Source organism: Photobacterium swingsii, from assembly GCF_024346715.1.
GTDB classification, from domain to species: Bacteria; Pseudomonadota; Gammaproteobacteria; order Enterobacterales; family Vibrionaceae; genus Photobacterium; species Photobacterium swingsii.
Genome location: NZ_AP024852.1, coordinates 518,926 through 576,596, shown reverse-complemented (window position 1 = coordinate 576,596; position 57,671 = coordinate 518,926). Strand labels below are relative to the sequence as shown.

55 protein-coding genes, 14 tRNA genes and 1 other RNA gene (2 of these 70 only partly in view) are annotated in these 57,671 nt (G+C 46.6%); 12 read left to right on the top strand and 58 right to left on the bottom strand.

Translation table 11 applies throughout. The features are described from left to right. From OCU77_RS02890 to OCU77_RS02780, 23 genes are all read right to left on the bottom strand, one after another. Positions 1-83, bottom strand: partial view of a sodium ion-translocating decarboxylase subunit beta gene (locus tag OCU77_RS02890; protein ID WP_048900836.1) — the 5' end (the start) only. The gene continues 1,051 nt to the left of window position 1, outside the view; the window shows 83 of its 1,134 coding nt (coding positions 1-83); it begins with the start codon at positions 81-83; its stop codon lies off the left edge, out of view. A gap of 10 nt (positions 84-93) precedes the next feature. Then, the gene (gene oadA / locus OCU77_RS02885; protein ID WP_048900837.1) at positions 94-1,878 is read right to left on the bottom strand and encodes a sodium-extruding oxaloacetate decarboxylase subunit alpha; all 1,785 of its coding nucleotides are present in this window, start codon (positions 1,876-1,878) and stop codon (positions 94-96) included. A gap of 39 nt (positions 1,879-1,917) precedes the next feature. Beyond that, positions 1,918-2,169 carry an oxaloacetate decarboxylase subunit gamma gene (locus OCU77_RS02880; RefSeq protein WP_048900838.1) on the bottom strand — a complete coding sequence of 84 codons (252 nt, stop codon included), beginning with the start codon at positions 2,167-2,169 and terminating at the stop codon, positions 1,918-1,920. 645 nt (positions 2,170-2,814) lie between these two features. Then, positions 2,815-2,891: transfer RNA gene (locus OCU77_RS02875), tRNA-Arg, on the bottom strand. A gap of 86 nt (positions 2,892-2,977) precedes the next feature. Continuing rightward, positions 2,978-3,069, bottom strand: a tRNA-Ser gene (locus OCU77_RS02870). Positions 3,070-3,081: 12 nt separating this feature from the next. Continuing rightward, positions 3,082-3,158, bottom strand: a tRNA-Arg gene (locus OCU77_RS02865). Between the two features lie 56 nt (positions 3,159-3,214). Further along, positions 3,215-3,291, bottom strand: a tRNA-Arg gene (locus OCU77_RS02860). Between the two features lie 51 nt (positions 3,292-3,342). Next, positions 3,343-3,419, bottom strand: a tRNA-Arg gene (locus OCU77_RS02855). Positions 3,420-3,470: 51 nt separating this feature from the next. Further along, positions 3,471-3,547: transfer RNA gene (locus OCU77_RS02850), tRNA-Arg, on the bottom strand. A 51-nt stretch (positions 3,548-3,598) separates the two neighbouring features. After that, positions 3,599-3,675, bottom strand: a tRNA-Arg gene (locus tag OCU77_RS02845). Positions 3,676-3,726: 51 nt separating this feature from the next. After that, positions 3,727-3,803 (bottom strand) — tRNA-Arg (locus OCU77_RS02840). 51 nt (positions 3,804-3,854) lie between these two features. Beyond that, positions 3,855-3,931: transfer RNA gene (locus tag OCU77_RS02835), tRNA-Arg, on the bottom strand. Positions 3,932-3,982: 51 nt separating this feature from the next. Further along, a tRNA-Arg gene (locus tag OCU77_RS02830) sits at positions 3,983-4,059 on the bottom strand. 93 nt (positions 4,060-4,152) lie between these two features. Then, positions 4,153-4,244, bottom strand: a tRNA-Ser gene (locus OCU77_RS02825). A 12-nt stretch (positions 4,245-4,256) separates the two neighbouring features. Beyond that, positions 4,257-4,333, bottom strand: a tRNA-Arg gene (locus tag OCU77_RS02820). A gap of 70 nt (positions 4,334-4,403) precedes the next feature. After that, positions 4,404-4,480: transfer RNA gene (locus OCU77_RS02815), tRNA-Arg, on the bottom strand. A 38-nt stretch (positions 4,481-4,518) separates the two neighbouring features. Continuing rightward, a tRNA-Ser gene (locus tag OCU77_RS02810) sits at positions 4,519-4,610 on the bottom strand. 231 nt (positions 4,611-4,841) lie between these two features. Then, a complete protein-coding gene (gene csrA, locus OCU77_RS02805; RefSeq protein ID WP_048900608.1) occupies positions 4,842-5,039 on the bottom strand; it encodes a carbon storage regulator CsrA in 198 nt (65 codons plus the stop codon). Positions 5,040-5,122: 83 nt separating this feature from the next. Beyond that, positions 5,123-6,301, bottom strand: coding sequence for an aspartate kinase (locus OCU77_RS02800; RefSeq protein WP_048900607.1), 1,179 nt, complete (start codon positions 6,299-6,301; stop codon positions 5,123-5,125). Between the two features lie 15 nt (positions 6,302-6,316). Beyond that, positions 6,317-8,938, bottom strand: coding sequence for an alanine--tRNA ligase (alaS, locus tag OCU77_RS02795; protein WP_048900606.1), 2,622 nt, complete (start codon positions 8,936-8,938; stop codon positions 6,317-6,319). Between the two features lie 214 nt (positions 8,939-9,152). Beyond that, positions 9,153-9,641 carry a recombination regulator RecX gene (gene recX, locus OCU77_RS02790; protein WP_048900605.1) on the bottom strand — a complete coding sequence of 163 codons (489 nt, stop codon included), beginning with the start codon at positions 9,639-9,641 and terminating at the stop codon, positions 9,153-9,155. A gap of 90 nt (positions 9,642-9,731) precedes the next feature. Continuing rightward, entirely contained in the window at positions 9,732-10,781 is a 1,050-nt protein-coding gene (gene recA / locus OCU77_RS02785) for a recombinase RecA (protein ID WP_107303059.1), read from the bottom strand. Between the two features lie 101 nt (positions 10,782-10,882). Continuing rightward, positions 10,883-11,386, bottom strand: a complete 504-nt coding sequence (locus tag OCU77_RS02780; RefSeq protein WP_048900604.1) for a CinA family protein — start codon at positions 11,384-11,386, stop codon at positions 10,883-10,885. Positions 11,387-11,576: 190 nt separating this feature from the next. On the opposite strand from OCU77_RS02780, the gene mutS reads away from it, so the two are divergent. After that, positions 11,577-14,141 (top strand): DNA mismatch repair protein MutS, encoded by a 2,565-nt coding sequence (gene mutS, locus OCU77_RS02775; RefSeq protein WP_449301156.1) that lies wholly within the window; start codon positions 11,577-11,579, stop codon positions 14,139-14,141. 95 nt (positions 14,142-14,236) lie between these two features. On the opposite strand, the gene rpoS is transcribed toward mutS, so the two are convergent. The 13 genes from rpoS to rlmD form a co-directional block, all read right to left on the bottom strand. Continuing rightward, on the bottom strand, positions 14,237-15,229 hold the full coding sequence (gene rpoS, locus OCU77_RS02770) for an RNA polymerase sigma factor RpoS (RefSeq protein ID WP_048900602.1): 993 nt from the start codon (positions 15,227-15,229) through the stop codon (positions 14,237-14,239). A 48-nt stretch (positions 15,230-15,277) separates the two neighbouring features. Beyond that, a complete protein-coding gene (locus tag OCU77_RS02765; protein ID WP_048900601.1) occupies positions 15,278-16,204 on the bottom strand; it encodes a peptidoglycan DD-metalloendopeptidase family protein in 927 nt (308 codons plus the stop codon). A gap of 3 nt (positions 16,205-16,207) precedes the next feature. Continuing rightward, positions 16,208-16,837 carry a protein-L-isoaspartate(D-aspartate) O-methyltransferase gene (locus OCU77_RS02760; protein ID WP_048900600.1) on the bottom strand — a complete coding sequence of 210 codons (630 nt, stop codon included), beginning with the start codon at positions 16,835-16,837 and terminating at the stop codon, positions 16,208-16,210. Positions 16,838-16,839: 2 nt separating this feature from the next. Then, positions 16,840-17,589 carry a 5'/3'-nucleotidase SurE gene (gene surE / locus OCU77_RS02755; RefSeq protein WP_048900599.1) on the bottom strand — a complete coding sequence of 250 codons (750 nt, stop codon included), beginning with the start codon at positions 17,587-17,589 and terminating at the stop codon, positions 16,840-16,842. Further along, complete coding sequence (gene truD / locus OCU77_RS02750; protein ID WP_048900598.1) at positions 17,570-18,634, bottom strand: tRNA pseudouridine(13) synthase TruD; 1,065 nt, start codon at positions 18,632-18,634, stop codon at positions 17,570-17,572. Before truD ends, surE begins: the two co-directional genes overlap by 20 nt. Before the next feature lie 27 nt (positions 18,635-18,661). After that, positions 18,662-19,138 carry a 2-C-methyl-D-erythritol 2,4-cyclodiphosphate synthase gene (gene ispF, locus OCU77_RS02745; RefSeq protein ID WP_193391679.1) on the bottom strand — a complete coding sequence of 159 codons (477 nt, stop codon included), beginning with the start codon at positions 19,136-19,138 and terminating at the stop codon, positions 18,662-18,664. Continuing rightward, positions 19,138-19,833, bottom strand: a complete 696-nt coding sequence (gene ispD, locus OCU77_RS02740; protein ID WP_048900596.1) for a 2-C-methyl-D-erythritol 4-phosphate cytidylyltransferase — start codon at positions 19,831-19,833, stop codon at positions 19,138-19,140. The genes ispF and ispD overlap by 1 nt, the downstream gene beginning before the upstream one ends. Before the next feature lie 43 nt (positions 19,834-19,876). Beyond that, positions 19,877-20,152 carry a cell division protein FtsB gene (gene ftsB, locus OCU77_RS02735; protein WP_048900595.1) on the bottom strand — a complete coding sequence of 92 codons (276 nt, stop codon included), beginning with the start codon at positions 20,150-20,152 and terminating at the stop codon, positions 19,877-19,879. Between the two features lie 237 nt (positions 20,153-20,389). Next, complete coding sequence (eno, locus tag OCU77_RS02730) at positions 20,390-21,691, bottom strand: phosphopyruvate hydratase (protein WP_048900594.1); 1,302 nt, start codon at positions 21,689-21,691, stop codon at positions 20,390-20,392. An 80-nt stretch (positions 21,692-21,771) separates the two neighbouring features. Then, positions 21,772-23,412 carry a glutamine hydrolyzing CTP synthase gene (gene pyrG, locus OCU77_RS02725; RefSeq protein WP_048900593.1) on the bottom strand — a complete coding sequence of 547 codons (1,641 nt, stop codon included), beginning with the start codon at positions 23,410-23,412 and terminating at the stop codon, positions 21,772-21,774. 223 nt (positions 23,413-23,635) lie between these two features. Continuing rightward, positions 23,636-24,448, bottom strand: a complete 813-nt coding sequence (gene mazG, locus OCU77_RS02720; RefSeq protein WP_048900592.1) for a nucleoside triphosphate pyrophosphohydrolase — start codon at positions 24,446-24,448, stop codon at positions 23,636-23,638. An 89-nt stretch (positions 24,449-24,537) separates the two neighbouring features. Continuing rightward, positions 24,538-26,772, bottom strand: coding sequence for a GTP diphosphokinase (gene relA / locus OCU77_RS02715; RefSeq protein ID WP_048900591.1), 2,235 nt, complete (start codon positions 26,770-26,772; stop codon positions 24,538-24,540). A gap of 52 nt (positions 26,773-26,824) precedes the next feature. After that, complete coding sequence (rlmD, locus tag OCU77_RS02710; protein ID WP_048900590.1) at positions 26,825-28,153, bottom strand: 23S rRNA (uracil(1939)-C(5))-methyltransferase RlmD; 1,329 nt, start codon at positions 28,151-28,153, stop codon at positions 26,825-26,827. Positions 28,154-28,274: 121 nt separating this feature from the next. Here rlmD and barA point away from each other — a divergent pair, with 121 nt between their 5' ends. Continuing rightward, positions 28,275-31,058 carry a two-component sensor histidine kinase BarA gene (gene barA, locus OCU77_RS02705; protein ID WP_048900589.1) on the top strand — a complete coding sequence of 928 codons (2,784 nt, stop codon included), beginning with the start codon at positions 28,275-28,277 and terminating at the stop codon, positions 31,056-31,058. Positions 31,059-31,174: 116 nt separating this feature from the next. On the opposite strand, the gene acpS is transcribed toward barA, so the two are convergent. The 11 genes from acpS to rpoE form a co-directional block, all read right to left on the bottom strand. After that, positions 31,175-31,558, bottom strand: coding sequence for a holo-ACP synthase (gene acpS, locus OCU77_RS02700; protein ID WP_048900588.1), 384 nt, complete (start codon positions 31,556-31,558; stop codon positions 31,175-31,177). After that, complete coding sequence (pdxJ, locus tag OCU77_RS02695) at positions 31,558-32,289, bottom strand: pyridoxine 5'-phosphate synthase (RefSeq protein WP_048900587.1); 732 nt, start codon at positions 32,287-32,289, stop codon at positions 31,558-31,560. The genes acpS and pdxJ overlap by 1 nt, the downstream gene beginning before the upstream one ends. After that, entirely contained in the window at positions 32,286-32,996 is a 711-nt protein-coding gene (gene recO, locus OCU77_RS02690; protein WP_048900586.1) for a DNA repair protein RecO, read from the bottom strand. The genes pdxJ and recO overlap by 4 nt, the downstream gene beginning before the upstream one ends. An 8-nt stretch (positions 32,997-33,004) precedes the next feature. Then, the gene (era, locus tag OCU77_RS02685; protein WP_048900585.1) at positions 33,005-33,910 is read right to left on the bottom strand and encodes a GTPase Era; all 906 of its coding nucleotides are present in this window, start codon (positions 33,908-33,910) and stop codon (positions 33,005-33,007) included. Next, entirely contained in the window at positions 33,907-34,581 is a 675-nt protein-coding gene (gene rnc / locus OCU77_RS02680; RefSeq protein ID WP_048900584.1) for a ribonuclease III, read from the bottom strand. The genes era and rnc overlap by 4 nt, the downstream gene beginning before the upstream one ends. Before the next feature lie 10 nt (positions 34,582-34,591). Further along, the gene (gene lepB / locus OCU77_RS02675; protein WP_048900583.1) at positions 34,592-35,491 is read right to left on the bottom strand and encodes a signal peptidase I; all 900 of its coding nucleotides are present in this window, start codon (positions 35,489-35,491) and stop codon (positions 34,592-34,594) included. A 191-nt stretch (positions 35,492-35,682) separates the two neighbouring features. Beyond that, complete coding sequence (gene lepA / locus OCU77_RS02670; RefSeq protein WP_107303060.1) at positions 35,683-37,479, bottom strand: translation elongation factor 4; 1,797 nt, start codon at positions 37,477-37,479, stop codon at positions 35,683-35,685. Positions 37,480-37,555: 76 nt separating this feature from the next. Next, the gene (locus OCU77_RS02665) at positions 37,556-38,053 is read right to left on the bottom strand and encodes a SoxR reducing system RseC family protein (protein ID WP_048900581.1); all 498 of its coding nucleotides are present in this window, start codon (positions 38,051-38,053) and stop codon (positions 37,556-37,558) included. After that, positions 38,050-39,039 (bottom strand): sigma-E factor regulatory protein RseB, encoded by a 990-nt coding sequence (rseB, locus tag OCU77_RS02660; RefSeq protein WP_048900580.1) that lies wholly within the window; start codon positions 39,037-39,039, stop codon positions 38,050-38,052. Before rseB ends, OCU77_RS02665 begins: the two co-directional genes overlap by 4 nt. Before the next feature lie 58 nt (positions 39,040-39,097). Continuing rightward, a complete protein-coding gene (locus tag OCU77_RS02655) occupies positions 39,098-39,769 on the bottom strand; it encodes an RseA family anti-sigma factor (RefSeq protein WP_048900579.1) in 672 nt (223 codons plus the stop codon). 24 nt (positions 39,770-39,793) lie between these two features. Beyond that, the gene (rpoE, locus tag OCU77_RS02650) at positions 39,794-40,372 is read right to left on the bottom strand and encodes an RNA polymerase sigma factor RpoE (protein WP_048900578.1); all 579 of its coding nucleotides are present in this window, start codon (positions 40,370-40,372) and stop codon (positions 39,794-39,796) included. Between the two features lie 541 nt (positions 40,373-40,913). On the opposite strand from rpoE, the gene nadB reads away from it, so the two are divergent. Next, complete coding sequence (gene nadB / locus OCU77_RS02645; protein WP_048900577.1) at positions 40,914-42,533, top strand: L-aspartate oxidase; 1,620 nt, start codon at positions 40,914-40,916, stop codon at positions 42,531-42,533. Between the two features lie 123 nt (positions 42,534-42,656). Here nadB and OCU77_RS02640 read toward each other — a convergent pair whose 3' ends face one another. The 3 genes from OCU77_RS02640 to OCU77_RS02635 all read right to left on the bottom strand — a co-directional run bounded on the left by OCU77_RS02640 (position 42,657) and on the right by OCU77_RS02635 (position 45,333). Further along, positions 42,657-44,483 (bottom strand): methyl-accepting chemotaxis protein, encoded by a 1,827-nt coding sequence (locus tag OCU77_RS02640; RefSeq protein ID WP_048900576.1) that lies wholly within the window; start codon positions 44,481-44,483, stop codon positions 42,657-42,659. 162 nt (positions 44,484-44,645) lie between these two features. Further along, a complete protein-coding gene (locus tag OCU77_RS25235) occupies positions 44,646-45,125 on the bottom strand; it encodes a protein YgfX (RefSeq protein WP_390624759.1) in 480 nt (159 codons plus the stop codon). Beyond that, the gene (locus OCU77_RS02635; RefSeq protein ID WP_048900575.1) at positions 45,073-45,333 is read right to left on the bottom strand and encodes an FAD assembly factor SdhE; all 261 of its coding nucleotides are present in this window, start codon (positions 45,331-45,333) and stop codon (positions 45,073-45,075) included. The genes OCU77_RS25235 and OCU77_RS02635 overlap by 53 nt, the downstream gene beginning before the upstream one ends. Positions 45,334-45,568: 235 nt before the next feature. Between OCU77_RS02635 and ygfZ the strand changes: the two genes are divergently transcribed. Genes ygfZ through OCU77_RS02620 form a run of 3 tightly spaced genes read left to right on the top strand, consistent with a single transcriptional unit; the run spans position 45,569 to position 48,003 of the window. Then, positions 45,569-46,549 (top strand): tRNA-modifying protein YgfZ, encoded by a 981-nt coding sequence (gene ygfZ, locus OCU77_RS02630; protein WP_048900574.1) that lies wholly within the window; start codon positions 45,569-45,571, stop codon positions 46,547-46,549. After that, the gene (locus tag OCU77_RS02625) at positions 46,542-47,024 is read left to right on the top strand and encodes an aminoacyl-tRNA deacylase (RefSeq protein ID WP_048900573.1); all 483 of its coding nucleotides are present in this window, start codon (positions 46,542-46,544) and stop codon (positions 47,022-47,024) included. The genes ygfZ and OCU77_RS02625 overlap by 8 nt, the downstream gene beginning before the upstream one ends. A gap of 43 nt (positions 47,025-47,067) precedes the next feature. Then, positions 47,068-48,003, top strand: a complete 936-nt coding sequence (locus OCU77_RS02620; protein WP_107303061.1) for a LysR family transcriptional regulator — start codon at positions 47,068-47,070, stop codon at positions 48,001-48,003. A gap of 44 nt (positions 48,004-48,047) precedes the next feature. On the opposite strand, the gene nqrM is transcribed toward OCU77_RS02620, so the two are convergent. Genes nqrM through OCU77_RS02605 form a run of 3 tightly spaced genes read right to left on the bottom strand, consistent with a single transcriptional unit; the run spans position 48,048 to position 49,099 of the window. Continuing rightward, positions 48,048-48,254, bottom strand: a complete 207-nt coding sequence (gene nqrM, locus OCU77_RS02615) for a (Na+)-NQR maturation NqrM (RefSeq protein ID WP_048900572.1) — start codon at positions 48,252-48,254, stop codon at positions 48,048-48,050. An 11-nt stretch (positions 48,255-48,265) separates the two neighbouring features. Further along, positions 48,266-48,733, bottom strand: coding sequence for a NifB/NifX family molybdenum-iron cluster-binding protein (locus OCU77_RS02610; RefSeq protein ID WP_048900571.1), 468 nt, complete (start codon positions 48,731-48,733; stop codon positions 48,266-48,268). Between the two features lie 51 nt (positions 48,734-48,784). Beyond that, complete coding sequence (locus tag OCU77_RS02605) at positions 48,785-49,099, bottom strand: DUF134 domain-containing protein (RefSeq protein ID WP_107303075.1); 315 nt, start codon at positions 49,097-49,099, stop codon at positions 48,785-48,787. 464 nt (positions 49,100-49,563) lie between these two features. Here OCU77_RS02605 and OCU77_RS02600 point away from each other — a divergent pair, with 464 nt between their 5' ends. Beyond that, positions 49,564-49,764: a DUF1107 domain-containing protein gene (locus OCU77_RS02600; protein ID WP_048900570.1), complete on the top strand. Its 201-nt coding sequence runs from the start codon at positions 49,564-49,566 to the stop codon at positions 49,762-49,764. 59 nt (positions 49,765-49,823) lie between these two features. Here the strand turns inward: OCU77_RS02600 and gcvH are convergent, their stop codons facing one another. The 4 genes from gcvH to OCU77_RS02580 all read right to left on the bottom strand — a co-directional run bounded on the left by gcvH (position 49,824) and on the right by OCU77_RS02580 (position 53,530). Beyond that, positions 49,824-50,207 (bottom strand): glycine cleavage system protein GcvH, encoded by a 384-nt coding sequence (gene gcvH / locus OCU77_RS02595; RefSeq protein ID WP_315972518.1) that lies wholly within the window; start codon positions 50,205-50,207, stop codon positions 49,824-49,826. A 249-nt stretch (positions 50,208-50,456) separates the two neighbouring features. Then, entirely contained in the window at positions 50,457-51,668 is a 1,212-nt protein-coding gene (locus OCU77_RS02590; protein WP_048900567.1) for an FAD-dependent 2-octaprenylphenol hydroxylase, read from the bottom strand. A gap of 2 nt (positions 51,669-51,670) precedes the next feature. Further along, positions 51,671-52,864: a 2-octaprenyl-6-methoxyphenyl hydroxylase gene (gene ubiH, locus OCU77_RS02585; protein ID WP_048900566.1), complete on the bottom strand. Its 1,194-nt coding sequence runs from the start codon at positions 52,862-52,864 to the stop codon at positions 51,671-51,673. 18 nt (positions 52,865-52,882) lie between these two features. After that, positions 52,883-53,530, bottom strand: coding sequence for a UPF0149 family protein (locus OCU77_RS02580; protein ID WP_048900565.1), 648 nt, complete (start codon positions 53,528-53,530; stop codon positions 52,883-52,885). Between the two features lie 292 nt (positions 53,531-53,822). Between OCU77_RS02580 and zapA the strand changes: the two genes are divergently transcribed. The 5 genes from zapA (at position 53,823) to serA (ending at position 57,379) form a co-directional block, all read left to right on the top strand. Continuing rightward, a complete protein-coding gene (zapA, locus tag OCU77_RS02575) occupies positions 53,823-54,125 on the top strand; it encodes a cell division protein ZapA (protein WP_048900564.1) in 303 nt (100 codons plus the stop codon). Between the two features lie 7 nt (positions 54,126-54,132). Beyond that, positions 54,133-54,316, top strand: a non-coding RNA gene (ssrS, locus tag OCU77_RS02570) — 6S RNA. A gap of 52 nt (positions 54,317-54,368) precedes the next feature. Next, the gene (locus OCU77_RS02565) at positions 54,369-54,977 is read left to right on the top strand and encodes a 5-formyltetrahydrofolate cyclo-ligase (RefSeq protein WP_107303062.1); all 609 of its coding nucleotides are present in this window, start codon (positions 54,369-54,371) and stop codon (positions 54,975-54,977) included. A gap of 215 nt (positions 54,978-55,192) precedes the next feature. Continuing rightward, a complete protein-coding gene (rpiA, locus tag OCU77_RS02560; RefSeq protein ID WP_048900563.1) occupies positions 55,193-55,852 on the top strand; it encodes a ribose-5-phosphate isomerase RpiA in 660 nt (219 codons plus the stop codon). A gap of 297 nt (positions 55,853-56,149) precedes the next feature. Beyond that, positions 56,150-57,379, top strand: a complete 1,230-nt coding sequence (serA, locus tag OCU77_RS02555; RefSeq protein WP_048900562.1) for a phosphoglycerate dehydrogenase — start codon at positions 56,150-56,152, stop codon at positions 57,377-57,379. An 86-nt stretch (positions 57,380-57,465) separates the two neighbouring features. Here serA and OCU77_RS02550 read toward each other — a convergent pair whose 3' ends face one another. Further along, positions 57,466-57,671 carry the end of an oxidative stress defense protein gene (locus OCU77_RS02550; protein ID WP_107303063.1) on the bottom strand. It continues 499 nt past the right edge of the window, so only the last 206 of its 705 coding nucleotides appear in the window; the start codon falls outside the window, past its right edge — the gene reads right to left on this strand; it ends in the stop codon at positions 57,466-57,468.

Below are 57,671 nucleotides of genomic sequence, written 5' to 3'. Positions count from 1 at the left end.
AAGCCCACGATCATCATGACGATCTGGCCAAACTCAAAGTTTGCGATTCCAGTCTCCGACCAGAGTTTCAATAAACCATCCATGGTATGCCTCTTACACTAAGCTCAAAATCGGTGAGCCTACCGATACCGAGTCACCCTCTTTGACATGCAACGCTTGGATCACCCCACTACGTGCAGCGCGCACTTCGGTTTCCATTTTCATTGCTTCCAATATCACCAAGACATCACCTTCCGATACTTGGTGACCCGGCTGTACGTTGATTTTAAAAATATTACCCGCCAATGGCGCGGCAATCGATTCAGCCTCACTCGCCGCTGGCGCTGCGGGTGCACTGCTAGCAGTAGGGGCTGATACAACAGAGGTCAATTCACCACTTGGGCCAACTTCCACATCATAAACCTGGCCGTTCACTTTCACGCTATATGCTTCAATCCCCCCCGTTGCGACAACAGGTGTCGAGTCGTGTTCACCAGAAGCGACAGGCTCAAGCTGTGGCGCAGGTTCAAACGCAGCTGGGTTATTACGATTCTTAAGGAAATTCAGGCCGACTTGTGGGAACAAAGCATAAGTCAGTACATCATCCACTTGCTGTTCAGCCAGCGAGATCTGTTCTTCTTTTGCTTTCGTCGTCAATTCTGCGGTTAGCACCGCGAGTTCATCATCAATCAGATCAGCAGGGCGGCATGTAATCGGCTCTGCACCGGCTAAGACTTTGGCTTGCAGCTCTGCATTTACAGCCGCAGGCGCTTTACCGTATTCACCTTTTAATACACCCGCAGTTTCTTTGGTAATACTCTTATAGCGCTCACCTGTTAATACATTTAAGACCGCCTGAGTACCTACAATTTGCGAGGTTGGCGTCACCAGAGGAATAAAGCCCAAATCTTCACGCACCCTTGGGATCTCTGCCAATACCTCATCAAAACGATCGGCTGCACCTTGCTCTTTCAACTGGCTTTCCATATTGGTTAACATGCCACCGGGCACTTGCGCCAATAAAATACGCGCATCAATCCCTTTCAAACTGCCTTCAAACTTGGCGTACTTTTTACGTACCTCACGGAAATATGCCGAAATAGGCTCTAACTGCTCAAGGTCTAAATCGGTATCACGCTCAGTGCCTTCTAGCATCGCAATAACGGTTTCAGTTGGGGTATGACCATAGGTTTGGCTCATTGACGATACCGAAGTATCGAGAATATCTAAGCCTGCTTCTGCGGCTTTGACAGCCGTTGCCGTAGAGAGCCCAGTTGTTGCATGGCAATGCAGTGCTAAAGGCACATCACATGAGGCTTTAATACGCGAAATCAGCTCAAATGCTTCATAAGGCTTTAAAAGCCCTGACATGTCTTTAATACATAGTGAGTGGCAACCCAAATCTTCAAGGCGTTTAGCAAGGTCTAACCAAGTATCTATCGTATGAACTGGGCTCGTAGTGTAAGAAATGGTGCCTTGGGCATGTGCACCGACATCAACCGTGGCCTTTATCGCCTTTTCAAAATTACGGACGTCATTCATCGCATCGAAAATACGAAACACATCCATCCCATTATGGTGAGCACGTTCAACAAACTTCTCAACCACATCATCGCCGTAATGGCGATACCCCAGTAAGTTTTGACCACGCAGTAGCATCTGCATCGGGGTTTTGGGCATCGCCTGCTTTAAGGCTCGTAAGCGCTCCCAAGGATCTTCACCAAGGTAACGAATGCAGGCGTCGAAGGTTGCCCCTCCCCATGTTTCTAACGACCAATAACCAACATTATCAAGCTGTTCGGCAATCGGTAACATATCTTCAAGACGAAGACGGGTGGCAAATAATGATTGATGAGCGTCGCGTAATACGACGTCTGTTATCGCTAAAGGTTTAGACATGCTCGCAAACTCCTTGTAATAAACCGTGTCCTAAAACATTCAAGCTCGACGTTGACGATACTGGTTAACCGCTGCAGAAATCGCAGCAATGATCTCGGGTTGTACCGTATCTGTACTTTTTGCCGTAGGCTGAGACGATGTCGTTTTATCCGCGACCTCGGGATCGGCAGGGGCAAATTTCGCCATAAGCTGAACTAAAAAAATCAGGATGCTTAAAAACACAAACACCACGACCATTCCTGTGATCATGATGGTTGCCGCTTCTACTAGCACACTCGCTAAATCAGTCATTATTGCTTCCTTTCATTATTGTGACTGGCGGTTAAGCATTATCACGACAAACAAAAACAAGTCAAACCGATTAACAAACCAGCAATAAAAACACCGCAATTACTCTGATTTTTCCATAATTGCCACTAAGTCGTAAAAACAATGACATTTCTGCCAGATAAATCACTAGTCACTCAAAAAGCAAAAACGAAGTAATAATTTAAAGCCATATAGAACAGTGAGATATATAAACAGCAGAAGATAAATTGACGTTGACGTAATCGTAACTCTAGAAAAGAAATAATCAGCAGTTGCGATCCTAAATCAATGCTTTACCCACAAGACTGACAGCTAACATTTTCAATGAATATGGCTAAAAACAGCTCAAGACACCAAGCTTCACCACCAAAAATAGTAGCATTTACGGCTTTGGTACATTTTTCCGCTAAGGATCAAAGGGGACGCAACACCTTGATACTAATATCATCACTAGATAGCAAATTAACGGATTCAGCCTATTGCCAAGCAAAATAGAAAAAGAGCGAAGGAAAATAGAAAAATGCGAGATGGCACGCAATTTAGTGCTCGTGGCATGAAGAAATAGAAGCGTGTAGTGCCGCAGAATAGATATAAAAAAAGCCCAGCCTAAGCTGAGCTTTTAAATGATGGTGCGCGCGGGAGGATTCGAACCTCCGACCGCCTGGTTCGTAGCCAGGTACTCTATCCAGCTGAGCTACGCGCGCACGGTTTGTTACTCTGTTATCTTCTCGCTATAAGAGATAACAAGCTAAACTCTAAATACTGAGGTATTTGTCGAATAGCGAAAGAATGGCGGTGAAGGAGGGATTCGAACCCTCGATACGGGATAAACCGTATACTCCCTTAGCAGGGGAGCGCCTTCAGCCTCTCGGCCACCTCACCACACAAATTCGATGGTGCGCGCGGGAGGATTCGAACCTCCGACCGCCTGGTTCGTAGCCAGGTACTCTATCCAGCTGAGCTACGCGCGCACTAAATTCTGTGTTACAACAAAGATAACATTGAAGTTATCACTGCTTATCAATAATGGTGCGCGCGGGAGGATTCGAACCTCCGACCGCCTGGTTCGTAGCCAGGTACTCTATCCAGCTGAGCTACGCGCGCTCCGGGTGTTGCTACAACGATAACATTGAGGCTATCACTGCTTATAAATAATGGTGCGCGCGGGAGGATTCGAACCTCCGACCGCCTGGTTCGTAGCCAGGTACTCTATCCAGCTGAGCTACGCGCGCTCCGGGTGTTGCTACAACGATAACATTGAAGCTATCACTGCTTATAAATAATGGTGCGCGCGGGAGGATTCGAACCTCCGACCGCCTGGTTCGTAGCCAGGTACTCTATCCAGCTGAGCTACGCGCGCTCCGGGTGTTGCTACAACGATAACATTGAAGCTATCACTGCTTATAAATAATGGTGCGCGCGGGAGGATTCGAACCTCCGACCGCCTGGTTCGTAGCCAGGTACTCTATCCAGCTGAGCTACGCGCGCTCCGGGTGTTGCTACAACGATAACATTGAAGCTATCACTGCTTATAAATAATGGTGCGCGCGGGAGGATTCGAACCTCCGACCGCCTGGTTCGTAGCCAGGTACTCTATCCAGCTGAGCTACGCGCGCTCCGGGTATTGCTACAACGATAACATTGAGGCTATCACTGCTTATAAATAATGGTGCGCGCGGGAGGATTCGAACCTCCGACCGCCTGGTTCGTAGCCAGGTACTCTATCCAGCTGAGCTACGCGCGCTCCGAGTATTGCTACAACGATAACATTGAAGCTATCACTGCTTATAAATAATGGTGCGCGCGGGAGGATTCGAACCTCCGACCGCCTGGTTCGTAGCCAGGTACTCTATCCAGCTGAGCTACGCGCGCTCCGGGTGTTGCCTTGTATCTTCTTACTAAGAAAAGATACTGGTTGTTTATGCCATCAATCACATTGATTAAACGCCAGAAACAACGAATGAATGGCGGTGAAGGAGGGATTCGAACCCTCGATACGGGATAAACCGTATACTCCCTTAGCAGGGGAGCGCCTTCAGCCTCTCGGCCACCTCACCACACAAATTCGATGGTGCGCGCGGGAGGATTCGAACCTCCGACCGCCTGGTTCGTAGCCAGGTACTCTATCCAGCTGAGCTACGCGCGCACTTATTTGTTTTACCACAATGAAAGGAACGAATCACACTTCACTGTCGTTTAAATTGTAAAAGAAAGAATGGTGCGCGCGGGAGGATTCGAACCTCCGACCGCCTGGTTCGTAGCCAGGTACTCTATCCAGCTGAGCTACGCGCGCTCCGTCATTTCTTTGTTGCAACACCATTAAAAAGATAATGGCGGTGAAGGAGGGATTCGAACCCTCGATACGGGATAAACCGTATACTCCCTTAGCAGGGGAGCGCCTTCAGCCTCTCGGCCACCTCACCGTGTTGCGGGGGCTCATATTACTGCCAGCCAAAAATAAGTCAAACACTTTATTGAGAAAAAAGCCCCACAAACTCACGTATGCGCAGTAAGTAACCAAGAAGGTACTTAATCGGACATTGTTGTGAGCTATCTAACTAATTTGCGTCTGATTTAGCAGTAAAATGGTGGAGGAATTATTTTCCGCCAGATACAAAAAAGGCCAGCAATCAATAGGCCGACCTTCCTCGAAATTAGAAGTTACCAGTATTTGGTGTTCCAGTTTCTTTTTCCGCTTGGATTCGCATGTAAATCTCTTCACGGTGTACAGAAACTTCTTTCGGTGCATTAACGCCGATGCGAACTTGGTTGCCTTTAACACCCAGTACAGTGACAGTTACTTCGTCACCAATCATTAGCGTCTCACCTACGCGACGAGTCAGAATTAGCATTCATGTGCTCCTTGAGTAATCTCTTCTATAAGTATTAACGAGCATTATCCAACAAATTTTACGACTTCGTAAATAGTTCCCACTCAAGAAACCGCTAGAAGTGATGGATTGCCCAAAAGTTCCTGATTCACAACAAACTGGCTATGAATAACTTCAACAGCGGTTTGATGGTCAGTTTCATCGATTAACAACGAAACGCAATCAGTCATTTGCTTGTTATGATGCACCTGAATATTCGTGTTGCCTAATATTGTCACGACAGCGTCTGCAACCGTTACAACATTATCACCAACCATTGACAGGGTCGATACATCACTAATATGGCGCATTTTATTATCAAACACTAGCCGTAGCCGTGCTAAATCATCATTAGCGACAACAATTTGTGCACTCTGTACTGTATTTGCAACAGCCCAAAGCTGTAAACCAAACAGTTCAGCTTGTTGCTGTACTTCAGCCAGTGGCACATCAAGATGAATTAGAGCTTGTTGACGCTGTAACGCAATCCCAACCATCACGGGTGAGAACTGCGTTTCAAGGTTAACCAGTGTCCCCTCACCTTCTTCAAACGAAGAAAGTACTCTCAAGGGCACTTTATGCATACGCGCATATTCAACTGACTGTAATTGTAGCACTTTTGCACCACATGCAGCCATTGTTTGCATGTGATCAAAATGAATCTCTGGTAATCGAGTGGCTGAAGGTACGATACGTGGGTCGGTCGTGTATACCCCATCCACGTCCGTAAAGATCTGACATTCATCAGCCTTCAACGCACCCGCAACTGCAACCGCCGTGGTATCAGAACCACCGCGGCCGAGAGTCGTAATATTGTTATCGCTATCACGCCCCTGAAAGCCAGCGACAATCACAATCTTTCCTTGATCGAGTTGGCTTTCCAGTCTGTCTGTATCTATCGATATGATATTGGCATTATTAAATGCATTATCCGTTCGAATAGTGACTTGATCTGCTGTCATCGAAACAGCATTGAAGCCTCGTTTATTAATGGCCATCGCCAATAGCGCTATAGAGACCTGCTCTCCAGCCGTTAGCAAGACATCTAACTCACGAGGTGTTGGCACCTCATCAATTTGCTTTGCTAAGCCCAGCAGGCGATTCGTTTCGCCTGACATTGCCGACAGAACAACAACTACTTTATGACCAAGCTGGCGTGTTTGAATAACACGCTCAGCCACCGCTTCAATACGTTCGATACTACCGACCGAAGTACCACCAAATTTCTGCACCAATAGTGCCACTTCACCTCTCCAGTTTTACAGTTTTTCAGCTAACCAAGGTGTTACAGACTCTAATGCCGCTGGCAGTGCCGCTGCATCAGTACCACCTGCTTGTGCCATATCAGGACGACCACCGCCCTTACCACCAACTTGCTGCGCCACTAGGTTAACTAGCTCGCCAGCTTTAACTTTGCCGATAAGATCTTTGGTTACGCCAGCGATAAGGCCTACCTTGTCGCCGTTTACATTACCAAGAACAACAACACCACTACCTAGTTGGTTTTTCAATTCATCAACCATGCCACGTAGTGCTTTGTTATCCGCTCCATCTAGCTTAGAAATTAACACTTTTACGCCGTTAATTTCTTGCGCCTGATTAATAAGATCCGCGCCTTCTTGCGCTGCTAACTTATCTTTCAGTTGCTGAATTTCTTTTTCTAGTTGCTTACTGTGTGCAACCAGCGCACCGACTTTACTCGCCACTGAGGCTGCGTCAGATTTCACTAGGCTTGCCGTTTCAGACAGTAGCGCTTCTTGAGCATGCAATGCTGCAATCGCACCTGCACCGGTAACCGCTTCAATACGGCGAATACCTGCTGCGATACCACCTTCAGATACAATCTTAAATAGACCAATATCACCCGTGTTCGCGGCGTGGATACCACCACAAAGCTCAGTTGAGAACTCACCCATGCTTAGCACACGTACTTCGTCATCATACTTCTCGCCGAATAGTGCCATTGCACCTTTTTCTTTCGCCGATTCAATGTCCATCACGTTCGTTTCAATCGTGTGGTTCAAACGAATTTGCTCGTTCACAACGCGCTCAACTTCGCGAAGTTCTTCCGCTTTCACGCCTTCAAGGTGAGAAAAGTCAAAACGCAGTGAATCCGCTTTAACTAAAGAACCTTTCTGTGCAACGTGGTCACCTAATAGGTTACGCAATGCTGAATGCAGTAAGTGTGTTGCTGAGTGGTTTAAGCTAATCGCTTGACGACGAGCAGCATCAACATTTGTTGTTACTTTATCGCCAACCTTGATAGTCCCTTCAGCCACTATGCCAGAATGGCCGATAGCATCGCTGAATTTTTGAGTATCTGCAACGTCAAACTTAATACCAGCAGCACTGATCACACCAGCATCACCACATTGGCCGCCTGATTCAGCATAGAAAGGCGTATTATCTAGAACGATAAGCGCTTCATCGCCAGCATTCACACTATCGACAGCTTCACCATCGCGGTACAGTGCAACAACCTCACCTTCACCTTGAGTGGCTGTGTAACCACAGAACTCAGTCGATGCATCAACTTTGATCGCGTTATTGTAATCAACGCCAAATGAACCCGCTTCACGAGCACGTTGACGCTGCGCTTCCATCGCTTCGTTAAAGCCATCTTCATCGATTGAGTAACCACGCTCACGCGCAACATCGTTGGTTAAATCAGCTGGGAAGCCGTATGTATCGTAAAGTTTGAAGACAGTTTCACCGTCTAATACTTTACCATCAAGGCTTTCTAGTGCTTCGCTTAGGATTGCTAAACCACGGTCAAGTGTACGACCAAAGTTGTCTTCTTCGATTTTCAGTACTTTTTCGACAATCTCTTGCTGCTTCTTCAGCTCTTCACCGGCAGTACCCATGATTTCAGCTAAAGGACCAACAAGTTTGTAGAAGAATGCACCCTGTGCACCTAGCTTGTTACCGTGACGAACTGCACGACGAATAATACGGCGAAGTACGTAACCACGGCCTTCGTTTGAAGGCATCACGCCATCAACGATTAGGAAGGCACACGAACGGATGTGGTCAGCCACAACACGCAGTGATTGGTTAGATAAGTCATCGTGACCGATAACTTTCGCAGACTCTTTAATCAGCGTTTGGAAAATATCGATTTCATAGTTTGAGTGAACGCCCTGCATGATTGCAGCAATACGCTCGATACCCATACCTGTATCAACAGAAGGCTTAGGCAGCGGTTCCATTGTACCGTCAGCTTGACGGTTGAATTGCATGAATACGTTGTTCCAGATCTCGATGAAACGGTCGCCATCTTCTTCAGGCGTACCAGGGCGGCCGCCCCAAATGTGCTCACCGTGATCGTAGAAAATTTCAGTACAAGGACCACAAGGGCCTGTGTCACCCATCTGCCAGAAGTTATCTGACGCGTACGGTGCACCTTTGTTGTCACCAATGCGAACGATACGGTCGGCTGGAATACCCATTTCTTTGTTCCAGATCTCGAACGCTTCATCATCGGTTTCATAGATAGTTACAAGCAGGCGCTCTTCTGGCAGCTTCAAGATAACCGTTAGGAATTCCCACGCGTACTTGATCGCATCTTGCTTGAAGTAATCACCGAAGCTGAAGTTACCCAGCATTTCAAAAAACGTATGGTGACGTGCTGTAAAGCCAACATTCTCAAGGTCATTGTGTTTACCACCCGCACGTACACAACGCTGAGCAGTTGTCGCTCGTGTGTAGTTACGCTTTTCAAGACCTAGAAAAGTGTCTTTAAATTGGTTCATACCGGCGTTAGTGAACAACAACGTTGGGTCGTTCGCAGGTACAAGCGAAGAGCTTTCCACAATTTGGTGGCCCTTGCTCTCAAAAAACGCAAGAAACGCACGGCGAATCTCATCAGTGCTCATGTACATTGGCAAATCCTGAATAAATGCTTTGTATTGATGACAGAATAATCACGTAAAGCGATTCCCTTGGCAGTACCTCAATCTACAGTTTGCTGCAAACCAGGCTAATGCAAGGAGTCGAATCGCTCTAAGATAAATTTTTTGGGGGCTATTGTAAAACAACGGTGGCAGTAACTGGAAATGTTATGTTGCGAAAAACCGTAATAAAAGGTGGGATTCTTTAATATTCTTCATCTTGACCGAATGCATAAGCGATCTGGTCAAAATTAAAGCCGCGAGACTGCATAAAGCGATAACGCTTTGCTTTTTCTTTCGGCGTATCTATCGGGGTTTGACCAAATTTGCGCTGCGCGACCTCGCAAGCATGTTGGTTCCAATCAATATCTGCGGCTTCGAGTACTTGATCTATGACACTGCTCTCGACCCCTTTCATTGCCATTTCTTGCTGGATCCGTAATTCCCCCCAGCCTTTTGCAATACCATTTCTCACCGTGATGCTGGCGTAGCGCACATCATTGAGCCAGTTATAGTCTTGGCAAAAATCAATCGCCTGATCGACCTCTTCTGCACTATAGCCTCTCGCTATGAGCTTTTGCCGTAGCTCTTTTTCAGCATGGTCGCGACGCGATAAATACCCGACAGCGGCCTCTTTTACCGATTTCTTCGGTTTCGCTCTCCCTTTGGAGTTGCTTGAAGTGTTCTCAGTCATTATTCAATCCAAATAAAACGGGCCCTGTATTTTCATACAGAGCCCGTCATTAATTCATCTATCGCTTCACTGAAGCCATAAGGCCGTTAATTAAAACGCTTCGCCTTCTGCAGCATCGATATCTTCAACGCTTTCGTCTTCAGCCAGTGGCTCTTTACTTAGCAGCATATCGCGCAGTGATTTTTCAATTTCAGCGGCAATTGCTGGGTTTTCAACAAGGTACTTACAAGAGTTCGCTTTACCTTGGCCAATTTTATCGCCTTTGTAGCTGTACCATGCACCTGCTTTTTCAACCAGCTTGTGCTTCACACCTAGGTCAATCAGCTCACCGTTACGGTTAAAGCCTTGGCCATAGAGGATTTGAGTCTCAGCTTGTTTAAATGGTGCAGCAATTTTGTTCTTCACAACTTTAATGCGGGTTTCATTACCCACCACTTCGTCGCCATCTTTGATTGCACCGGTACGGCGAATATCAAGACGTACAGAAGCGTAGAATTTCAGTGCGTTACCACCCGTGGTTGTTTCAGGGTTACCAAACATTACACCAATCTTCATACGGATTTGGTTAATGAAGATACACATACAGTTAGACTGCTTTAGGTTACCCGTTAACTTACGCATCGCTTGTGACAGCATACGTGCTTGCAGACCCATGTGAGAGTCACCCATTTCGCCTTCGATTTCAGCTTTTGGCGTTAGGGCAGCAACGGAATCGACAACGATCAAATCAACGGCGCCAGAACGTGCTAATGCATCACAAATCTCTAGTGCTTGCTCACCGGTATCTGGTTGAGAAACCAAAAGTTGGTCGATATCTACACCTAGCTTTTGTGCGTAGATAGGATCAAGTGCATGCTCTGCATCGATGAAAGCACAGGTCTTACCGGCTTTTTGTGCGCATGCAATCGCTTCAAGCGTTAATGTTGTTTTACCTGATGATTCAGGACCATAAATTTCAACAATACGTCCCATTGGTAAGCCACCAGCACCCAGTGCGATATCCAGTGACAATGAGCCTGTAGAAACAGTTTCAATATCCATTGTGCGGTTATCGCCCAACTTCATGATTGAACCTTTACCAAATTGCTTTTCAATCTGGCCTAACGCTGCGGCAAGAGCCTTCTGTTTGTTGTCGTCCATTCGACTCTCCAACGGATGATGAAATAAGGTTGATGGGCTTAGTATACTGTCTATTCATACAGTGTCTAGCACTGGTTGAATTTTTTTTATGGTAAATAGCCTTAGATCACTGGCGAACCCAAGCCCTGCAAGCGTTCTACCATTCCCGTTAAGGCTTTTTCCACCGCTTGCGCTCGAACTTGAGCACGATCACCGGCAAATAAACAGGTCATTTGCTGCTGCCACCCCGTCTTATCTGCCCAGCCAAAACAGACAGTCCCAACAGGTTTGGTGGCTGTGCCTCCTGTCGGCCCAGCAATACCACTGATGGCGACACTAATATCAGCCAAGGAGTGCGTTAACGCCCCTGTTGCCATTTGCTCCACCACGGTTTCACTCACCGCACCTTCCGCAATCAAGGCTTGTTCAGTTACCCCCAGCATTTGCTGTTTGGCTTCGTTAGTGTAAGTAATAAATGCGCGATCAAACCAGGCTGAACTGCCTGCAATGTCTGTAATCGCAGCCGAAACACCACCGCCAGTACAAGACTCGGCGGTGGTCGCTACCCAACCCTGTTTACGCAAAGCTTCACCTAATGCTATGGCTAATTGTAGTGTGGATTCCATGATGTGCTCCTGACTATGATGATGCCGTTCCCCTGATGTCTTTCGACTCTACGGCTTCTTGATAGTAACGCCTCGTGATCACGAAGAAAATCCTCGCTACCACTTTGCCACTAGATCGGATTCACGTATCCTTACTCTCCAGAATTTCATCTGGCATCTCAGAACGAACTAAGTAGGCAATATCGTGACAGTGAAAGGTTTAGAAAAGCATACCCCAATGATGCAACAGTTTTTAAGAATCAAGGCTGAAAACCCTGATGTGTTGTTGTTTTATCGGATGGGAGATTTCTACGAACTCTTTTTTGAGGATGCCAAAAATGCATCTCAACTGTTAGATATTTCCCTGACGAAACGTGGCTCATCAAACGGTGAACCTATCCCTATGGCTGGCGTGCCATACCACGCAGTCGAAGGCTATTTAGCAAAGCTGGTTCAACAAGGTGTCTCTGTTGCTATTTGTGAACAAATTGGCGATCCAGCAACGAGCAAAGGCCCTGTTGAGCGTCAAGTGGTTCGCATTGTGACACCGGGTACGGTCAGTGATGAAGCACTACTGAATGAACGCCACGATAACTTAATCGCCGCTATCTTCCATTCGGGTAACCGCTTTGGTTACGCCACGCTCGATATTACATCTGGCCGCTTTATGTTGTCGGAGCCAGAGACAGAAGAAGCCATGCAGGCTGAGCTACAACGCACCAGCCCTGCAGAACTACTATATTCTGAAGATTTTAGCCACTCGCACATCATTGAGCACCTCAAAGGTACTCGCCGTCGTCCACTGTGGGAGTTTGACATTGAAACGGCTCGCCAGCAGCTCACGCTACAATTTGGCACCCGTGACTTAGTCGGCTTTGGTGTTGAAAACTCTGAGCACGGTTTATGTGCGGCTGGCTGTTTGCTGCAATATGTTAAAGATACCCAGCGCACCGCGCTACCGCACATTCGTGCGATCACATTAGATCGTAAAGATCATGCTGTGATTCTTGATGCCGCGACTCGCCGTAACTTAGAGCTGACTCAAAACCTTGCGGGCGGCTTTGATAATACGCTGGCCTCGGTACTGGATCATACCGCGACGCCTATGGGTAGCCGTTTACTGAAACGTTGGTTACACCAGCCGATTCGTGATCGTCAGCAATTAAATGGTCGCCTTGATGCCATTGCGGCTTTTAAAGACTCAGGTCTGTTCATGGATGTGGCTAGCAACCTACGTAATATGGGCGACCTTGAGCGTATTTTGGCACGTCTAGCGTTACGCTCTGCACGTCCACGTGATTTAGCCCGTATGCGAACGGCTCTACAGCACTTGCCTGAGCTTAGCGACATTTTATCTGATACCGACCAAGTTCGGGTCAAAGAGCTGGCACAACATGCCGCACCTATGGATGAGATTTGCGAACTGCTTGAACGTGCAGTCAAAGAAAACCCACCGGTAGTGATCCGTGACGGCGGCGTATTAGCTGAAGGCTACAGTGCTGAATTAGACGAATGGCGTGATCTGGCTGATGGCGCAACACGCTACCTTGATGAGTTAGAACAGCGTGAACGTGAACATCACGATATCGATAGCTTGAAAGTCGGCTTTAACCAAGTGCATGGCTTCTTTATCCAGGTAAGCCGTGGGCAAAGTCATCTAGTACCTGCGCACTATGTCCGTCGCCAAACACTTAAAAATGCTGAGCGCTACATTATTCCGGAGCTAAAAGAGCACGAAGATAAAGTGCTGCACTCAAAATCTAAAGCGTTAGCCTTAGAGAAAAAACTGTGGGAAGAGCTGTTTGATTTATTGCTACCACACTTAGAGCAGCTGCAATTGATCGCTAATGCCCTATCGGAACTCGATGTACTGGCAAACTTAGCAGAACGCGCAGACACCCTAAACTACTGCCGTCCTGAGTTGACAGAGAAAACCGGCATTGAGATCACTGCTGGACGCCACCCTGTGGTTGAACAAGTGTTGAGCGAACCCTTCATCGCTAACCCGATCTCACTACACCACGATCGCCGTATGCTGATCGTTACTGGCCCGAACATGGGTGGTAAATCGACTTATATGCGCCAAACAGCCTTAATTGCACTGATGGCACACGTGGGCTCTTTTGTACCTGCAGAAGCACTGACCATAGGCCCTCTCGATCGCATTTTTACTCGTATTGGTGCATCCGATGACCTGGCTTCTGGCCGTTCCACCTTCATGGTTGAAATGACAGAAACCGCCAACATTTTGCACAACGCAACAAAGAACAGCTTAGTCTTGATGGATGAAATTGGTCGTGGTACCAGCACATATGACGGCCTTTCACTGGCATGGGCGAGTGCCGAATGGTTAGCGGAGAAAATTGCAGCCATGACACTGTTTGCGACCCATTACTTTGAATTAACCGAGCTACCATCATTGATGGATGGATTAGCCAATGTTCACTTAGATGCGGTTGAGCACGGTGATGACATTGCCTTTATGCATGCAGTACAAGAAGGGGCAGCCAGCAAGTCTTACGGTTTGGCGGTTGCCAGTTTAGCGGGAGTGCCTAAAGCTGTGATTAAGCGTGCCAAAACCAAACTTCAACAACTGGAAGCCAGTGGCCACCAACAAGCCATCAAACCAACGGGCGGTGTACCCAAAGAAGAAAACCAACTTACGCTTATTCCCGAGCCAAGTGACGTTGAAGAAGCATTAGCGAATGTAAACCCTGATGAGATGACACCACGTCAGGCATTGGACGAGCTGTATCGCCTCAAAGCACTGTTGTAATAATATTCGTCATCTAGCGGTGTTTCGAAGCACCGCACTCAAACACAAAGAGGACGCCTAATGCGTCCTCTTTTTCTTTGAAGTCGTTATATTGGCTACAACATATCTTGGTTAAACAAGGATTCAATACTTAACCCCTGATGGGTCAACATATCACGTAAACGGCGAAGCCCTTCAACTTGTATTTGACGCACGCGCTCACGCGTTAAACCAATTTCACGGCCGACATCTTCAAGGGTTGAAGCCTCATACCCTAACAAGCCAAAACGACGAGCCAGTACTTCTCGCTGCTTAGGGTTGAGTTCTTGTAGCCAAGCCACTATCGAATGCTTGATGTCATCATCTTGCGTCGAGGTTTCTGGCCCACCGTTCTTTTCATCTGGAATAATATCAAGCAACGCCTTCTCGGAATCCCCACCAATCGGGTTATCCACTGAGCCAACCCGCTCATTCAGGCGCAACATGCGATTGACGTCATCAACGGGTTTTTCAAGCTTCAGCGCAATATCTTCAGCCGTAGGTTCGTGATCCAGTTTTTGAGCTAATTCACGTGCAGTACGTAAATAGACATTCAGCTCTTTCACCACATGAATCGGCAAACGGATCGTTCGGGTCTGATTCATGATTGCCCGTTCAATGGTTTGACGGATCCACCAGGTTGCGTAGGTTGAAAAACGAAAACCGCGCTCAGGATCAAACTTCTCGACCGCACGGATCAACCCTAGATTGCCTTCTTCGACGAGATCAAGCAGAGCAAGTCCTCGGTTACTATAACGACGGGATATTTTGACCACTAAACGGAGGTTACTTTCAATCATACGTTTACGGGCAACATCATCACCACGTAAGGCACGGCGGGCGTAGAGCACTTCTTCTTCTGCGGTAAGGAGGGGGGAGAAACCAATTTCTCCAAGGTAAAGTTGGGTCGCATCAAGTGCTTTTTGCGTGGTACCGTAACGAGAAATTTCGACATCATCGGCTTCTGTCTCAGCAACCTCCGCCTTTTCTGTTACGCTGGTATTCTCTGTTTCCATGTCTTCATCAAAATCAAAAGTTTCGATGTTTTTTGCTGTGCTGCTTCTACTCATAGCGCCTCCCAGATGGCGAGTTAGCAAGACATTACAACTTCAGCTTGTCTATTGTTTCGGTAAGTAGCGCATCGGATTGACTGACTTACCTTTGTAACGGATCTCAAAGTGTAAACGAACACTCTTAGCGCCAGAGCTTCCCATTGAAGCTATTTTCTGACCTGCTTTGACTGTCTGTTTCTCTTTCACCAGTAACTTATCGTTGTGAGCGTAGGCACTGAGGTAATCATCACTGTGTTTGATGATTACTAAATTGCCATAACCTCTTAATGCATTACCTGCGTATACCACATGGCCAGCCGCCGATGCTTTTACCGCTTGTCCACGTTGACCTGCAATATCTAGCCCTTTGTTACCGTTCTCTGAGTTAGAGAAACCAGCAATAAGTCGCCCTTGTGTTGGCCAAATCCAACGGTCAACCTTGTTAGTGGAACTTGCATTTTTTGTAACAACTTTGTTACTTTTGGTGTTTTGAGAGTACTCCTTTGTGCGACCTTGATCAACTTTTTTATTGGCGGTTTTTTGTGCAACCGGTGCCTGAGTCTTCTTCGCTGGGGCGGTAGACTTAGGTTTTGGCTTCGGCTTAGGCGCTGGTTTTGCCTTGGTTGATGTTGATTTCGAAGGCGTTTTGGCAACGACTACAGGAGCAGCATGGCCATAAGAAGGCGCCTTATACTTAGGTTTCCACAGCTGGAGTGTTTGACCGGGATAAATAGTATAAGGCGCAGACAAACGGTTATGGGCAATGATTTCTTTAACGTCGCGGCCAGTCACATAAGCGATAAAATATAAGGTATCGCCTTTTTTTACTTGGTAATAACTACCACGGAAGCTGCCACGCTCCACATTACCATATTTACTGTTCACGCTAGAGACAGGTGCAGGCGGATGCGAGCTACAAGCAGACAGCAGCAGCAAACTACTTGCTACCACAGATACCCGCCAATAGTGCTTCCCTAACACACCTTTACCCATGCTTTACGCTAACTCTCCAGCCACTAGCGGCACAAAACGGACAACTTCAATATCTTGATACACAAACTCATCATCCTGCCGCGTCACTTGCTTTAATATTTGTTGATGCTCACCAACAGGGATAATTAAGCGACCACCATTGGTTAGCTGCGTCAACAATTCAACCGGTAATGTTTCAGCCGCAGCTGTAACAATAATGGCATCAAATGGCCCTTTATTATGCCAACCTTGCCAACCATCACCATGTTTTGTTGAAATATTATGGAGCTCGAGCTTTTTAAAGCGACGTTTTGCTTGCCATTGAAGCGCTTTAATTCGCTCAACCGAACACACATGGTTCACCAAATGTGCCAAAATCGCCGTTTGATAACCAGACCCAGTACCAATTTCGAGCACTTTAGAATCAGGCGTCAACGCCAGCAACTGAGTCATTTTCGCAACGATGTAAGGCTGCGAAATAGTCTGACCACTACCAATTGGCAAGGCATTATTTTCATAAGCTTTATGAGAAAAGGCTTCATCGACAAACAGCTCCCTTGGTACATTTTCAATTGCAGCCAGTACACTCTCATTGGTGATACCTTGCTGCTTCAAAAATGTCATCAGGTTATGCCGCTCTCTCACATGGCGCATCCTTAATTAATCTCCACATCTTGCATCCACTGCTTCATGCCTGCAATAGCATCATGCGCGGTTAAATCGACTTGTAGTGGTGTGATCGACACAGCACCTTGTTCTATTGCGTAAAAATCGGTTCCCGGCCCTGCATCTTGGCAAGCACCTGGAGGACCAAGCCAATAGACTGTTTTGCCACGAGGGTCAGTTTCTTTCACCATGTCTTCTGCACGATGACGAGCACCTAAACGCGTAACCTGCCAAGATTGAAGTTCTGCATAAGGGCGGTCAGGCACGTTAATATTTAGGATCTTATTGGTTGGTAAAGGTGATGATTGCATATTTTCAATCACTTCCTTCACGACTTGGGCTGCGGTAGCAAAGTGTGTTTTACCCACTAATGAAACCGCAATCGCAGGCACACCAAGAAAGTGTCCTTCAGTAGCAGCCGCAACTGTACCTGAATACAGCACATCATCGCCCAAGTTAGCACCGTGATTGATTCCCGCCACCACTAAATCAGGACGGTAATCTAACCATTCATTTAGCGCAAAGTGCACGCAATCAGTTGGGGTTCCCTCAACCGATATGCGCCCTTGGCCTTCTTCACGAATGCGTAACGGAATATCTAACGTCAGTGAATTTGAGGCCCCCGAACGGTTACGATCAGGGGCAACCACGACCACCTCCCCTAACTCAGCTAATGCTGTGGCTAGGGTGTTTATTCCTTCAGCAAAAATGCCATCATCGTTACTGATCAGAATTCGCATAGTGTTCGCCTTCTAACTCTCGTACTGTCATCAATTCACGCACTACTGCCGTTGCAAAGCACCCCGCTGGCAAAGCAAAAGAAACAACAATGTCGTTATCTTCTTGCTGCCATGTCAGTTGCTCTGGCTTCAGTAAAAGCGGACGGCGCTCGTGACGCATACGGTTATCACGGATCAACTTCAGCAAAGCGGGCTCGGCATCGATCACGGCTAATTCCAACGCTTCCGCATCTGCACTGGTTGGTAAGGCATTGTCTCCCACCATAGGCGCTGTGATCGCCAGTTCACCGGCATCGACTTTACGCAGCCAATCTGCATCAAGTGTTTCGACTAACTCACTGTCATGACGCCCTGGCGCTTGTAAACAATCACCTAAGATAACAGTGTGCACGTTTTGTTGTTCAATACGCGCGGATAGCACCATATTAAATAACCATGAACGCGCCGCTGATAAGTAAAAGCTGCGCTTGCTTTTATCACGGACACGAAACTCGTCGTTGCCCCAAGCGCGCGCCTTAACCACGTTATTACCACCACGACCAAAACGTTGCTCACCGAAGTAATTCGGCACGCCGTGCTGCTGCACTTTTTCTAAGCGTTCAATAACGGCTGCTGGCGCATCAATATCGGTCAGACGCAATTCAAACCAGTTACCAACTAAATCGCCCGGGCGTAATTTTTTATCATGACGCGCGGTTTCTAGTACTTTAATTCCTGGGTGCTCAGCTTCAAACTGAGACAGATCCGGGTCGGTCTTACCAGGTAAATGAACACTTAACCACTGCTCAGTCACAGCATGACGGTCTTTCAAACCCGCCCAGCTCACATCGCGTGATTTCACCCCACATGCTTTTGCTAACTCGTTCACAACATACTTTGTGTTCTCACCCACTTTATGGATTTTCACCACAAAATGCTCGCCATGACCGGCGAAAGAGAAACCAAGGTTTTCTTTTACAACAAAATGCTCAGGCAATACTTTAATGTAGCCTTGTGAGGTCGGCTTACCGTTAAGCCATAAAAAGTTGTCCATTACATCAGACATAATCACACCGTTATAGTCGGCTACTGCTTAGTTAGCCTTGTGAATTAAAACAACTGCTTCGCATGCGATACCTTCTTTACGTCCAGTAAATCCTAAACGCTCAGAGGTAGTTGCTTTAACATTAATATTATCGATCGTTGTTTCTAAATCTTCAGCAATCGTTTTGCACATGTCATCAATATACGGTGCCATTTTAGGCGCTTGCGCAATGATGGTGACATCTAGGTTACCTAAGCGGTAACCTTTAGCTTTTACTTTATGGTAAACGTCTCGCAGGAGGAAACGACTGTCTGCGCCTTTCCACTCAGCATCAGTATCAGGGAAATGACGGCCAATATCGCCAGCACCAATCGCACCTAGTAAAGCATCGCAAACAGCGTGCAGCGCAACATCACCATCAGAGTGAGCAATTAACCCTTGCTCATAAGGTACCGCGACCCCACCAATAATGACTGGGCCTTCGCCACCAAATTTGTGCACATCAAAACCGTGTCCAATTCGCATCATGCTTGTTCCTTTACCAATAGCTGCAAGTAAAATTCTGCCAGCGCCAAATCTTCAGGCTGGGTTACTTTTATATTATCTGCGCGCCCTTTCACTAGACGCGGCGTTTTGCCACAGTGTTCCAATGCTGAGGCTTCATCTGTCACTGTCGCCCCTTCACGCAATGCTGTTTGTAAGGCTTCACGTAACTCACCCGCTTTAAACATTTGCGGCGTTAACGCGTGCCATAAATCACTACGATCAACTGTACTCGCGATCCCTTGACTGCCGTTACCGCGCTTCATGGTATCACGCACAGGCGCTGCTAGAATGGCACCACACTCGCTTTGCATAGCAGCAGAAATCAAATTTTGCAGATCATCGTGGCGTAAACATGGTCGGGCGGCATCATGCACTAATACCCAACTATCACTCGGTACTTGGGCTAAGCCAGCAAACACCGAATCAGCGCGCTCAGCGCCGCCATCGACAACCGTAATACGCGGATCTTGTCCTAGCGGAAGATCAGCAAAATAAGGATCTGATGGACTGATCGCGATAACAACATGCTGAATCGATGGATGACTCAACAAGCGGTCGATGGTGTGTTCTAAAATTGTTTTTCCTGCAATGGATAAATATTGCTTAGGTCGGTCAGCAGCCATGCGGCTACCTACCCCTGCCGCTGGTACGACAGCAGTCAGTTGTTGGGTCATGTTAGAGGTTCGCTATTCATAGTGGCAATACAGTGATAGATAGTTAATTATCACCCACAATCCGGAAAAAGGTTTCGTCCGGCTTTATCATGCCAAGTTCATTTCTTGCACGTTCTTCTACCGCTTCGAGACCACGGTGAAGATCATAGATTTCGACATACATTTGCTGATTACGTTGTGCCACGTCGGCATTCGCATGGCGCTGAATTTCAACGTTATCTTTAACCTGCAAATATTCCATCATGCCGTTTTTTCCGAGCCAGAACTCATATTGTAGCCAGCACAGCACCGATAGCATCAGTACAGTTAACAAACGCATGGAAATCCCACTCTATTTTTTGTTATTCATACCTATTTGCCGAGCTCAAATGCAAATCATCATAAACTCGGCAAATAAGACGCCTTCAACACGCTCGGCAATCATCCCACAATACGCGATTTCTGACTAGCGTTCGGGCGCATGTCTTTTTTATTTAAGCATAAAAAAAGCCGCCTCTGTTGAGGCGGCTTCATAAAGTCATGGGATAGTTACCTACCCATAATCAAGGCTTAATAATTAAGCTTGACCTTTAACTTCTTTAAGACCGTTGAAAGGAGCTTTAGCACCTAGAGCTTCTTCGATACGGATAAGTTGGTTGTACTTAGCAACACGGTCAGAACGGCTCATAGAACCAGTTTTGATTTGACCTGCAGCTGTACCTACCGCTAGATCAGCGATAGTTGCATCTTCAGTTTCGCCAGAACGGTGAGAGATTACTGCTGTGTAACCTGCATCTTTAGCCATCTTGATTGCAGCTAGAGTCTCAGTTAGAGAACCGATTTGGTTGAACTTGATAAGGATAGAGTTAGCTACGCCTTTCTCGATACCTTCAGCAAGAATCTTAGTGTTAGTAACGAATAGGTCATCACCTACTAGTTGAAGCTTGTCACCTAGTAGTTCAGTTTGGTGTTTGAAACCAGCCCAATCTGACTCGTCAAGACCATCTTCGATAGAAACGATAGGGAATTTGTTAGCTAGTTCAGCTAGGTAGTGGTTGAACTCTTCAGAAGAGAAAGTCTTACCTTCGCCTTTCATGTTGTAGATGCCAGCTTCTTTGTCGAAGAACTCAGATGCAGCACAGTCCATAGCAAGAGTAACGTCTTTACCTAGCTCGTAACCAGCAGCAGCAACAGCTTCTGCGATAACTTCTAGAGCTTCAGCGTTAGATTTAAGGTTAGGAGCGAAACCACCTTCGTCACCAACTGCAGTGCTGTAGCCTTTAGACTTAAGAACTTTAGCTAGGTTGTGGAATACTTCAGCACCGATGCGTAGACCTTCTTTAAGAGTTTTAGCGCCAACTGGTTGGATCATGAACTCTTGGATGTCAACGTTGTTATCAGCGTGCTCACCACCGTTGATGATGTTCATCATAGGTAGAGGCATAGAGAATTGACCAGCAGTACCGTTTAGCTCAGCGATGTGCTCGTAAAGAGGCATGCCTTTAGCCGCTGCAGCAGCTTTAGCGTTCGCTAGAGAAACAGCAAGGATAGCGTTAGCACCGAATAGAGATTTGTTCTCAGTGCCGTCTAGGTCGATCATGATTTGGTCGATGTCAGCTTGTGCTTTCGCATCTTTGCCAACTAGTGCTTCAGCGATTGGGCCGTTTACAGCTTCAACTGCTTTAAGAACACCTTTACCTAGGAAACGTGCTTTGTCACCGTCACGTAGCTCAAGAGCTTCGCGAGAACCAGTAGATGCGCCAGATGGAGCTGCCGCCATACCAACGAAACCGCCTTCTAGGTGTACTTCAGCTTCAACAGTTGGGTTACCGCGTGAATCGATGATTTCACGACCTAGAACTTTAACGATCTTAGACATTATGTTTCCTCTTGCTTTATCTTCAAAATAAAAAGCTAAAAAATAGCAGTAGCATCCCCCGCTACTGCTACCAGTAATCCTTACTTATTAAGCTCACCACGTAGGTTTGAACCTGCCGCTTTTACAAAGCCTTCGAATAGTGGGTGACCATCGCGAGGCGTTGAGGTGAACTCAGGGTGGAATTGAGCAGCCACGAACCATGGGTGGTTCGGGATTTCAATGATTTCCACCAGTTTCTTATCTGCAGACAGACCAGAAACTTTCAAACCTGCTTTCTCTAGTTTAGGAAGTAGGTTGTTGTTTACTTCGTAGCGGTGACGGTGACGTTCGTGCACTGTTGGGCTGTTGTATAGCTCACGTGCTTTTGAACCGTCCGCTAGATGACATAGCTGAGAACCAAGGCGCATTGTGCCACCTAGGTCTGATTTTTCAGTACGCTCTTCAACGTTACCTTCACCATCAACCCATTCAGTGATTAGACCAACAACTGGGTTTTTAGTTTCTTCGTTAAATTCCGTTGAGTGCGCATCCGCCAGACCCGCAACATTACGTGCGAATTCAATCAGTGCCACTTGCATACCCAGACAGATGCCTAAGTATGGAATTTTGTTTTCACGAGCGTATTGTGCTGTACGGATTTTACCTTCAACACCACGACCGCCGAAACCACCTGGTACTAGGATTGCGTCCAGACCCTCTAGTACTTCTGTGCCTTTAGACTCAACGTCTTGTGAATCAACATATTTGATTTTCACAGATAGACGGTTCTTAAGACCAGCGTGTTTTAATGCTTCGTTTACTGATTTGTAAGCATCAGGTAGTTCGATGTACTTACCAACCATACCGATAACTACTTCATCAGTAGGGTTTGCTTCTTCGTAGATTACTTGTTCCCACTCAGACAGATCAGCTTCTGGCGCTGTGATGCCGAAACGCTGACAAACTAGGTCATCCAAACCTTGAGCTTTGATCAGTTGTGGGATCTTGTAGATTGAATCTACGTCTTTCATTGAGATAACAGCTTTTTCTTGAACGTTACAGAAAAGTGCAATCTTTGCACGCTCATTCGCTGGGATCATACGGTCAGAACGACATACTAGGATGTCAGGCTGAATACCGATAGAAAGTAGTTCTTTTACAGAGTGCTGAGTTGGCTTAGTTTTCACTTCGCCTGCAGCTGCAAGGTAAGGAACAAGTGTCAGGTGCATGAACATAGTGTTCTCGCGACCTTGTTCTACCGCTAACTGACGAATCGCTTCCATGAATGGTAGTGATTCGATATCACCAACAGTACCACCCACTTCTACGATAGCCACATCGTGGCCTTCTGCACCTGCAATAACGCGCTCTTTGATCGCGTTAGTAATGTGTGGGATAACCTGAATCGTTGCACCTAGGTAATCACCACGGCGCTCTTTACGAAGTACGTCCGCGTACACGCGACCCGCTGTAAAGTTATTACGCTTGGTCATTTTGGTACGAATGAAACGTTCGTAGTGACCAAGGTCAAGGTCGGTCTCTGCACCGTCTTCCGTAACGAATACCTCACCGTGTTGAATTGGGCTCATTGTGCCTGGGTCAACGTTGATGTAAGGGTCTAGCTTCATCATAGTCACTTTAAGACCACGTGCTTCTAGAATAGCCGCTAGAGATGCAGCAGCAATACCTTTACCTAGAGAGGAAACAACCCCGCCCGTAACAAAAATGTAATTCGTTGTCATATTTAACCTGGAAGATTGGTGTAGAGGATATAAAAACTATCTGGACGGAGAACAATGATACCAGACACCTTTTATCGCCACAACGTGAAAACTATCACAGCAATCATGAGTATTATTTGTTTCAAATCAATTATACGAGTTGCACAAACTGTTCGTGTAAAATAACAACAAAAGTATTCACTGGAAGCATATTCTAGCAGCCAGCATTAACCGCATAATTTGATTAACTATTCGCCTTTTCGCGCTGTTTCACCTGATCCCAAATGCCATCGAGTTTTTCCAATGAACACTCTTCAAGCCGTAGACCTTGTTCTAGCACACTTTCTTCCACTTGGCGAAATCGACGCTCGAATTTTTTGTTTGCTAACTGCAATGCTTGCTCAGGGTTTACTTTGAGGTGGCGACTTAAATTGACGGAAGCAAACAACAAATCTCCCATTTCTTCGGCAATTTTGCTCTGATCAGGTTCAACTTGGATAACTTCGTCAAGCACCTCATCAATTTCTTCTTTGACCTTATCCACCACAGGCCCAAGGGTATCCCAATCAAAACCATGCTTGGCACAGCGACGCTGAATTTTATCCGCACGGCTAAGTGCAGGTAGCGCTAATGGGATATTCGCTAGCACACTGGTATCTTCACCTTTTAACGCACGCTCTTTGGCTTTCTCTGCTTCCCAGTTCGCGTTAATTTCAGCATCGTTAGCAAATTCTTTTTCACTAAAAACATGAGGGTGACGGCGAGTCAGCTTTTCATTCAGCCCAGCCACGACATCATCAAAATCAAAGAGTCCCTGCTCTTTTGCCATTTGGCTGTAAAATACTACTTGGAATAACAAATCACCCAATTCCGCTTTCACTTCTTGCCAATCTTGCTGATGGATTGCATCCGCCACTTCATAGGCTTCTTCAATGGTGTGCGGCACAATTGAATCAAACGTCTGCTTAATATCCCACGGGCAACCTTTGTTCGGATCACGTAACGTCGCCATAATTTCAAGTAGTTGCGCGATTGCTGCAGGGTTCATTTTTTCCATGTTTCTCTCACTTAACAAAACGGGAAGCACTGAGGCTTCCCGTTATTTATTTGATGATACAGTGCTGACGCTAGACCAAATTAATCTAATTAGTACAAGCGCTTAGCTTCAGCAACATCTTTCACTTGCTCTAGGCGCTTAAGGACCTTACTGAGCACTTCTAGATCCGTTAGCTCAAGCTCAAAATCCATGATCGACATTTGTTTCTTGTAGTCGATACGGCTCTTCATGCCCGAGACTTTGGTTTTCTCGTTGGCTAACGTATTGGTCAACTCTTTGATCAAACCGTTACGTTCAGAGGCAATAACACGCACGGTAATATTGTAGTTGCCAACAAACCCACCGCCCCAAACCGTTTGGATCAAACGCTCTGGCGCATGATGGCGCAACTCATCAAGCTGCTCACAATCACTGCGGTGGACCGAAATACCACGCCCTTGGGTGACAAAACCTGTGATGTCATCACCCGGGATCGGCTGACAACAACGCGCTAAATGCGTCATTAAGTTGTCTACCCCTTCCACCACTACGGCATCACGCTGTGGTTTTTGCGTGCTGGTGCTGCTCTTTTCGCTCGCTTCAGTCAGTTTATCAAGCAGTTGCTTGTCTTCTTCTTCCGCGGTTGGCTTATTCACCAAGGTATTAATGTGATTAACCACTTGATTGATACGCAGATCACCACTGCCAATACCAACAAACAGCTCATCAAGATTTTTGGCATTAAAGCGTTTGAGTGCGTACTGCTCGGCGTCTTTCATGGTTGCACCTAACTTATGTAAGTCAGCGTCCAACATTTCACGCCCAGCGATCAAGTTTTTATCGCGTGCTTGCTTCCTGAACCATGCATGCACTTTGGCACGCGCACGGCTTGAGGTAACAAAGCCTAAATTCGGATTTAACCAATCGCGTGACGGGTTCGGTTCTTTCTGGGTGATGATTTCGACTTGATCGCCCATTTGCAGGTTATAAGTAAAGGGAACAATGCGCCCTTCGACTTTTGCACCAATACAGCGGTGGCCCACTTCAGAGTGAATGTGATAAGCAAAATCAAGCGGTGTCGCGTTCAGCGGTAAATCAACCACATCACCTTTTGGCGTAAAGGCATACACACGATCATCGAACACTTGGCTACGGAGTTCATCCAGCATTTCGCCAGAGTCTGACATTTCCTCTTGCCAAACTAACAGCTTACGCAGCCATTCAATTTTCTCATCGTATGATGATTTACTGCCGCCACCAGCTGCACCACCTTCTTTGTATTTCCAATGCGCCGCCACACCCAGTTCCGACTCTTCATGCATTTGCTTAGTACGGATCTGGATTTCAATTGTCTTGCCTTCTGGCCCTAATACAACCGTATGAATCGATTGATAACCGTTCGGTTTCGGATTCGCAACATAATCGTCAAATTCTTTTGGCAGATGACGATACTTGGTATGCACTACGCCTAGCGCGGCATAACAGTCTTGCAGCTGATCAGCAATAATACGCACTGCGCGCACATCGAATAACTCGTCAAAGTCGAGATTCTTCTTCTGCATCTTACGCCAGATACTATAGATGTGTTTCGGGCGACCTTGTACTTCCGCATTGATGCTCGCATTCTTCATTGAGTCAGCCAAGTCAGTGACAAAGTGCTCGATGTACTGCTCACGCACAATACGGCGCTCAGACAATTGCTTCGCAATGCGTTTGTAGGTTTCTGGGTGTTTATAGCGGAAAGCGTAATCTTCGATTTCCCACTTCAGCTGACCAATGCCCAAGCGGTTCGCCAATGGTGCATAAATATTGGCACACTCTTTTGCCGCAGCACGGCGTACTTCATCGGGCTCATCTTTGACTTCACGCAGATTACAAATACGCTCAGCCAGTTTGATAACTACGCAGCGAAAATCGTCGACCATAGACAACAGCATGCGGCGGATATTATCCACTTGCGCTGATTGCGCAGCCCCTTCGGTGGTGGCGTTAAGTTGGCGAATCGCGGCCATTTGGTCAACACCCGCTACCAACTGCATGATAGCGGTGTTGTAGTCTTCTTTGACCTGCTCTAAATCGTAAACCCCAGCTTCCACTAACGGGCATAGCAAAGCTGCGACCAAGGTTTCGGCATCCATGCTGAGCATCACGAGGATCTCAACCATTTCGCGGCCACGCCACAACAATAATGTTGCTGATTCTTCCGTTGATGTAATGTCGATACACCGTTGATAGGTGCTGATTAAACGCTTCGAAATCTTGGCGTCTTGTTGCAAACTATCAACCCATGCTGAAAGCTCAAATGTATCGTTTTCCTTTAAATGCGCACCGCGAACTGCGACCATTTCTCTGTCCTGTTTAGCTTTTATTATGGCGTTTAAGTCGATTCAAACGTGGTTAACGTTCTTTTTTTACAAATAACGCCATTGATTCTAAGTGTCCGGTATGTGGAAACATGTCCAACATCCCAAGACGCTCCAACTGATAACCTTGTTGCAGCAATGCCTGACTATCACGCGCCAACGTGGCAGGGTTACACGACACATACACCACGCGTTGTGGTTTCAGTGCGATAACATGCTGCATAACACCTGCTGCACCCGCGCGCGCAGGGTCGAGTAATATTTTATTAAAGGGTTCTTTTGCCCATGATAGCAAAGTCACGTCCTCTTCCAAGTTAGCTTGGTAAAAGGTTGCGTTATCAATACCATTTTTTTCTGCATTATAAGTAGCACGATGAACCATTTCATCGACACCTTCAACACCTACCAGTGCTTTTGCGCGTTTCGCCAGCGGTAAACTAAAATTGCCTAAACCACAGAAAAGATCGAGCACTCTATCGTCTGGCTGCACATCAAGCCACTCAACAGCTTGAGCAACCATTTGCTTGTTTACGCTCGCATTCACCTGAATAAAATCTTTCGGTGAAAACGTCAGCTCAGCCCCATCCAAGCCGTAGTAAGGCTTATCACCACGTACATGGTGTAATTGATCACTTTCTGGGGCGAGGTATAGCGTAATGTCATTTTTATCAGCAAAGGCATTAATTTGTGCCATATCACTGTCAGAAAACGGTTTTAAATGGCGAATTAACACCACACGGCCATTATCCGCTTCCACCAGCTCAATGTGTCCGAGATTTTTACGGCCTTTTAGCCCCATTAACAGAGTACGCAAATCGGGTAAAAGTTCATTCAGCGATGCCGACAATACTGGACAATGGGCAACATCAACGATGTCTTTGCTTTGCTTTTTACGAAAACCAAACGCCAACTGCCCTTTCGCACTGAGCTTAACAGCAAACCTTGCACAACGACGGTATTCAATATCTTGTGCGACAATAGGGGCAACTTGCTGAGGAACTGAGTCCGCACCAGAGAACTTTGTCATCAGATCCCCTAGCGATTGTTGTTTAGCAATAACCTGAGCGGGATGGGATAAATGTTGTAAGTTACAACCACCACACTGGTCATAGATTGGACAATGCGGTTTAATACGCTCTGCATTATCGGTTAGACGCTTAATCACAGTCGCACGTGCGTACTGTTTTTTGTCTTCAGTAAACTGAACAACCGCTTTTTCGCCAGGCAATAAACCGTCAACAAATACCAGTTTTTTATTCAGGTGGCCAACGCCAGCGCCTACATGGTCTAAGCGACTTATCGTGATTTCCTTGTGCTTAGTGTCGGTAATTTTTCGTTTTTGAGGCTTAAAAAAGCGTGCCATAGGTGTTTCGCTCACTGTTCAGACATTGAGAATTTGTCGAATGGCCTGACTTTCTTTAAGCTAAGGCCACAGATGGACACCAATTCTCCCACAGAATCGCTTTCTTGTAATTAAGAGAACCATGACCAAATATGGACTTCGTGCCAGGGTCTTCACCCTGACATTAGCACCGACACTTATTATCGGCCTGTTATTAAGCGCTTTTTTCACCATGAGCCGCTATCAGGATCTTGAGCATCAACTTGTCTCTACCGGCGCAAGTATTATTGAACCTCTGGCCATTTCCACTGAATTTGGTATGACCAAAGATAACCGAGAGGCCGTTCGGCGCTTAATCGGCTACGCCCACCGTAAGCACTCGCAAATTGTACGCAGTATTGCGGTGTTTGATGCCAACAATGAACTCTTTGTTACTTCTAACTTCCATCGCAACTTTGAAGCCTTGATGTACCCTGATGACGAGCCGATCCCCTTGTTGTTAGATACGCGCTTGAATGAGAATTCAATGATTCTACGCGCCCCTATTGTCAGCGAAGGCCAATTTGGCGAGCTGTCTGGCATTCGAGGTCAAGAACGTACTCTGGGTTATATTGCGCTAGAACTCGACTTAAGCAGCCTACGCTTACAGCAATACCAAGAAGTTTTTACGGCACTGATGGTGCTATTACTGGGTTTAACCCTGTCATCGTTATTCGCCTACCGCTTGATGCAAGATGTGACTCGCCCCATTTCTCACATGGTCAGCGTGGTCGACCGTATTCGCCGTGGTCACCTCGATGTGCGTATCGAAGGTCAGCTATTGGGTGAGCTTGATACCTTGAAAAACGGTATTAACGCGATGGCAATTTCGTTGGCGGAATACCATATTGAGATGCAACAAAGCATTGATCAAGCCACCTCAGATTTACGAGAAACGCTTGAGCAATTAGAGATCCAGAACGTCGAACTCGATATTGCGAAAAAACGCGCTCAAGAAGCAGCACGTGTGAAATCAGAATTCTTAGCCAATATGTCGCACGAACTGCGAACGCCGCTAAATGGGGTGATCGGCTTTACCCGTCAGATGCTCAAAACGCGCCTGAGTTCCAGCCAACAAGATTACTTACAGACCATCGAAAAATCGGCAAATAACCTACTGACCATCATCAATGACATCCTCGACTTCTCGAAACTAGAAGCGGGCAAACTCCTACTAGAAAATATCCCATTCGACTTTACCGAGTCATTGGATGAAGTCATGCGACTATTAGCGCCTAACGCTCACGAAAAAGGGCTGGAACTGACGCTAAAAATCGACAACCGTATTCCTGCTGGCCTGATTGGCGATCCACTGCGTATTCAGCAAGTACTAACCAACTTGATTGGTAACGCGGTCAAATTCACCGAGCGCGGCAACATTGATGTCTCGGTTGAGCTCAAAGCTGACAAAGACGAAAACGTCGAACTGCAATTCATTGTTCGCGATACAGGTATTGGTATTTCTGAGCGCCAGCAAGCGCAACTTTTCCAAGCCTTTAGTCAAGCTGATGCCAGTATTTCACGCCGCTACGGCGGTACAGGGTTAGGGCTTGTTATCACCCAGAAACTGGTGACCCAAATGGGCGGTGAAATCAGCTTAACCAGTCGCTTACACCAAGGTTCAACCTTCTGGTTTAGCCTACGCTTACTGAAAACAGACCTCCCAGTATCACAACCGATTGATACCGCAACCTTAGTCGGTAAGAAACTGCTCTTGATCGAGCCGAATATGCAGGCAGCATCGGTCACTCAGCAACGCTTGATCAGTGCGGGCCTTCAAGTGACTTACCGCTCGACCATGCCAGAAGACATCGAGCCACATCAATTTGCCCTGCTTAGCCTATCACCCGGCGAGCAGCCACCAATTGCGACCTTGCTTGATAATGTGTTCAAGGCCGAGCAAATCGCCGATAAGGTCATTGTTAGCTTACCTGCGACAGAACTCGCGCTGTCAGAGCGCTTACTCGCGGCTGGGGTTTCTGCATGTTTAGGTAAACCACTGGCACAACGTAAATTATTTGAAGCACTTGCGGGGAATAACGACCTCCTGCTAGAACCAGAAACCGTGTTGCAGCCAGAACCAATAGAAACGATCTTGCCACTGACAGTGATGGCCGTGGATGACAACCCGGCTAACCTGAAACTGATCTCAGCGCTATTGAGTGAGCGGGTTGAAACGGTGATTACAGCAACAGGCGGACGTAAAGCGGTTGAGTACGCTCACCAAAAAGCCTTTGATTTGGTGTTTATGGATATTCAGATGCCTGAAATGGACGGTGTGACCGCTTGTCAGGAAATCCATAAAACCGAGTTAAACCACCACACGCCGGTGATTGCGGTCACCGCTCATGCGATGGCGGGCGAACGAGAGCGCTTAATCAATGCGGGCATGGATGACTACCTGACCAAGCCAATTGAAGAGCATATCTTGCAACAAATCTTATCGAAGTGGACACTGCCTGATGGACAGGAAGCCACCGCAGATGACATTGAAGAAGCTGACTTTACCCCGATTGCACATCAGCAAACGGAGACAAGCAACACCGCAAGCAATGTCAGCTGGGATTGGGAGCTTGCCTTAAAACAAGCCGCAGGCAAAGAAGATCTCGCCAAAGACATGCTTCAAATGCTGCTCGACTTCATGCCAGAAGTTGAAATGCTGGTTAATGAAGCCTTAGATGGCAAAGAGATCGAGTTATGGCCTTCTATTCATAAATTGCATGGTAGCTGCGCTTACAGTGGTGTACCGCGTTTGAAAGCGCTCTGCCACACGATTGAAACCCAGCTCAAAGCCAATGCAACCCAAGACGATATCGAGCCTGAGTTATTTGAGCTTATCGATGAAATGAATAACGTAGTTAAGGCATCGAAAGAATATCGCCACTAGACAAGCCGCATTTGTTTTAACACTCAATCGGGTAAAACAATTGAGTGCAACAATAAAAAAAGGAGAGCCAAGGCTCTCCTTTTTTTATTACGATGCGTTTGTAGAGCCGCTTGCGGCTAGCTTTCTAAGATCACGGTTGCCACCGCATAGCGCCTTTCATCAGCGATGGTTAAATGGACATGATTAACCCCCATGGCCGCCGCTAATTCTGCCGCCTTACCTGACAAGCTCAGAATGGGTTTGCCTAGCTCATCATTGCTCACAGTAAAGTCATGAAAACTTACACCGCAGGCAATACCTGTACCTAAAGCTTTGGAAGCCGCCTCTTTCACAGCAAAACGTTTGGCTAAGTAGCGGCCTTTGAACTTTAATGCATGAAATGCAGCAAGCTCCGACGGCACGAGCACACGCTCAGCAAAAGCCTCACCCGTACTTCGAGTTAATACCTTTTCAAGTCGCTCGATTTCCACAATGTCCGTACCTAAGCCAAGAATTGCCATTACTTACGTGCTTCCTGCATGATAGCGCGCATGTCAGCAACCGCTTTACTGAGGCCATCAAACATGGCACGACCCATGATCGAGTGACCAATATTGAGCTCGTAAATTTCAGGCAGTGCCGCTAACGGTTTTACGTTGTGGTACGTCAAGCCATGACCAGCGTTCACTTTAATGCCAAGGCCATCAGCATAACTGGCAGCTGCTGCAATGCGCTTAAGCTCAGCTTGTTGCTCTTCTTCGGTTTCTGCATCAGCATAGTGGCCAGTATGAAGCTCAATGTATGGTGCACCACATGCCAGCGAAGCATCAATTTGGGCACGGTCGGCATCGATGAATAAAGACACTTTAATGCCTGCCGCCGTGAGCTTTTCTGTTGCTGCTTTGATTTTTTCAACCTGACCAGCCACATCCAAGCCACCTTCAGTGGTTAACTCTTCACGCTTCTCAGGTACCAAGCACACAAATTCAGGTTGCGTTTGCAGCGCAATCTCAACCATTTCATCGGTCACAGCCATTTCAAGGTTCATGCGTGTTTGAATAGTCTCACGCAGAATACGTACATCACGGTCATTGATATGACGACGATCTTCACGAAGGTGAATCGTAATACCATCAGCACCTGCACGTTCAGCGACTTCCGCAGCATGCACAGGATCAGGGTAGCGAGTACCACGCGCGTTACGCAGTGTTGCCACATGATCGATATTGACGCCGAGTAGTATGTTGTTCATTTTTCGGTACTCCTTGATCGAGGGATAAACAGTTCCCTACTTTTTAATGGTTTCCCGCCAAGATAAGGTTTTAAGGCAATACGTGTAAAGCGTTTTGCCGCCCGAAGCTGATCTGGGCTGGTAAAATGACGTGCTGCAATCGCTTTGAGTTGGCTGCCAGTAAAGGTCAACTGGTTGGTCATCATAGAGGCAATGAAACCACGCTGCTCACGGTAGTTATAGGTCATGCTGTCTTCGACAGGTAAACCACTCCCCGCACAGTGAAGAAAATCGATGCCATAACCCAGATGGTGTAACAGGGCTAACTCGAAACGGCGTAATGCAGGTTCTGGATTATCAGCTTGTGCTAGCTCACGCAGTACATTCAAATAATCCAGAAACAGCACAGGATAAGGGGTATTAGTTTCTAATACACGCGCTACCAGTTCATTGACATAAATCGCAGAATACAAGATATAGCCGCGCATCGGCAGGCTAATAGAGATAGGCTCGGCTTGGGTTAAAATCGGCATAGTGCCGCGACCAGACCATTTCATAAAGAGTGGTGTAAAAGGCTGAAGTGCCCCTTTGAGGTTGGAACGCTTACGGCGCGCACCTTTCGCCAATAAAGTAAGACGGCCATAATCCTCGCTAAAGATGTCAAGGATCAGGCTCGTCTCACTGTAAGGACGAGAGTGAAGGACAAAACAACGCTGTAGCCCTTCCATGGTGTCCCTTATAGGTCGTCGATGTAACCTAAGCTACGCAATGCACGTTCGTCATCAGCCCAGCCAGATTTCACTTTAACCCAAAGCTCTAGGTACACTTTACGCTCGAACAAGTCTTCCATATCAATACGCGCTTCACGGCCGATGACTTTCATCTTCTCACCGTTTTTACCGATCACCATTTTCTTCTGGCCTTTACGCTCAACCAGAATCAAACCATTGATATCAAAACCGTTGGTACGAGGGTTAAAATCGAAACGTTCGATTTCTACCGTGACCGAGTAAGGTAATTCATCGCCCAAGAAACGCATGAGTTTCTCACGGATGATTTCTGATGCCATAAAGCGCTGAGAACGGTCAGTTACGTACTCTTCAGGGAAATAGTATTCGCCTTCAGGTAAGTGCTCACGCACGATCTTCTCAACCGCATCTACGTTAGTACCGTGTTTTGCCGACACAGGTACAACATCCACAAACTCCATCTTTTCAGACAGGTGTTTAAGGTGCGGGAAAAGCTCATGCTTGTCTTTAACGTTATCAACTTTGTTGATCAATAGTACTGTTGGTAGCTCACTTTTAATCAGCTTATTCAGTACCATCTCATCGTCATCAGTCCACACCGTGCCGTCAACCAAGAACAGTACAAGTTCCACATCGGTTAATGAACTGCTTGCAGCACGGTTCATCAAACGGTTAATGGTACGTTTCTCTTCAATGTGAAGCCCAGGGGTATCCACATAGACAGCTTGGTAACCGTCACGGGTATCAACACCCATGATACGGTGACGTGTTGTTTGAGGCTTACGTGAAGTAATCGACAGCTTCTGACCCACTAAGCGGTTAAGAAGCGTTGATTTACCTACGTTAGGTCGGCCTACAATGGCAATAAAGCCGCAATGTTGTTTATCTGTCATGATTCCAACTGCTTAAGCGCAAGTTCTGCTGCTGCCTGCTCTGCCTTGCGCCGACTGCCGCCTTTACCGATTACAGGTTTATCCAAACCTGTTACTTCACACTGCACAGTGAACTCTTGGTTATGAGCTTCACCCTGAACCTTAGTTACAGTATATGCTGGCAGCGGCAAACGGCGCCCCTGTAAGCATTCTTGCAGGCGTGTTTTTGGATCTTTTTGGTTAATACCCGGCTTGATAGTTTCAAGGCGTGATTGGTACCAACTCAGGATAATGCCACGAACAACTTCGATATCACTATCTAAGTAAATCGCACCGATGATCGCTTCTACACAGTCAGCCAAGATTGAATCACGACGGTAACCGCCACTTTTCAATTCACCTGGACCTAACAGTAGGTGATCACCTAAATCAAACTCACGACCTAGCTCTGCCAGCGTTTTACCGCGAACTAGCGTTGCACGCATACGACTCATATCACCTTCATCCACATCTGGGAAACGGTGGTATAAGTCATCAGCAACAACAAAGCTCAAAATCGAATCACCAAGAAATTCTAGGCGTTCGTTGTGCGTACCATTAGCGCTACGGTGCGTCATCGCTAAGGTCATCAGGTCTAAATTATTAAATTGGTAGCCCAGCTTACGCTGAAGTCTATTTGCTGGAGATGTCATTTTATCTCGATCAGTTTATGCCACCGACACGGCTAAAGCGTACGTCGGTAGGAATCCAAGAAGGTAGTGCACTGTCTGCACCTCGTTCAAAATCAAAGCTGATCCAGATCCCGACCGCCTTGCCCACTAGGTTCGCTTCTGGCACGAATCCCCAGTAGCGGCTGTCAGCACTGTTATCGCGGTTATCACCCATTACAAAATACTGGCCTTCAGGCACAACCCACTCACTCACGCCAGGGCGCGGTTGATATGCTAACGTGCGGTCACGTTTAAGTGGGTGAATCAAAATTTGGTGCTCTACGTCACCAAGTTTCTCATTCAGTTGTACGAGTTGTGTCATGCCTTGCTGGAACTCACTGTCTACCATATTGGTCTGTGGTACTGGCTGGCAATCAGAGGTGCCTTTCGGCGCAATACAAACTTGTTTGTTTGCGCTATAGCGAACAGTATCGCCCGGCATACCAACAACACGCTTAATGTAATCGATGCTTGGTTGAGGTGGGTATTTAAATACCACCACATCGCCACGCTCTGGCTCACCGGTTTCAACCAATTTATGGCGGAAAACAGGATCGCGTAACCCGTAGCTAAACTTCTCAACCAGAATAAAATCCCCAACGAGCAACGTCGGCATCATAGAGCCGGATGGGATCTGGAACGGCTCATAAATAAATGAGCGAAACACCATTATTAGTGCGATAACCGGAAAAAGCGAAGCCGTTTGCTCAACCCATACCGGTTGTGGTGCAACAGTATTAAGAACTTCAGCATCTATCTCATCGCCCGCATTGGCTGCTGCTGCATCAATTTTCAATTGACGTTTTGGCGCCCAGACAAACTTATCCAATGCCCAAACGATACCGGTAACCAAGGTTGCCAGTACCAGAATTAACGAAAACATATTTGCCATTATAATCCCTAATCGTTGAACCCACTCTACGAACCCGTAGAGTAAAACAGTGAGTAAGCCCCGTTATTTTGCAGCCTTACTCAACAGTAAAGAGAAAGTACAAGTTTAAACATCTAAACTCAGACTTTCTCTTTTAATTAATAAAAACCGCGAGTTAACACCATTGCTTAGCAATGATGTTATCTAGATTCTTATTTATCTTTACCCACATGCAAAATAGCAAGGAAGGCTTCTTGAGGCAGTTCGACGTTACCGATCTGCTTCATACGTTTCTTACCTTCTTTCTGCTTCTGCAGGAGTTTCTTCTTACGACTGATATCACCACCGTAACATTTAGCGATTACGTTTTTACGTAACTGCTTCACTGTTGCGCGGGCAATGATCATACCGCCAATGGCAGCCTGAATCGCAATATCGAACATTTGACGAGGAATGAACTCCTTCATCTTGTCGACCAGATCACGACCACGGCCATTTGCGTTGTCTTTGTGCGTGATAATCGCTAGTGCATCAACACGTTCACCATTGATCATTACATCAACACGAACCATGTTTGAGATTTCGTAGCGTTGGAAGTTGTAATCCAATGATGCGTAACCACGCGACGTCGATTTAAGACGATCGAAGAAATCCAATACAACTTCAGACATAGGGATGTCGTAAGTTAATGCGACTTGGTTTCCGTGGTACACCATATCCACCTGCACACCACGCTTTTCAATACATAAGGTAATAACGTTACCTAGGTATTCCGATGGTACTAAGATGTTACAGCGTGCGATTGGCTCACCGATGGTTTCAATATCGTTTACTGCTGGTAGCTTAGATGGGCTATCAACGTAAATCGTTTCACCATCAGTTTTCTCAACTTCGTAAACTACTGTTGGTGCAGTAGTGATTAGCGCTAGGTTGTATTCACGTTCTAGACGCTCTTGGATGATCTCCATATGGAGCATACCCAAGAAACCACAACGGAAGCCAAAGCCTAGTGCTGCTGAACTTTCTGGCTCGTAGAACAATGACGCATCATTCAGGCTTAGTTTGCCCAATGCATCACGGAAGTTCTCGTAGTCATCAGACGATACAGGGAACAGACCAGCATAAACCTGCGGTTTCACTTTTTGGAAACCAGGTAACGGTGCTTCACAACCGTCTTTAGCGAGTGTGATGGTATCACCCACTGGCGCACCTAGGATGTCTTTAATACCGCAAACAACCCAACCAACTTCGCCAGTATTTAGCTCTTGTGTGTCGATCTGTTTCGGCGTAAAGATACCAAGACGATCGATGCCCCAAGTTTGACCTGTGCTCATCATTTTGATTTTAGCGTTTTTCTTTAGTGAGCCATTTTTCACTCGAACCAAAGAAACCACGCCTAAGTAGTTATCAAACCATGAGTCAATGATCAGTGCTTGTAGCGGCGCATCGGGATCACCTTCAGGTGCAGGGATGGCTGTTACGATGTTTTCAAGTACATCATCAACACCGATACCCGTTTTCGCCGAACAACGAGTCGCTTCTAGCGCATCGATACCAACGATTTCTTCAATCTCTTCTGCAACACGCTCTGGATCTGCCGCTGGCAGGTCAATCTTGTTCAAGATTGGCACAACTTCCAGGTCCATTTCCATGGCTGTGTAACAGTTTGCTAGTGTCTGAGCTTCAACGCCCTGACCAGCATCGACCACCAGCAAGGCACCTTCACAGGCAGCAAGTGAACGCGATACTTCGTAAGAGAAGTCAACGTGTCCTGGGGTGTCGATAAAGTTTAACTGATAGGTTTCGCCATCTTTTGCTGTGTAATCAAGGGTTACACTTTGTGCTTTGATAGTGATACCGCGTTCGCGTTCAAGATCCATGGAATCCAAAACCTGAGCAGCCATTTCACGATCGGAAAGGCCACCACAGACTTGAATCAAGCGGTCGGATAGGGTCGACTTACCATGGTCGATATGTGCAATAATCGAAAAGTTACGAATGTGCTTCATGAATTGACGTGACTAACTCGTGATTAAATGAATGGGATCTCGCGATCAAGTTGACGGATTCTACCGAATTTCCCGCCTAGTCGCTATCCTTGCTTGCTGCATTTATTACGCTATTGTTGGATATTTGAGCCCCTAGCACTCGAATTAAGCTCGGAGTGTAGGCTGACTGCCCTTCAATACGCTTGGCAACATAACGAGCAATCGCCAAACCTAATGCCGCACTGGCACCCGCTAAGGCAATAACGCCCAGTTCACTGCCTGCAGCCAAATCAACAAATATCCACTGCCCAGCAATGGTTCCCGCTATTAAAAAGAGTAGCGGAAGTAAGTAAACCAGCAAGGCTGAACTCAACATACTTTGTTCAGCCAAGCCAATTTCAACCACATCGCCAACCGCAACCTGTTCTTGTGTTTCGATATTGATTTGATGTGCTCGGCCGGGAATGGCTTTTGAAACAATGCCCGTTCCGCAACTATCCCGTGATGCACAATGACCACAGCTGGTTTGTTGCTGGCAGCTGACAGTGATGCCGCTGGAATCAACGGCAATAACTGTCGCTAACGAACGCATCATTGGACTGCGTCCGCTTTGGCTGGTGGTTGTGCGGTAAAGGAGACAGATTCAGCTACGCGGCGGGCGGTTGCAGGCGGAATATCACCAACAACGGTCACTTCTACATTGCCTTTCATGTAGCTATGTAAGGTGCGACGCCCTTGACGAACTAACTGCTCTCGTACCGTAAAGCCATCGGCCTCACCAACATAAATCGAGAAGCTAAATAAACCATCACTGAACATTTTGCTTTCAACCGGACGCTCCGTCATCAATAAGCGATGGCGATTACGAGAAACCGATTCAAACCCTTGCGGCAACCATTTCACTTTCCAGCCTAATTCAGCTTGTGGTTGAGGCGGTAGTTGCACCACCACAGGTCGCTCAACAGAGACCAAGCGCTTCTTGAGCACGTCGCTAATTTTCGGGTTGACCACATATGATACCGCACGATATTGCTCTAATGGCTCACCATCACGATCAAGCAAATCGGCACGCATCACTAAGTTATTATGGTTTGCGACCCAAAGCAGGTAGGAATAACGTGTACCATCTTTAGGTGCAATACGTACCACATCACACGCCACACCCGCCTCACGCGCGCGCCCCATGGAAATGAAGTCGTAGTTAGCGGCTAAATCATCAACATCAACTTTCATCATCGGCGGCAGTGGTGCCACCATTTTGTTGCTATCGATAGTAAACGCATCCAAACCCGGCTCAAAGTAACTCACTTCGCTACCACGTTGGATAACTTCTCGTGGCGGACCACTTAAATACACCAACTGAGCAAAGGTTTCGCCATCAATTTGCGCATGACTGTAGCGCAAAGGCTCAATGCTATTTTTCTTAATAAGAATGTACGACAACTCATAGCTAAGCTCGCGGCTTGCTACATCCATCTGATGCAACAAAGCCTCCGCAGAAGAAACGGCGTCTTCAGCGGAGGCTTGCCATGGCATCATCAGGCTGACCAGTGTCGCCGCACCGACCAGAAATTTTTTCATTTATCCGCCATCAAGGTTGCAGCAACCAACCGTCGTTTGTTGCTGCTTCAAATCTGAATTACTGAGCATTCAATAACGAACGATCAATGCTGCCATCTTCGGCATTAAGGCGTAACTGCAATTCGTAATCTTGCAGCATGGCATTAATGCGACGACGTTGCTCCATAATTTGAGCTTCGCTTGGTCCATTATTGTGTGCTGTTCGTACGCTATCACGCGTTAAACTAACAGGCTCAGCAGTACCCGCAAATGGGACTGTTGGCAATACTGACAATTGAGAGTCAGAGGCCATATCGATGGCTGCACCATCGTCGCCACCATTGTATTGTTGAACACCAACAATCACAGCTAACGATACACCTGCCGCCATCGCAACTTGGCCAAATTGGGTTAACCAGTTAGGTAAGGTACGGCGCACTTCGCGTGGGCTTGGTTGTGATTCTGGGATCTCGCGAACCGTCTTCAAATCTACAACAGGTGCAATATCGTCTGGCGTTTCAACCGTAACCTCAGCACCGGTATGGGCGGGTTCGGCTTCCAGCGCTAGTGCAACACTCCCTGCAATATTCCATTCTTTGCATTGAGGCGCATCACCACGCATGACATCACCAATAAGGTTGAAGTCTTGCCAGGCTTGCTCGCTTTCTGTATCGACTGTCAGCGCATTAATAATGCTCTGATCTAAATCTTCGCCATCTAATAATGCCGAAATTTTTTCTTTATCAGCCATCTTTTTTCACCGTTTGGCTCAACATTAATGTTGCATCAAAGGACGGATGCGTTTTTCGACCGCTTCTCGCGCTCGGAAAATACGTGAACGTACCGTACCAACAGGACACCCCATCACCTCTGCAATTTCCTCGTAACTTAGACCATCCAGTTCACGTAACGAGATTGCGGTTTTGAGATCATCAGGTAGCCCTTCAATAGTACTAAACACAACCTGCTTTAATTCTTCTGACAACATATGGTTCTCAGGGTTCGATATTTCTTTCAACGCACTACCACTTTCATAGTATTCAGCATCTTCTGCATCTACATCGAAAGCGGGTGGACGACGCCCCTGAGCCACTAAATAATTCTTCGCAGTATTAACAGCGATACGGTAAAGCCATGTGTAAAAAGCACTTTCACCACGAAATGTCGGTAATGCTCGGTACGCTTTAATAAACGCTTCCTGCGCCACGTCTGGCACATCACCAGAATTACTGACATAACGAGAGACTAAGTTACACACCTTGTTTTGGTATTTTACGACCAATAAGTTAAAGGCTTGCTTGTCACCGCGTTGTACTCGCTCGATTAATACCTGATCAGTTTGCTGCTCGCTCATTCGAGCGGTTACTCCTATATCTGTCTTGCACTCGTGCATCACTTTATTTACCACAAGTGAATACCAATACTTCTACAGTTGCCCCACATGAGTTTCAGCGCTAAGGCCAAACTTTCAATCAACCCAAACCACACGGGTATGCGACAATATAAAAGCATTTATGAACATGAGCACAATTTAAGACTTGCTGAACTAGGTAAAGTTCCCAAAGATAAAAAATAATTTCTCTACAATAATGCGCGATTTTTTTATCACGGTGGCGCAAAATACCACCAGTATACAAGGTTACAGCGCCGATGAATCATCTCACATCAAGATTATTCGATGATAAGCATCATTCATAATAAAGATGCAGCAGGCAAAAGCTGAAAAATGGAACGCAATACCATGTGAGTTTTCTCACGCTGAATAACAACGCAGGTAATAAGTTAACCTGCTTATGGTTTGACGGCAATTCCACCACAATGAGTGTGGTTTGATTCACATAGTTACGCATATTGGTATACCATTATGCGGATTGCCACAGGGATATGAAATTAATATGAACGAAATTCGTGAACATCAGTGTGATGTACTCGTTATTGGTAGCGGAGCCGCTGGTTTATCATTGGCATTACGCTTAGCGCCACTTGGCAAAGTCATCGTACTCAGCAAAGGACCTCGCAGCGAAGGTGCGACCTATTATGCGCAAGGCGGTATCGCAGCCGTTTTCGACGAGTCGGACAGTGTTGAATCACACGTGGAAGACACGCAAATCGCAGGCGCACACCTTTGTGACGAAGACGTGGTGCATTTCATTGCTGAAAACGCGAAAGAATGTGTGCAATGGCTCATTGACGGTGGTGTGCCATTTGATAAGGAAGAGTCTGATAATGAAGAACCGCGTTACCACCTGACGCGCGAAGGAGGCCACAGCCACCGCCGTATTCTTCATGCCGCCGACGCCACTGGCATGGCCGTCCAAACGTCATTACAAGACAACGTAGTCAACCACCCTAACATTGATGTCCTTGAGCGCCATAACGCCCTCGACCTGATTACCAATCAAAAACTCGGTAAAACCGATGAGCCAAACCGTATTCTCGGGGCTTACATCTGGAACCGTGACATCGAGGCGGTTGAAACGGTACGCGCCAAATTTGTGGTACTCGCTACAGGTGGCGCATCTAAAGTCTACCAATACACTTCAAACCCAGATGTATCATCAGGCGATGGTATCGCAATGGCTTGGCGTGCGGGTTGTCGAGTTGCCAACTTGGAATTCAACCAATTCCACCCGACTTGTTTATTCCACCCCGAAGCACGTAACTATTTGCTGACCGAAGCATTACGTGGTGAAGGGGCTTATCTTCGCCGCCCTGATGGCAGCCGTTTCATGCTGGATTTCGACCCTGAACGTGCCGAGCTTGCACCGCGTGACGTGGTCGCTCGTGCGATTGATTTCGAAATGAAACGCTTAGGCGCAGACTGCATGTTCCTCGATATTAGCCACAAGCCTGCAGACTTTGTGACTAAACATTTTCCTACCATTTATGACAAGCTGCTAACCTTCGGCATTGATATCACCAAAGAACCAATCCCAATTGTCCCTGCGGCACACTACACCTGTGGTGGGGTGATTGTCGATAAAGAGGGCCGAACCGATCTCGAAGGTTTGTATGCCATTGGTGAAGTAAGCTATACCGGTTTACATGGCGCCAACCGTATGGCGTCTAATTCACTGCTTGAGTGTGTGGTGTACGCTTGGGCGGCAGCTGAAAGCATTACTAAAAAGTTTGATGATGTTGCCCTGCCTGATCACTTACCACGTTGGGATGAGAGCCAAGTTAACTGCTCAGATGAAGAGGTCGTGATCCAGCACAACTGGCATGAGTTACGCCTATTTATGTGGGACTACGTGGGCATAGTACGTTCAACTAAACGCTTAGAACGTGCAATGCGCCGTATTCAGCTACTGAAGCAAGAAATCCACGAGTACTACAGCGAGTTCCGAGTCTCTAATAACTTGCTTGAACTGCGTAATTTAGTCCAAGTCGCTGAGCTCATGGTACGTTGTGCGATGGAGCGGAAAGAAAGCCGTGGCTTGCACTACACCCTAGATTATCCAGAGCTGGATACTGAAGCTAAGCCAACCATTCTTACTCCAGATCAGCCCTGTTAATCCCAGCTAGACCCACTGTGTATTCAGTGCATAGCGGACCCCGTATAACAATCAGAAAAAAGCCCAACTCATTATGAGCTGGGCTTTTACTTATACGTCTAGCAATTAACAGCTACAGAACTATCATGCCTGATAATGGGCAATCGCTTTCGCTAACCCTTGCGCTTGATCGGCCACTGCATTTGCTGCTTGAGCGTTTTCGTGCGAGATTTCCGCGTTCGAGGTGGTGATGTCACGGATCACAGTGACATTTTGCGCCACTTCATTTGAAACATGCGACTGCTCTTCAACAGCCGTGGCAATCTGAGTACTGGTATCCATAATTGCTTGCATATCCGTCATGATTTGGCTGATTTTCTGCTCTGCGTTGTCCACCTGTTCAACACTCATGTCACCCTGTTCACGACAACGGCTAATGTGTGCAACCACCTGCTCTGTTTGTCCTTGTAACGAGCCGATAATCGTGGTGATTTCTTCTGTCGACTGACGGGTACGTAATGCCAATGTACGCACCTCATCAGCAACAACGGCAAAACCACGGCCTTGCTCACCTGCACGTGCCGCTTCAATGGCCGCGTTCAGCGCCAACAAGTTCGTTTGCTCGGCAATCCCTTTGATCACATCAAGCACCGAACCTATGTTGTCCGATAAGCCAGATAAGTTAGCAATCTCATCGCTGGTTTGCGCTAAATCATCCGATAGCTGGCGAATACGCGTTTTCGTCATATTCACTTCTTGTAGGCCTTCCGTTGCGCCCTGATGGCTACTGTGTGCATTACCCGCCGCCGTTTCAGTATTCATCGCAATTTCACGGATGGTAACCCCCATCTCAGTCACTGCCGTTGCCACAGAATCCGTTTCTGCTTGCTGCTGAGCCATCGCACTCTCAGTATCACGGCTACGACGCTGAAGCTGCTCAGATGCCGCCCCCAGCTCAGTGATTGCAGTTTGTACATCGCTCACCAGTTGGCGAAGCCCCGTTAGCAAGTAATTGAAGTTAACCGCCATATCGCTAATTTCATCGCGTCCCGATTCGTCAGCGCGGTAGGTTAAATCATGACTTGTGGCAATGTCAGACATTAGCTTACTCATTGCACTGATTCGTTGTTGGATTGACTGGCTGATAAACATTGAAAGGGTCAACAGAGCTGCGATCACAATTAAGACAGCAATGATCGTGACTGTCATAATGTCTTGGCGCTGCGTTTCTGCAATCTCATGCAACTGTACAGACATCTCATTGAAGGCTTGCTCAAGCTGATGCGATTGCTGGCGAATATCACCACGTAAGCCTGACTTATGATCCAAGCCGACAATTTTATTCTGAGCAACAACTTGCTCAAGCGCGTTATTAAAAGCAACCAAAGGGGTTTTCACACGCGCGCCGACTAACTCTAGTTCCTGCTGATAAGCGGTTTGGTAATCTTGGAAGTAGGCTAAGTTTTGCGTGGCCGTGAACAGCTTGGCATCTTGGATCAATGAAAAAATCGCTTGTGCATCAAGCTGGCGAGATGCACTTTGCTGTAAAGCTTCCGCAGCTTGTTCAAACGCTAAGTTCAACCCTTGCTGTGAGGTTAACCCCAAGACTTGATAACCCGCAATCATCGCCATCATGCCTTGCTGATAGTTTTGAATAAATTGCGGCAAGGTATCCATGTGTACCAACTGCAGTTCCAGTTCAGTAACATTGCGATTCAGGCTTGCTAATTGCTGCTCAAATAATGCTGTATTTTCGTTAAATTGGCCTTGGTACTTAATATCAAAGCGCGCCAAAAAATCTTTTTCATTACGACGCAAGTTTAGCAAGGTCACTTCCAGCTCACTGACAGTCAATGTTGCTCTATCAATGGCTGCCACACGTTCATTGGCAAACCAACTCAGCGTTAACGATAACAGTAAGGCACTAACGGAAATCCCCGTTAAGCCTAAAAGTTTGTGTTTAATTTTCACAGTAAAGGTCCTTAGGAATGCGCTAATTCACTATTGGTATAATTGTTATAATCAGCTCTATCGGCCATACCAGAGAAAGGTTTAACGTTATTTACTGGCACGACAAGCAAGCATTCTTTAAGGGTGGCGACAGAAATTAACCATCAAGTTTAATATGCAACTCTAGGATCTAAAGCTGATAATACTGCGGGTATATAAGGAAAGGGTTCGAAAGTCATTCTCACAGCAACAACAAGGGTCAATCACAAAATATCGCTGCGTTTTATGTTGCCGAGCATCACAGTGTAATGTCGCGCTAATAACGATAAGATAGCGTGTTTGAAGTGAGATCTGGATCAAAAAACCTGAACACTGATTCTCACCTTGCCGCCATTGTACCTCGCCATGTTCATTGAGCTGTAAGCAACCGCGTTGTTGATACAATGTCTTGGTATGAGACAACCATTCAGTCAGTAACCCATCAAGGCAAAAAGCCACAATCAGCCCCATCGTCATTGAACTGCTGGCGACAATACAAAGAAAAATAGCCACACAAGCATAGGCAATATGCAGTGCAGCTATTTGGTATATGGAAGGGGAAATCGAAAGATTAACGAAGTTTGCTGTCGTTAAGGGCAATAATTTTATCCACCATCGCTGCATGAGCAGCATTTTCACTGCGACCGTGCTTCATCACCCACATAAACAAATCAGGATCATCGCACGTAAGCAAAGAGATAAAGTCACGTTGCTCTTGCTCTGATAAATCATCAAAGCACTCTTCGAAAAACGGCATGATAATCACATCTAATTCAAGCATACCGCGGCGACAAGCCCATTTTACACGTGCTTTTTCATCTGCACTGATCATGTTCAACCTCAATGTTCAACTTGGTTGGTAATTTTAGCGATATAGTACCAGTCACCAATAGCCGCTACTATGCGCAAGGACAAGCAATCTGCCAAGATGAGAGCTGTATCTGATCGATAGCTGACAAATCTTCCTTAGCCCATTACCATAGCAAGATATACTTCATTATTGTGATTACGTCCGCCAGCTAGCATGCTGTTGCCCAACGTGGTTACCCGAACAGTGGAAACGCCTTATGAGCACTTGGTCAAACGCCCTCAATTTTGAACATCTTCCAGTAGCCAGCAGCGATGCTCTGCCCGCGCTTTCTTTGGTGGATCTTTCTGATTGGTCACTGGTTACGCTAGTGGGTGAAGATAAAAAATCTTACTTACAAGGTCAGGTAACCTGTGATGTTGTTACCTTAGACCCAGCCCTTTCAACACTGGGGGCACATTGTGATGCGAAAGGAAAAATGCGCACTATTTTCCGTATTTTTCACCACCAACAAGGCTACGCTTTACTGCAACGTAAAAGCATCATGGCAACCCAATTACCTGAGCTGAAAAAGTACGCCGTCTTTTCTAAAGTTGATATTGAACAAGGTCAAGATATCTTGCTTGGCCTTTGCGGCGAAAATGCGCAAGCGGTTATTGACCAATGCTTCGCAGGTAGCGACGAAGTTCGTCCGTTTGATGGTGGTACCGCTGTTAAAGTTGATGATCAACGTTGGTTAATTGCCGTTGCACCAGCACAAGCAGAAGCCGTGGCTAATCAGCTGGCAACCGACGCAAAATTAGCCACAAGTTCACTGTGGGATCTGTACGATATTAAAGCCGCACTACCTCGTATTGAAGCAGCAACTGAGCTGGAATTTGTGCCACAGGCGATGAACTTACAAGCTGTTGGCGGGATTAGCTTCAAGAAAGGTTGTTACGTTGGCCAAGAAACGGTAGCGCGCGCAAAATATCGCGGTACTAATAAACGCGCTATGTACATAGCCCAAGGTGATACAGCACAATGCCCACAAGCAGGAGATGCATTAGAGCGCAGTGTCGGTGAAAACTGGCGTAAAGGCGGAACCATTATCGCGGGTTACCAATTCTCTGATAACCAAGCCATTGCCCTCGTGGTACTGCCAAATGATCTGGATGAAGACACCCAGTTCCGCTTATCAACACAGCCAGATAACCTTTGGACAACACAAGCTTTACCTTACTCGCTGGAAGATGAATAACACCATGTCAGTAACACAAACCGCAGTCATTCAATTACTTGAAGAAGAAGGCGTGGAATACCGCCTTTTACCACACAGTAAACCGGCCAAAACCATTGAAGAAGCCGCCCAAGAACGGGGCGTCGATCCTCAGCAAATGGTGAAATCGATCCTGCTGCGCGATATGAGTGGTTTTCATGTACTGGCCTGTGTGCCTGGACCCGCTCAAGTCGATCCTAAAAAAGTACGTGATATTTTTGGCTGCCGTCGCATGACTTGCGCAGACGCAACTGACGTAGAAAAAGTCACAGGGCTAGTTATTGGTACTGTCGCCCCGATTGGCCTCAAAAACCCGCTGCCCCTTATTTTTGATCAAAGTATCGAGCAGCACGACTTGGTCAATATCAGCAGTGGTGATCGCATGGCTGGGGTTGAGCTCAGCAAGGATGACTTACTGATCTTGTGTGATCCTATGATGGCCGATATTTGTCGTTAAATAATTCGACACCTATCAACCGCCATCAACCAAAAGGGAAGCTATGAAGTCGATTAACTGGCGCGGTGTGGATCTAAATTTACTAGTGGCTTTTTCAGCTCTGATGGAACACCGCAGCGTCACGCGAGCAGCCGATAAATTGTCAATCGGCCAATCTGCAATGAGTCACAATTTATCGCGCTTACGTCTATTACTTGGCGACCCTTTATTCGAGCGTCAGGGGCACCTTATGGTGCCTACTGCGCGGGCAATTGATCTTGCGCCAACAGTTGATACCATTTTGGCAATGATCACCAATCAAGTCCTGCAGCCAGAGCAATTTGTGCCTGATGATTACACAGGCACTTTTACCATTGGCTTGACCGATTACGCCGAACTGCTTTTTGCCCCAGCGCTGTTCGATACCTTGCAACAACTCGCGCCACAATGCCATCTCAGCTTTTGTAACATCGATCGACATAATTATCTCAATGCGTTTAGCGATCGTCATGTTGATATTGTGATTGGCTCTATGCACACAAATAGCAAAGAACTTGAAAGCCAGTATTTATATACCGAAGATCATGTTTGCTTATTTGACAGCGCCGCAACAGGGTTAACCGCACCAGTCAGCCTAGCGCGTTATATCATGACGCCACATGCGCTGGTCTCGCCCGATGGCGTATTGTGCAGCGGGATTGATCAACAACTGGCCGACCAAGGCTTCCAGCGCCATATCGCATTAGGGTCGCGAAATTTTCTCACTATTCGCCACCTATTGACGGGGCGAAACTTGATTTGTGTGGTATCGCGTTTAATGGCACAACTCGATATTTTTAACGACCAGCTCACGCAGTGCCCACCGCCCGTCGACATTGCTGACTTCGACATTAACTTATTGTGGCAACGCCGTAATACGGATCATCCAAAGCTCACTTGGTTACGCCAAATAGTGAAAGATACGGTCACTGAACGCGTCCATACGCTACGCCAGCCCTAATAAAACTAAATAACCGCGACATCATATCGCGGTCATCCCCTCGTTTATTGCTCTGAAGGCTTCGCAGAAGGCTCTTGAATTTGATACAGCTTATGGGTATCACACACTTCTTCGCAGTCGCATTCTTTATCGATACCCACATTGGCTAAGCCACCACAGCTACCTGCTATCGTTTTTTTCTTCACTATCCAGCCAATTGCCATTGCTGCTATCACACACAAGAAAATCGCTAGGGTTAATAGATAAGTCATCGGTCCCTTCCTTATTTAAGTTTAATACGACTAAGACCAGACAAACGCGACATACTATTCATCATCATGCCAATTTTAGGTGCAGCCGCTTTTTTGCTACCACAACCGCAGCCACACTCTCCTTTTTCCCGTTTACACGGCCGGCCATGCTCAGCAGCCGTTAAATTCAACTTATTTGCCGTCCCTGCTAACACATCACTGACAGGCGTCCGAGCAGCCACTTGGCTCACCACAAATCCAGCATTTAACAAGCGAGCAAGTGAGCGCTGACCAATACTGCCCAGTACAATTTCTTGCACACCTAACTCGCTCAAACGGCGCTGAAGCTGTTTTTTATGCTTACACCCTACCGCTTTGCTACCGCTGTTGATCATGCGCTCAATCAACTGACCTTGCGCGTCGTATACTGCAAATTCTGGGGCTTTACCAAAATGGCCTGCCACGTTGTTCGCTGCATTCACAGCTATTGCTCGTAACATTTCGAAATTCTCTCTGATTCAATCTTATTCACTAAGAATTGGGTTATTAAATTATTCTTTATTATTCACTGCCTGCGTATCGGCTAACGAGGCTGGTTGCAACTCTAACGCCATCCCTTCGACTAGGGCTTGTGCTGTCTTCTTACGTGCAGAGGCCAAGATATTACCCAGCGTTTGCCGAGAAACTCCGAGCTGCTCCGCAGCAGGTTGTTGCTGTAATCCCATAAAATCCACCAGACGAATCGCTTCCAATTCATCAGCAGCCAACTGGTGATGCGATAACTCAGACATAGGCACACCATTAGGCTTAAAACAGCTATAGGCTGGTCTGCAGCCAATACGTCGTGCAAGTTTCGGTCTAGCCATTGTGTCCTCAACTGTTATTGGCATACGCCATAAACCCATTATTGGCGTACGCCAAAAACCTTGTATTGATCCAAAACAAATCCACTGCTAATACCAGTGGGTAATAACAGCACAAAACACTGAATATCAGCGACCGTCATACTACGGCTGTTCAAACATTAAACAGGCATAAAATCAAATAAGCATAATTAAGCTATCAAAATGATAAAGTTACTGTTTTTAATTCTTTATAAAACAATAGGTAAGCGTTAGGTAATATGCAGGTGCGGTGATTTATTCACCGTTGGTATGGTTAGATGAAAAACAACCTAAAACAGAATAAATCACTTTTGATATAAATAAGAGCAAATAAATAAACCAATCAATAGGAAATAATAGACGCGTTATGCTAATTCAGTCACAAAAGTGAAATGTGTGCTGTTTTATAATATCTGCGTTCGAGACCAATGGAAGGTTAGTTTTTTATGCGAATGTTCAAACGTTACATGCCAAAGCTTGTCGCAAAGCACGTTAGTCGTTTATTCAGCGGCCGAGTTTATATAGATGGGCGTGGCGGTTATGAATTTAACAATGGATTGTTACTGGTACCGGTAAAGGCAGAGCAGCGTCATTACCAAACTGTGAATGAAGTGAATCAGGAGATTCGCCGTATTCGTGTGTACTAGCGGAAACTAATAGACTGCTTTAAGCCCACCTTAATGTGGGCTTTTTTGTTTCTTTGGCTTTATTCAGACTCATCAATCAGATCTTGATAGCGTTCTGCGTCAAGTAACTCATCAAGCTCTCCCTCGTCGTCACATTTCACCTTAAATAGCCAGCCATCGCCGTAGGGATCACTATTCACCAACTCAGGCGATCCTTCCAGATCTTCGTTCGCGTCAATCACAATACCCGTCAAAGGCGCATAGATATCAGAAGCCGCTTTGACCGATTCAGCCACCGCACACTCCTCACCTGCATCGGTGGCTGCATCTATTTCAGGCAGATCTACAAACACCATATCCCCTAACAGAGACTGAGCATGATCTGTTAGCCCTATGGTGTACACACCGTCACCTTCATCACGGATCCATTCGTGTGTAGTGGTAAAAAGCAATTCAGTCGGCACATAACTCATGGCGAAATATCCTTATGAAAACAGCCCGCAGCCTATGCCAAAACGCGCTGTATATAACAGGGAAAATAAGGTGCATGATTCACACATAAATGCACTGATAATTAATGTAGATGAAAAGTGCCAACTTGGACAAATTTGTTCTCTTTATCATTTCAGTATCGTTTTCACATTTATAGCAGGCACAAAAAAACCGCTATATAAATAGCGGTTTTACTGTTTTCACTCTAACAGTGACTTCCCTTAGCGATGCTTAGCAAGTTCAGGTAAAGATCCTGACAGCCCCAATGCACGACGCATAAACTCATCTTTCACACCGGGTGCTGTATTCGCAATCAGCATTCCCAAATCACGCACGAGTTTCTTCGCGGGGTGGCTACCATCAAACAAGTCACGGAAAGCCTGCATCGCTGTGATCATTTTTGCAGCTTCCGCTTTTCGCCAACGCTCATAATTGCGCAAGTTCGCTCGCTTACCTATATCTTGTTCTTGCAGCCATAAGGCTTTGATTTCTTGTGCTAAGCTTGCAGCATCTAGCAAGCCTAAGTTAACACCCTGTCCTGCCAGTGGATGAATGGTATGAGCAGCATCCCCCACCAGCGCAATACGCTCACGCACAAAGTCTCGGGCATAACGCATTTTAAGCGGAAACGCCTGACGCTCCCCCTCAACCTTGCACAAGCCCAGCTTGTTATCAAAAGCAACCGTTAGGGCTTTATTAAACTCAGCATCACTTAACGCGCACAATTCACTGGCTTGTTCTGGTGACACGGACCATACAATCGAGCAAAGATCGGGTTCATGCAAAGGTAGGAATGCCAAAGGTCCTTCAGGACGAAATACCTGGCGCGCTGTACTGTCATGCGGCTCACTACAACGAATATTGGCAACAATCGCACTATGACCGTAATCCCAATGCGTTAGCGGAATCGACATTTGATTACGCAGCCATGAGTTCGCCCCATCAGCGCCCACGACTAATTTGGCCGTTAAACTCTTACCCGATTCTAAACTCAACCATGCTTCTGTTTCACCAAAAGCAATATTGTGGCAACGCTCTGGCGCCAGCAAAGTCACGTTACTCAGCTGCTTAACCCGATCCAGCAAGGCTAATTGAATAGTACGGTTTTCTGCGATATGCCCTAAATCAGGCTGAGCCAAGCGGGCTGCATCAAAATCAATGCTGGCAAAACTGTCTTGCTCCCAGACCTGCATTTTTGCGTATGGCGCAAAGCGACGAGCCTCGATACCCGACCATGCACCAACCCCACGTAAAATACGCTCACTGGCGCGGCTTAACGCCGAAACTCGCACATCGGGTAGATCGGCTAATTCGGGTTCAGGTAACTTACCTTCAATTACCGCCACGCGCAGTTCTGTATCCGCTAGCGCAGCGGCGAGCGTTAATCCAACCATTCCACCGCCGATAATGGCGATATCAACACTTTGCATCATTTTTATCTTTCTACCTGTCCCATGGCACGCCTAACCAGCGGTGCTTTTAACGTATCAACAACACTCATCGCCATTAAACCTAAATTTCGTCCAGCCACCAATGGTAAACAATCATTGGCAAACAATCCCACCAACCCTGCGGTCATGTTAACAGTCGCCTGACGATCAGGCTGACGACGTTGGCGATAACGACTCAACATCGCAGTACCACCGATATCGCCGTGCTGCTGATAAGCCGTGACAATTTCTTCCGCCAGCGTCATAACATCGCGTAGCCCAAGATTAAACCCTTGTCCCGCAATCGGGTGTAAGGTTTGCGCTGCGTTACCCACCACAGCAACACGATGTGTCGTTATGCGTTTTGCTTGACGAAGCAGTAAAGGGTACGACGCACGCTGCCCTGTTTTGACCATAGCACCTAAGCGCCAGCCAAAAGCTTGCTGAAGTTCAGCGAGAAATTCACTGTCACTCCAGTTCATCACTTGCTGTTGATGCTCTGGCTTAATACACCACACCAAAGAGCTGCGCCCTTCAGACATCGGCAGTAAGGCAACAGGACCGTAAGGGGTGAATCGTTCAAAGGCTCGGCCTTGATGGGGTTCAGAGGTTGTAACATTGGCAATGATCGCCACTTGCTCAAAATCATGCTCTTGGCGTTCAATGCCTAGCATGTCACAACAGCCAGACAGAGCTCCATCAGCCGTTACCAACAACGATGACGCGATTTGCTCACCTGTACTTAGCGATAGCGTGACACTTTGTTGCTGACGCTCAATCGCCACGATACTGCTCGGACAATACATAGTGACTTGTTGGCAATCCGTTAGGTGCTGATGGAAGACACGACCAGCATCAGCTAATTCAATGACATAGCCTAAAGCATCTACGGCTTGTTGATGGGCACTAAGACGAACAATACCAGCATGACCACGATCAGAAACATGGATATCAGAAATAGCGGTGGCCTCTGGGCGCAAGGTTTGCCATATCCCTACTGTCTCTAATAAAGCGGTGGTACCCAAAGATAACGCAATACAACGCGCATCATAGCCAGGGTGGCTGTCTAATTGAGGTTTAACAGCTTCCACCACGGCCACTTTCAGACCTTGTCGGCTGAGAGTATCAAGCGCAATAGCCAACGATGCTCCCGCCATCGCACCGCCCGCAATCACTACATCAAAGTGCTTCACATTCATCCCTTACTTCAAATTGGATCAGTGTAACGTTGGCTCATCGTCTGCTGGCATGCCAGGAATATTAGGCTGCTCAACCGACTCAGGGCGTTGACCTAACCCGACTAAGCAACTCAGCACACACTCCGGCACGTAGGCAATGATTTGCTCAAGCAGTTGTGCTTGTTCGTCCATATCTTCATCTTCGTTGATACCAAGCTGCGCAATTTCTTCAAGTGCCGAGACAGCATCAGTAACATCAGGAGTTAACTCGGCTTTTTTCATGCCCATCAAGCCCATACCTGAAATAAAGTTAGTTACCCACTCGCTCAATGCTTCAGCGCGTAATTCCAACTCTTCATTTTCTGCTGGCAGTAATAGCGTCACCTCAAACTGGCTTTCTGCTAATTCTGCCGCTGTCGATGTAAATAAAACCTGTGCCATGCTATGCAACTCGCCAGATGCCGCATCAAAAACTTGGCGTACAGTGGCTTTAGCACTGTCTAGTAATGGTTCACCTTGGTTAGCATAATCGCAGACTGCCGCGACCCAACTTTCGTCAGATACCGCTAAACCACCACAAATCATTCCCATCAATAAGCCATGTAGCTCAGATGGCGACACTGCTAAACCGTGATTTTTTAGTTCACTATCAAGAACATTGTAAGCGGGTAGTTTTGCTTCACTCATGCGGTGATTACCTTCTCTAGATTGGCGTAAATCGTTATTGTGGTATGCTACCACTTATACCCTGCGGCATAAATAACGAGGGCGTCCCCAGTTGTGATAGAACTAGCATCATGGCTTTTGTTTGGGTGATGTTTACACCAGACTGCCTATTAACTGAGTAGTCAAACGGTGCTAAGCCGCAAAGCACAGTGTACAGACTTGCATGTTGAAAGGGCTTTATTCTATATTGACTCCCTATCGCAAGCAGGGTGTAACATACAGACACGCTGACACGGAGCAGATAAGAGACTTTATGAGTAATCAGGCAGTTGAAATCAAAATTCTAGGACGCACCTTAAAGGTAAATTGTCCTACAGGCCAAGAAGCCGCGCTTATTGCTGCTGCCGAAGATTTTGACCAGCGGTTGCAAAACTTGTCTGAACGCACCAAAGTCTCTAATCCAGAACAACTTTTAATGTTCGCGGGGCTTAATATTTGCAGTGAATTGCATAGTGAGCGTCGAGAAAAAGACAATAAAGCCGATGATTTATCCAATCGAATCAGCCAATTAGCAGAAACGTTAGATAAAGCATTGCAAAATCAACCAAAGCGTTGATAATGAATTGACCCTGGGGTGTTCGTGAGTGAATCAACGTCCCCGAGCCGATAAGCAAATACCCAGGATTGGCTTTTTTATTAGCTATTGAGCATGCTCAGCCCGACTGAGAAGCCTACGGTTAATGTTGCCGGTCCACCTTGAACATCTGGTTCAAGGGCTTAGATTTACCACGGCACCTTGGGGCATACCTTCAAGATAGCGTTCTTGCTTTACCAATTCATTTTCGTCATTGGATGACCTATGAGTTCAACGGTTACACGCTCGCCTCGACAATTAATTCGTCACCATGTGCGCACTCAGCGCCAAGCACTAACTTCAGCCCAGCAACACCAAGCCGCTCAGCAATTGTTGCAACAATGCCAGCAGTCTCACCACTTTACAGATGCTCAGCATATCGCACTCTATTTATCCAATGATGGTGAAATTGATACCCAGCCCGTAATTGATTGGCTGTGGCAGCAACATAAACATGTCTACTTACCAGTGCTACACCCCTTCAGCAAAGGGCACCTTTTATTTCTTCACTACACCAGCACAACAGCAATGCAAGCAAACCGCTACGGTATCCAAGAACCGATACTCGATATCCGTTTGGTTAAACCCGCTCGTGAACTTGATCTTATCTGCACCCCTCTGGTTGCCTTCGATCACACAGGTCAACGCCTAGGCATGGGCGGTGGTTATTACGATCGCACTCTTGCACCTTGGCATCATTCTCGCCAACATCCTTATCCACTTGGACTTGCTCATAACTGCCAATTCGTAGAACAACTCCCTCATGAAGCATGGGATGTTCCTCTACCCACCATTATTACCCCTGCACGTACATTTAGTTGGTCAACACCATAAATTCACCACCAGTAGCACAAAAAGCCCCCTAAAAAGCAAACGATTGGCTCAGTATTAAATAAATTGCTGATGCTAAGTCTCTGTATTACAAAGCCGTCTTGGTTTTTATTGGTGAAACAGAGACATAGGTCAACATTTTATCCTGACGAAGTTCACACTGTTAGCTATAATCAGCGCTCCCAACGCTCGTCATCATTACGACCAGGAGATAAAGCATGACTCAAGATGAAATGAAAAAAGCTGCCGGCTGGGCTGCACTCGATTACGTGAAAAAAGGCAGCATTGTCGGTGTGGGCACAGGCTCAACCGTAAATCACTTCATTGATGCTCTTGAATCGCGCAAAGAAGAAATCAAAGGTGCTGTTTCAAGCTCTGTTGCGTCAACCGAACGCTTAGAGAAGATTGGTATTCCTGTATTTGATGCAAACGAAGTATCAAGCCTTGATGTTTACGTTGATGGCGCAGACGAAATCAATGGCGATTTCGACATGATCAAAGGCGGTGGTGCAGCACTAACACGTGAAAAAATCGTGGCGGCTATCGCGAAAAAGTTCATCTGTATCGTTGATGACACTAAGCAAGTCGATGTACTTGGCCAATTTCCATTACCCGTTGAAGTGATCCCTATGGCTCGCTCTTTCATTGGTCGCGAACTGGTTAAACTAGGTGGTGATCCTGTTTACCGTGAAGGCTGCGTAACAGACAACGGTAACATTATTCTTGATGTTCATAACATGAAGATCACTGATGCCAAAGACCTAGAGAAGAAAATCAACGCCCTGCCAGGTGTAGTAACCGTGGGTCTATTTGCTGCTCGTGGTGCTGATGCCCTACTTGTTGGTAGCCCTGAAGGCGTGAAAAAATTCGAAAAGTAACCGTATCCCCAATACGTTATGTTGCTTGATTACAAAACGGCGCCCTCTGCGCCGTTTTTTATGCACTTTTTTGTAATATTCTTACCCTTATTGATTATTTTTTGATACGTTATTAACCAATATACGCTTTCAAGCTAGTCTTTATAGTATCGAGCTAACCCAACAGCTCCCCTACAACCTACTGGTATACTGTTGTTTTACAGTAACTTTACTGTATTGGAGTATCGCCCTCTAGGCTCTATAGACTGGATAATTAGCGACCCCAACTTCACTTGCGTTTTTAAGGATAAGAACCCCATGAATAACGTTTCACTGGATAAAGAAAAAATCAAAGTGCTTCTACTCGAGGGGCTCCACCCTTCTGCAATTGAAGTGCTTCAACAAGCAGGCTACACCAACATTGAGTACCACAAAGGCTCATTAGCCGGTGATGAACTGCTTGAAGCGATCAAAGACGCGCATTTTGTTGGGATCCGCTCTCGTACTCAACTGACCGAAGAAGTGTTTGCTGCTGCGAAGAAACTCGCGGCTGTCGGTTGTTTTTGTATTGGTACCAACCAAGTTGAATTAGAAGCAGCAACACGTCGCGGGATCCCCGTTTTCAATGCCCCTTTCTCTAATACCCGTAGTGTTGCTGAATTAGTATTAGGCGAAATATTATTGCTACTGCGCGGTATTCCAGAGAAAAACGCCAAAGCCCACCGCGGTGAGTGGTTCAAATCCGCCGATGCTTCATTCGAAGCCCGTGGCAAACGTCTTGGCATTATTGGGTATGGGCACATAGGAACTCAATTGGGTATTCTGGCTGAAAACCTCGGTATGCGAGTCTACTTCTACGACATTGAGAACAAGCTATCACTAGGTAACGCCACACAAGTCTTCTCAATGAGCGAGCTACTCAACAAATGTGATGTGATCAGTTTGCACGTCCCTGAAACCCCTGAAACACAAGACATGATGGGGGCAGAAGAGTTTGCCCGTATGAAACCAGGCTCTATCTTTATCAATGCCGCTCGCGGCACTGTGGTTGATATTGATTCGTTATGTAGTGCGCTTGAAAGTAAACACCTTGCAGGTGCAGCGGTGGATGTGTTCCCAATTGAGCCTAAAACCAATAAAGACCCGTTTGAATCGCCACTCATGCAATACGACAACGTATTACTGACCCCACATATTGGTGGTTCAACCCAAGAAGCCCAAGCCAATATCGGCCTTGAAGTTGCTGGTAAACTGGCAAAATACTCAGATAACGGTTCAACCTTGTCGGCGGTTGGTTTCCCTGAAGTATCGCTACCAGAACATCGTGACTGCTCTCGTCTACTTCATATTCATGAAAACCGCCCAGGTATTCTGAACCAGATCACAACGATTTTCGCCACAGAAGGCATCAATATCGCAGCACAATACCTACAAACAGGCGCTGAAATTGGTTATGTCGTGATAGATGTTGAAACAGAACGCTCTGAAGAAGCGCTTAATAAGCTTAAGCAAATCGAAGGAACGATTAGAGCGCGTATTCTGCACTAAGCGCTAAGCCCAAAAGAGTTGTTCGCCAAACAGTAAAAGGCCGCATTGTCATGCGGCCTTTCTATTTTTCAGTTTAAGTATGCAGATTAATCAACCAACTTAAATACGACATCCACGCTATCTTTAATCACTAACTGATCATTTTGGTAGCTCTCAGCCGCATCATTCGCCGAGTAAGATGCCATACGTGCTTGGGCGTAATAAGGCTGTACATTTTGGGTCAGGTAAGTAATTTTCCACACACCATCAAGGCTCTCACCAAAACCACTAGCAACCGATTCTGCTTTTTCTT

Bases quoted from the DNA above. Each gene is read 5' to 3' on its own strand.
- ispD (WP_048900596.1), bottom strand. From the start codon at position 19,833: ATGACCCAACAACTGACTGCTGTCGTACCAGCGGCAGGGGTAGGTAGC.
- rpoS (WP_048900602.1), bottom strand. From the start codon at position 15,229: ATGAGTAGAAGCAGCACAGCAAAAAACATCGAAACTTTTGATTTTGAT.
- rpiA (WP_048900563.1), top strand. From the start codon at position 55,193: ATGACTCAAGATGAAATGAAAAAAGCTGCCGGCTGGGCTGCACTCGAT.
- ubiH (WP_048900566.1), bottom strand. From the start codon at position 52,864: ATGAATGTGAAGCACTTTGATGTAGTGATTGCGGGCGGTGCGATGGCG.
- OCU77_RS02580 (WP_048900565.1), bottom strand. From the start codon at position 53,530: ATGAGTGAAGCAAAACTACCCGCTTACAATGTTCTTGATAGTGAACTA.
- serA (WP_048900562.1), top strand. From the start codon at position 56,150: ATGAATAACGTTTCACTGGATAAAGAAAAAATCAAAGTGCTTCTACTC.
- nadB (WP_048900577.1), top strand. From the start codon at position 40,914: ATGAACGAAATTCGTGAACATCAGTGTGATGTACTCGTTATTGGTAGC.
- OCU77_RS02765 (WP_048900601.1), bottom strand. From the start codon at position 16,204: ATGGGTAAAGGTGTGTTAGGGAAGCACTATTGGCGGGTATCTGTGGTA.
- zapA (WP_048900564.1), top strand. From the start codon at position 53,823: ATGAGTAATCAGGCAGTTGAAATCAAAATTCTAGGACGCACCTTAAAG.
- OCU77_RS02620 (WP_107303061.1), top strand. From the start codon at position 47,068: ATGAAGTCGATTAACTGGCGCGGTGTGGATCTAAATTTACTAGTGGCT.
- recA (WP_107303059.1), bottom strand. From the start codon at position 10,781: ATGGACGACAACAAACAGAAGGCTCTTGCCGCAGCGTTAGGCCAGATT.
- OCU77_RS02590 (WP_048900567.1), bottom strand. From the start codon at position 51,668: ATGATGCAAAGTGTTGATATCGCCATTATCGGCGGTGGAATGGTTGGA.
- rlmD (WP_048900590.1), bottom strand. From the start codon at position 28,153: ATGGCACGCTTTTTTAAGCCTCAAAAACGAAAAATTACCGACACTAAG.
- rpoE (WP_048900578.1), bottom strand. From the start codon at position 40,372: ATGAGCGAGCAGCAAACTGATCAGGTATTAATCGAGCGAGTACAACGC.
- recX (WP_048900605.1), bottom strand. From the start codon at position 9,641: ATGACTGAGAACACTTCAAGCAACTCCAAAGGGAGAGCGAAACCGAAG.
- alaS (WP_048900606.1), bottom strand. From the start codon at position 8,938: ATGTACATGAGCACTGATGAGATTCGCCGTGCGTTTCTTGCGTTTTTT.
- pdxJ (WP_048900587.1), bottom strand. From the start codon at position 32,289: ATGAACAACATACTACTCGGCGTCAATATCGATCATGTGGCAACACTG.
- surE (WP_048900599.1), bottom strand. From the start codon at position 17,589: ATGCGAATTCTGATCAGTAACGATGATGGCATTTTTGCTGAAGGAATA.
- OCU77_RS02780 (WP_048900604.1), bottom strand. From the start codon at position 11,386: ATGGAATCCACACTACAATTAGCCATAGCATTAGGTGAAGCTTTGCGT.
- rnc (WP_048900584.1), bottom strand. From the start codon at position 34,581: ATGACATCTCCAGCAAATAGACTTCAGCGTAAGCTGGGCTACCAATTT.
- csrA (WP_048900608.1), bottom strand. From the start codon at position 5,039: ATGCTAATTCTGACTCGTCGCGTAGGTGAGACGCTAATGATTGGTGAC.
- OCU77_RS02665 (WP_048900581.1), bottom strand. From the start codon at position 38,053: ATGATGCGTTCGTTAGCGACAGTTATTGCCGTTGATTCCAGCGGCATC.
- OCU77_RS02635 (WP_048900575.1), bottom strand. From the start codon at position 45,333: ATGATCAGTGCAGATGAAAAAGCACGTGTAAAATGGGCTTGTCGCCGC.
- ispF (WP_193391679.1), bottom strand. From the start codon at position 19,138: ATGCGAATTGGACACGGTTTTGATGTGCACAAATTTGGTGGCGAAGGC.
- OCU77_RS02605 (WP_107303075.1), bottom strand. From the start codon at position 49,099: ATGGCTAGACCGAAACTTGCACGACGTATTGGCTGCAGACCAGCCTAT.
- recO (WP_048900586.1), bottom strand. From the start codon at position 32,996: ATGGAAGGGCTACAGCGTTGTTTTGTCCTTCACTCTCGTCCTTACAGT.
- OCU77_RS02655 (WP_048900579.1), bottom strand. From the start codon at position 39,769: ATGGCTGATAAAGAAAAAATTTCGGCATTATTAGATGGCGAAGATTTA.
- oadA (WP_048900837.1), bottom strand. From the start codon at position 1,878: ATGTCTAAACCTTTAGCGATAACAGACGTCGTATTACGCGACGCTCAT.
- ygfZ (WP_048900574.1), top strand. From the start codon at position 45,569: ATGAGCACTTGGTCAAACGCCCTCAATTTTGAACATCTTCCAGTAGCC.
- OCU77_RS02600 (WP_048900570.1), top strand. From the start codon at position 49,564: ATGCGAATGTTCAAACGTTACATGCCAAAGCTTGTCGCAAAGCACGTT.
- ftsB (WP_048900595.1), bottom strand. From the start codon at position 20,152: ATGCGTTTGTTAACTGTACTGATGCTATCGGTGCTGTGCTGGCTACAA.
- mazG (WP_048900592.1), bottom strand. From the start codon at position 24,448: ATGGAAAAAATGAACCCTGCAGCAATCGCGCAACTACTTGAAATTATG.
- nqrM (WP_048900572.1), bottom strand. From the start codon at position 48,254: ATGACTTATCTATTAACCCTAGCGATTTTCTTGTGTGTGATAGCAGCA.
- barA (WP_048900589.1), top strand. From the start codon at position 28,275: ATGACCAAATATGGACTTCGTGCCAGGGTCTTCACCCTGACATTAGCA.
- eno (WP_048900594.1), bottom strand. From the start codon at position 21,691: ATGTCTAAGATCGTTAAAGTTCTAGGTCGTGAAATCATCGATTCACGC.
- relA (WP_048900591.1), bottom strand. From the start codon at position 26,772: ATGGTCGCAGTTCGCGGTGCGCATTTAAAGGAAAACGATACATTTGAG.
- lepA (WP_107303060.1), bottom strand. From the start codon at position 37,479: ATGAAGCACATTCGTAACTTTTCGATTATTGCACATATCGACCATGGT.
- lepB (WP_048900583.1), bottom strand. From the start codon at position 35,491: ATGGCAAATATGTTTTCGTTAATTCTGGTACTGGCAACCTTGGTTACC.
- OCU77_RS02610 (WP_048900571.1), bottom strand. From the start codon at position 48,733: ATGTTACGAGCAATAGCTGTGAATGCAGCGAACAACGTGGCAGGCCAT.
- OCU77_RS02625 (WP_048900573.1), top strand. From the start codon at position 46,542: ATGAATAACACCATGTCAGTAACACAAACCGCAGTCATTCAATTACTT.
- pyrG (WP_048900593.1), bottom strand. From the start codon at position 23,412: ATGACAACGAATTACATTTTTGTTACGGGCGGGGTTGTTTCCTCTCTA.
- OCU77_RS02565 (WP_107303062.1), top strand. From the start codon at position 54,369: ATGAGTTCAACGGTTACACGCTCGCCTCGACAATTAATTCGTCACCAT.
- OCU77_RS02760 (WP_048900600.1), bottom strand. From the start codon at position 16,837: ATGCGCCATGTGAGAGAGCGGCATAACCTGATGACATTTTTGAAGCAG.
- OCU77_RS25235 (WP_390624759.1), bottom strand. From the start codon at position 45,125: ATGCAGCGATGGTGGATAAAATTATTGCCCTTAACGACAGCAAACTTC.
- OCU77_RS02880 (WP_048900838.1), bottom strand. From the start codon at position 2,169: ATGACTGATTTAGCGAGTGTGCTAGTAGAAGCGGCAACCATCATGATC.
- era (WP_048900585.1), bottom strand. From the start codon at position 33,910: ATGACAGATAAACAACATTGCGGCTTTATTGCCATTGTAGGCCGACCT.
- acpS (WP_048900588.1), bottom strand. From the start codon at position 31,558: ATGGCAATTCTTGGCTTAGGTACGGACATTGTGGAAATCGAGCGACTT.
- rseB (WP_048900580.1), bottom strand. From the start codon at position 39,039: ATGAAAAAATTTCTGGTCGGTGCGGCGACACTGGTCAGCCTGATGATG.
- truD (WP_048900598.1), bottom strand. From the start codon at position 18,634: ATGTCTGATGTAATGGACAACTTTTTATGGCTTAACGGTAAGCCGACC.